Origin of the sequence: Endozoicomonas sp. ALE010 (genome assembly GCF_049310165.1) — a bacterium.
GTDB lineage: Bacteria > Pseudomonadota > Gammaproteobacteria > Pseudomonadales > Endozoicomonadaceae > Endozoicomonas.
This window is the reverse complement of sequence record NZ_JBLYNV010000039.1, coordinates 1-53,904: the sequence shown is the minus strand read 5'-3', so window position 1 is coordinate 53,904 and position 53,904 is coordinate 1. Positions and strand designations below refer to the sequence as shown.

46 protein-coding genes and 4 tRNA genes are annotated in these 53,904 nt (G+C 48.6%); 27 read left to right on the top strand and 23 right to left on the bottom strand.

All coding sequences use genetic code 11. The features are described 5' to 3' along the window. On the top strand, nucleotides 1-3,268 hold a 3,268-nt coding region (locus tag ACO6UY_RS15890; RefSeq protein ID WP_422490559.1), incomplete at its 5' end, for a beta strand repeat-containing protein. Between the two features lie 141 nt (nucleotides 3,269-3,409). Continuing rightward, the gene (locus tag ACO6UY_RS15885) at nucleotides 3,410-3,628 is read left to right on the top strand and encodes a hypothetical protein (protein WP_422445820.1); all 219 of its coding nucleotides are present in this window, start codon (nucleotides 3,410-3,412) and stop codon (nucleotides 3,626-3,628) included. 167 nt (nucleotides 3,629-3,795) lie between these two features. Here ACO6UY_RS15885 and ACO6UY_RS15880 read toward each other — a convergent pair whose 3' ends face one another. The 3 genes from ACO6UY_RS15880 to ACO6UY_RS15870 form a co-directional block, all read right to left on the bottom strand. Next, complete coding sequence (locus ACO6UY_RS15880; protein ID WP_422445818.1) at nucleotides 3,796-4,524, bottom strand: tRNA1(Val) (adenine(37)-N6)-methyltransferase; 729 nt, start codon at nucleotides 4,522-4,524, stop codon at nucleotides 3,796-3,798. Between the two features lie 5 nt (nucleotides 4,525-4,529). Then, a complete protein-coding gene (locus tag ACO6UY_RS15875; RefSeq protein WP_422459711.1) occupies nucleotides 4,530-5,411 on the bottom strand; it encodes a DMT family transporter in 882 nt (293 codons plus the stop codon). A 234-nt stretch (nucleotides 5,412-5,645) separates the two neighbouring features. Beyond that, on the bottom strand, nucleotides 5,646-6,575 hold the full coding sequence (locus ACO6UY_RS15870; protein WP_422445814.1) for an OmpA family protein: 930 nt from the start codon (nucleotides 6,573-6,575) through the stop codon (nucleotides 5,646-5,648). A gap of 296 nt (nucleotides 6,576-6,871) precedes the next feature. Between ACO6UY_RS15870 and ACO6UY_RS15865 the strand changes: the two genes are divergently transcribed. Both ACO6UY_RS15865 and ACO6UY_RS15860 read left to right on the top strand, forming a co-directional pair. Next, nucleotides 6,872-7,591: an ATP-binding cassette domain-containing protein gene (locus ACO6UY_RS15865; RefSeq protein ID WP_422445812.1), complete on the top strand. Its 720-nt coding sequence runs from the start codon at nucleotides 6,872-6,874 to the stop codon at nucleotides 7,589-7,591. Next, nucleotides 7,588-8,739 (top strand): ABC transporter permease, encoded by a 1,152-nt coding sequence (locus ACO6UY_RS15860; protein WP_422459705.1) that lies wholly within the window; start codon nucleotides 7,588-7,590, stop codon nucleotides 8,737-8,739. Before ACO6UY_RS15865 ends, ACO6UY_RS15860 begins: the two co-directional genes overlap by 4 nt. Nucleotides 8,740-9,189: 450 nt before the next feature. On the opposite strand, the gene ACO6UY_RS15855 is transcribed toward ACO6UY_RS15860, so the two are convergent. Beyond that, the gene (locus ACO6UY_RS15855) at nucleotides 9,190-9,375 is read right to left on the bottom strand and encodes a hypothetical protein (RefSeq protein ID WP_422490558.1); all 186 of its coding nucleotides are present in this window, start codon (nucleotides 9,373-9,375) and stop codon (nucleotides 9,190-9,192) included. Between ACO6UY_RS15855 and ACO6UY_RS15850 the strand changes: the two genes are divergently transcribed. From ACO6UY_RS15850 to ACO6UY_RS15840, 3 genes are all read left to right on the top strand, one after another. Further along, entirely contained in the window at nucleotides 9,365-9,754 is a 390-nt protein-coding gene (locus ACO6UY_RS15850; RefSeq protein WP_422490556.1) for a hypothetical protein, read from the top strand. The two genes, ACO6UY_RS15855 and ACO6UY_RS15850, sit on opposite strands and share 11 nt — an antisense overlap. Nucleotides 9,755-10,192: 438 nt before the next feature. Then, nucleotides 10,193-10,405, top strand: coding sequence for a flagellar biosynthesis anti-sigma factor FlgM (locus ACO6UY_RS15845; protein ID WP_422445806.1), 213 nt, complete (start codon nucleotides 10,193-10,195; stop codon nucleotides 10,403-10,405). 120 nt (nucleotides 10,406-10,525) lie between these two features. Further along, nucleotides 10,526-10,602 (top strand) — tRNA-Arg (locus tag ACO6UY_RS15840). 105 nt (nucleotides 10,603-10,707) lie between these two features. On the opposite strand, the gene ACO6UY_RS15835 is transcribed toward ACO6UY_RS15840, so the two are convergent. Further along, a complete protein-coding gene (locus ACO6UY_RS15835; RefSeq protein WP_422445804.1) occupies nucleotides 10,708-10,983 on the bottom strand; it encodes a hypothetical protein in 276 nt (91 codons plus the stop codon). Between the two features lie 585 nt (nucleotides 10,984-11,568). Here ACO6UY_RS15835 and ACO6UY_RS15830 point away from each other — a divergent pair. Both ACO6UY_RS15830 and ACO6UY_RS15825 read left to right on the top strand, forming a co-directional pair. Then, complete coding sequence (locus tag ACO6UY_RS15830; RefSeq protein WP_422445802.1) at nucleotides 11,569-12,654, top strand: hypothetical protein; 1,086 nt, start codon at nucleotides 11,569-11,571, stop codon at nucleotides 12,652-12,654. A 297-nt stretch (nucleotides 12,655-12,951) separates the two neighbouring features. Continuing rightward, complete coding sequence (locus ACO6UY_RS15825; RefSeq protein WP_422459702.1) at nucleotides 12,952-14,274, top strand: hypothetical protein; 1,323 nt, start codon at nucleotides 12,952-12,954, stop codon at nucleotides 14,272-14,274. A 75-nt stretch (nucleotides 14,275-14,349) separates the two neighbouring features. Here the strand turns inward: ACO6UY_RS15825 and ACO6UY_RS15820 are convergent, their stop codons facing one another. After that, nucleotides 14,350-14,517 carry a hypothetical protein gene (locus ACO6UY_RS15820; protein ID WP_422459700.1) on the bottom strand — a complete coding sequence of 56 codons (168 nt, stop codon included), beginning with the start codon at nucleotides 14,515-14,517 and terminating at the stop codon, nucleotides 14,350-14,352. Between the two features lie 216 nt (nucleotides 14,518-14,733). On the opposite strand from ACO6UY_RS15820, the gene sstT reads away from it, so the two are divergent. Continuing rightward, nucleotides 14,734-15,984 carry a serine/threonine transporter SstT gene (gene sstT / locus ACO6UY_RS15815; RefSeq protein WP_422445798.1) on the top strand — a complete coding sequence of 417 codons (1,251 nt, stop codon included), beginning with the start codon at nucleotides 14,734-14,736 and terminating at the stop codon, nucleotides 15,982-15,984. A 500-nt stretch (nucleotides 15,985-16,484) separates the two neighbouring features. On the opposite strand, the gene ACO6UY_RS15810 is transcribed toward sstT, so the two are convergent. Both ACO6UY_RS15810 and ACO6UY_RS15805 read right to left on the bottom strand, forming a co-directional pair. After that, a complete protein-coding gene (locus ACO6UY_RS15810) occupies nucleotides 16,485-21,053 on the bottom strand; it encodes a hypothetical protein (RefSeq protein WP_422490554.1) in 4,569 nt (1,522 codons plus the stop codon). A 472-nt stretch (nucleotides 21,054-21,525) separates the two neighbouring features. Then, nucleotides 21,526-22,101 carry a DUF262 domain-containing protein gene (locus tag ACO6UY_RS15805; RefSeq protein ID WP_422490552.1) on the bottom strand — a complete coding sequence of 192 codons (576 nt, stop codon included), beginning with the start codon at nucleotides 22,099-22,101 and terminating at the stop codon, nucleotides 21,526-21,528. A gap of 457 nt (nucleotides 22,102-22,558) precedes the next feature. On the opposite strand from ACO6UY_RS15805, the gene ACO6UY_RS15800 reads away from it, so the two are divergent. Next, nucleotides 22,559-23,581, top strand: a complete 1,023-nt coding sequence (locus ACO6UY_RS15800; protein WP_422445792.1) for a quinone-dependent dihydroorotate dehydrogenase — start codon at nucleotides 22,559-22,561, stop codon at nucleotides 23,579-23,581. A 63-nt stretch (nucleotides 23,582-23,644) separates the two neighbouring features. On the opposite strand, the gene rmf is transcribed toward ACO6UY_RS15800, so the two are convergent. Next, complete coding sequence (rmf, locus tag ACO6UY_RS15795; protein WP_422445790.1) at nucleotides 23,645-23,878, bottom strand: ribosome modulation factor; 234 nt, start codon at nucleotides 23,876-23,878, stop codon at nucleotides 23,645-23,647. Between the two features lie 284 nt (nucleotides 23,879-24,162). Between rmf and rlmKL the strand changes: the two genes are divergently transcribed. Next, entirely contained in the window at nucleotides 24,163-26,334 is a 2,172-nt protein-coding gene (gene rlmKL, locus ACO6UY_RS15790; RefSeq protein WP_422445788.1) for a bifunctional 23S rRNA (guanine(2069)-N(7))-methyltransferase RlmK/23S rRNA (guanine(2445)-N(2))-methyltransferase RlmL, read from the top strand. Between the two features lie 117 nt (nucleotides 26,335-26,451). After that, nucleotides 26,452-27,075, top strand: coding sequence for a phosphoadenosine phosphosulfate reductase family protein (locus ACO6UY_RS15785; RefSeq protein WP_422459694.1), 624 nt, complete (start codon nucleotides 26,452-26,454; stop codon nucleotides 27,073-27,075). Between the two features lie 245 nt (nucleotides 27,076-27,320). Here ACO6UY_RS15785 and ACO6UY_RS15780 read toward each other — a convergent pair whose 3' ends face one another. After that, nucleotides 27,321-27,629, bottom strand: coding sequence for a BolA family protein (locus tag ACO6UY_RS15780; RefSeq protein ID WP_420810395.1), 309 nt, complete (start codon nucleotides 27,627-27,629; stop codon nucleotides 27,321-27,323). 250 nt (nucleotides 27,630-27,879) lie between these two features. Between ACO6UY_RS15780 and ACO6UY_RS15775 the strand changes: the two genes are divergently transcribed. Then, the gene (locus ACO6UY_RS15775) at nucleotides 27,880-29,760 is read left to right on the top strand and encodes a hypothetical protein (protein WP_422490551.1); all 1,881 of its coding nucleotides are present in this window, start codon (nucleotides 27,880-27,882) and stop codon (nucleotides 29,758-29,760) included. On the opposite strand, the gene ACO6UY_RS15770 is transcribed toward ACO6UY_RS15775, so the two are convergent. Then, nucleotides 29,761-30,303, bottom strand: a complete 543-nt coding sequence (locus ACO6UY_RS15770; RefSeq protein ID WP_422459690.1) for a 2Fe-2S iron-sulfur cluster-binding protein — start codon at nucleotides 30,301-30,303, stop codon at nucleotides 29,761-29,763. Between the two features lie 681 nt (nucleotides 30,304-30,984). On the opposite strand from ACO6UY_RS15770, the gene ACO6UY_RS15765 reads away from it, so the two are divergent. Further along, a complete protein-coding gene (locus ACO6UY_RS15765) occupies nucleotides 30,985-32,505 on the top strand; it encodes a fumarate hydratase (protein WP_422445780.1) in 1,521 nt (506 codons plus the stop codon). 51 nt (nucleotides 32,506-32,556) lie between these two features. Here the strand turns inward: ACO6UY_RS15765 and ACO6UY_RS15760 are convergent, their stop codons facing one another. After that, nucleotides 32,557-34,692 (bottom strand): ankyrin repeat domain-containing protein, encoded by a 2,136-nt coding sequence (locus ACO6UY_RS15760; protein WP_422445778.1) that lies wholly within the window; start codon nucleotides 34,690-34,692, stop codon nucleotides 32,557-32,559. A gap of 74 nt (nucleotides 34,693-34,766) precedes the next feature. Beyond that, nucleotides 34,767-35,411, bottom strand: a complete 645-nt coding sequence (locus ACO6UY_RS15755) for a TetR family transcriptional regulator (RefSeq protein WP_422445776.1) — start codon at nucleotides 35,409-35,411, stop codon at nucleotides 34,767-34,769. Here ACO6UY_RS15755 and ACO6UY_RS15750 point away from each other — a divergent pair. Together ACO6UY_RS15750 and ACO6UY_RS15745 are read left to right on the top strand one after the other, a co-directional pair. Continuing rightward, nucleotides 35,410-36,597, top strand: a complete 1,188-nt coding sequence (locus ACO6UY_RS15750) for an MATE family efflux transporter (RefSeq protein WP_422445774.1) — start codon at nucleotides 35,410-35,412, stop codon at nucleotides 36,595-36,597. The two genes, ACO6UY_RS15755 and ACO6UY_RS15750, sit on opposite strands and share 2 nt — an antisense overlap. Nucleotides 36,598-36,735: 138 nt before the next feature. Then, nucleotides 36,736-37,722, top strand: a complete 987-nt coding sequence (locus ACO6UY_RS15745; RefSeq protein WP_422490549.1) for a J domain-containing protein — start codon at nucleotides 36,736-36,738, stop codon at nucleotides 37,720-37,722. A gap of 19 nt (nucleotides 37,723-37,741) precedes the next feature. Here the strand turns inward: ACO6UY_RS15745 and ACO6UY_RS15740 are convergent, their stop codons facing one another. The 3 genes from ACO6UY_RS15740 to ACO6UY_RS15730 all read right to left on the bottom strand — a co-directional run bounded on the left by ACO6UY_RS15740 (nucleotide 37,742) and on the right by ACO6UY_RS15730 (nucleotide 39,883). Next, nucleotides 37,742-38,938: a hypothetical protein gene (locus ACO6UY_RS15740; protein ID WP_422445770.1), complete on the bottom strand. Its 1,197-nt coding sequence runs from the start codon at nucleotides 38,936-38,938 to the stop codon at nucleotides 37,742-37,744. 274 nt (nucleotides 38,939-39,212) lie between these two features. Continuing rightward, nucleotides 39,213-39,605, bottom strand: a complete 393-nt coding sequence (locus ACO6UY_RS15735; RefSeq protein ID WP_422445768.1) for an IS66 family transposase — start codon at nucleotides 39,603-39,605, stop codon at nucleotides 39,213-39,215. Between the two features lie 65 nt (nucleotides 39,606-39,670). Further along, nucleotides 39,671-39,883 carry a hypothetical protein gene (locus ACO6UY_RS15730; RefSeq protein WP_422445766.1) on the bottom strand — a complete coding sequence of 71 codons (213 nt, stop codon included), beginning with the start codon at nucleotides 39,881-39,883 and terminating at the stop codon, nucleotides 39,671-39,673. 236 nt (nucleotides 39,884-40,119) lie between these two features. Here ACO6UY_RS15730 and ACO6UY_RS15725 point away from each other — a divergent pair, with 236 nt between their 5' ends. Then, nucleotides 40,120-40,386, top strand: a complete 267-nt coding sequence (locus tag ACO6UY_RS15725) for a hypothetical protein (protein WP_422445764.1) — start codon at nucleotides 40,120-40,122, stop codon at nucleotides 40,384-40,386. A gap of 41 nt (nucleotides 40,387-40,427) precedes the next feature. On the opposite strand, the gene ACO6UY_RS15720 is transcribed toward ACO6UY_RS15725, so the two are convergent. Further along, on the bottom strand, nucleotides 40,428-40,949 hold the full coding sequence (locus tag ACO6UY_RS15720; protein WP_422459684.1) for a PPC domain-containing protein: 522 nt from the start codon (nucleotides 40,947-40,949) through the stop codon (nucleotides 40,428-40,430). A 362-nt stretch (nucleotides 40,950-41,311) separates the two neighbouring features. Here ACO6UY_RS15720 and tnpA (ACO6UY_RS15715) point away from each other — a divergent pair, with 362 nt between their 5' ends. Continuing rightward, complete coding sequence (tnpA, locus tag ACO6UY_RS15715; RefSeq protein WP_422459682.1) at nucleotides 41,312-41,488, top strand: IS66 family insertion sequence element accessory protein TnpA; 177 nt, start codon at nucleotides 41,312-41,314, stop codon at nucleotides 41,486-41,488. Nucleotides 41,489-41,715: 227 nt separating this feature from the next. Then, complete coding sequence (locus tag ACO6UY_RS15710; protein WP_422466327.1) at nucleotides 41,716-41,817, top strand: transposase domain-containing protein; 102 nt, start codon at nucleotides 41,716-41,718, stop codon at nucleotides 41,815-41,817. Nucleotides 41,818-41,999: 182 nt separating this feature from the next. On the opposite strand, the gene ACO6UY_RS15705 is transcribed toward ACO6UY_RS15710, so the two are convergent. Further along, nucleotides 42,000-44,267, bottom strand: a complete 2,268-nt coding sequence (locus tag ACO6UY_RS15705) for a collagenase (RefSeq protein WP_422459680.1) — start codon at nucleotides 44,265-44,267, stop codon at nucleotides 42,000-42,002. Nucleotides 44,268-44,634: 367 nt separating this feature from the next. Between ACO6UY_RS15705 and tnpA (ACO6UY_RS15700) the strand changes: the two genes are divergently transcribed. After that, nucleotides 44,635-44,775, top strand: coding sequence for an IS66 family insertion sequence element accessory protein TnpA (gene tnpA / locus ACO6UY_RS15700; protein ID WP_422445756.1), 141 nt, complete (start codon nucleotides 44,635-44,637; stop codon nucleotides 44,773-44,775). On the opposite strand, the gene ACO6UY_RS15695 is transcribed toward tnpA (ACO6UY_RS15700), so the two are convergent. Next, a complete protein-coding gene (locus tag ACO6UY_RS15695; protein WP_422445754.1) occupies nucleotides 44,770-45,138 on the bottom strand; it encodes a hypothetical protein in 369 nt (122 codons plus the stop codon). The two genes, tnpA (ACO6UY_RS15700) and ACO6UY_RS15695, sit on opposite strands and share 6 nt — an antisense overlap. A 232-nt stretch (nucleotides 45,139-45,370) precedes the next feature. Here ACO6UY_RS15695 and ACO6UY_RS15690 point away from each other — a divergent pair. The 3 genes from ACO6UY_RS15690 to ACO6UY_RS15680 all read left to right on the top strand — a co-directional run bounded on the left by ACO6UY_RS15690 (nucleotide 45,371) and on the right by ACO6UY_RS15680 (nucleotide 45,689). Next, nucleotides 45,371-45,447, top strand: a tRNA-Arg gene (locus ACO6UY_RS15690). A 63-nt stretch (nucleotides 45,448-45,510) separates the two neighbouring features. Further along, nucleotides 45,511-45,587: transfer RNA gene (locus tag ACO6UY_RS15685), tRNA-Arg, on the top strand. A 9-nt stretch (nucleotides 45,588-45,596) separates the two neighbouring features. Further along, nucleotides 45,597-45,689 (top strand) — tRNA-Ser (locus ACO6UY_RS15680). Between the two features lie 258 nt (nucleotides 45,690-45,947). Here the strand turns inward: ACO6UY_RS15680 and ACO6UY_RS15675 are convergent. The 3 genes from ACO6UY_RS15675 to ACO6UY_RS15665 all read right to left on the bottom strand — a co-directional run bounded on the left by ACO6UY_RS15675 (nucleotide 45,948) and on the right by ACO6UY_RS15665 (nucleotide 50,419). Continuing rightward, nucleotides 45,948-46,994, bottom strand: a complete 1,047-nt coding sequence (locus ACO6UY_RS15675) for a hypothetical protein (protein WP_422490547.1) — start codon at nucleotides 46,992-46,994, stop codon at nucleotides 45,948-45,950. A gap of 321 nt (nucleotides 46,995-47,315) precedes the next feature. Next, the gene (locus ACO6UY_RS15670; RefSeq protein WP_422490546.1) at nucleotides 47,316-49,277 is read right to left on the bottom strand and encodes a serine/threonine-protein kinase; all 1,962 of its coding nucleotides are present in this window, start codon (nucleotides 49,275-49,277) and stop codon (nucleotides 47,316-47,318) included. A gap of 35 nt (nucleotides 49,278-49,312) precedes the next feature. After that, nucleotides 49,313-50,419, bottom strand: a complete 1,107-nt coding sequence (locus ACO6UY_RS15665) for a serine/threonine-protein kinase (RefSeq protein WP_422490545.1) — start codon at nucleotides 50,417-50,419, stop codon at nucleotides 49,313-49,315. Between the two features lie 106 nt (nucleotides 50,420-50,525). On the opposite strand from ACO6UY_RS15665, the gene ACO6UY_RS15660 reads away from it, so the two are divergent. Both ACO6UY_RS15660 and ACO6UY_RS15655 read left to right on the top strand, forming a co-directional pair. Next, on the top strand, nucleotides 50,526-50,996 hold the full coding sequence (locus ACO6UY_RS15660; RefSeq protein ID WP_422490543.1) for a SycD/LcrH family type III secretion system chaperone: 471 nt from the start codon (nucleotides 50,526-50,528) through the stop codon (nucleotides 50,994-50,996). Nucleotides 50,997-51,018: 22 nt separating this feature from the next. After that, complete coding sequence (locus ACO6UY_RS15655; RefSeq protein ID WP_422490542.1) at nucleotides 51,019-52,266, top strand: hypothetical protein; 1,248 nt, start codon at nucleotides 51,019-51,021, stop codon at nucleotides 52,264-52,266. Nucleotides 52,267-52,273: 7 nt separating this feature from the next. Here the strand turns inward: ACO6UY_RS15655 and ACO6UY_RS15650 are convergent, their stop codons facing one another. Then, a complete protein-coding gene (locus ACO6UY_RS15650; RefSeq protein WP_422490541.1) occupies nucleotides 52,274-53,038 on the bottom strand; it encodes a hypothetical protein in 765 nt (254 codons plus the stop codon). Between the two features lie 353 nt (nucleotides 53,039-53,391). Here ACO6UY_RS15650 and ACO6UY_RS15645 point away from each other — a divergent pair, with 353 nt between their 5' ends. Further along, nucleotides 53,392-53,835, top strand: a complete 444-nt coding sequence (locus ACO6UY_RS15645; protein ID WP_422490540.1) for an SIMPL domain-containing protein — start codon at nucleotides 53,392-53,394, stop codon at nucleotides 53,833-53,835. Nucleotides 53,836-53,904: the final 69 nt, after the last annotated feature.

Sequence of the window (53,904 nt, the reverse complement as noted above, 5' to 3'; positions counted from 1 at the left end):
GGTCGAAGGAACGGTTGCCAACACCACGGCGGTGAACAGCACGGTCGCAACCTCGGGTACACATGCAGACGCCGGCATCGGGGGGGGGATTGTTTGGGTCGAAGGAACGGTTGCCAACACCACGGCGGTGAACAGCACGGTCGAAACCTCAGGTACAGATGCAGACGCCGGCATCGGGGGTGGAGACGTTAGAGGAACGGTTGCCAATACCACGGCGGTGAACAGCAGGGTCGAAACCTCGGGTACAGATGCAGACGCCGGCATCGGGGGTGGAGACGTTAGAGGAACGGTTGCCAACACCACGGCGGTGAACAGCTATGTCAATGGCATTAAAGAGAATTCTGGATCTATCTCCAATGATCAGCTTCTTTGCCAAAAAGCAGACCTGCGTGTGTTAACAGCCAATTGCTCTTCGAGAACTGAATTTCTGGATGCGCTGGATTTTTCGAACAGTAATGCTTGCCCGGAAAATGCCGCCACAGTGTCAACACCCATAAAGATTAATGATGCAAAAACCCTGGGCAAGATTGGTCGACATCCCGACTATCCACTAAACGGTACCTATCAACAGACAGCGAATATTGTTGTCACTAAAGACTATCAATCCATTGGCAATGATACCCACCCATTCACCGGCGAGTACGCTGGCGATTATCACAGGATCGACAACCTGACTAACTGTTTTGTTAAAAAGCTGCACCAAGGCACCGTTAGCAAGCTTCACTTTACCGGTGCCCATATAAACTCCGAGGGGCCCACAGGTCTGGTGGCCTGTAAAGTTAATGGCACAGTCAGGGATATCCTGGCCGAAAATGCACATATTTCAACCTCGGGCAGGAATGCACCCGCCGGCATCGGGGGGGGAGAGGTTTTCGATGACGGCACGGTTGCCAACACCACCGCAGTGAACAGCACGGTCGAAACCTCTGATTGGTATTCAAACGCAGGCATCGGGGCGGGAAGGGTTGGTGTCGGAGGAACGGTTGCCGACACCACCGCAGTGAACAGCAGGGTCGAAACCTCGCAATACAGTGCCGAGGCGGGTATCGGAGCGGGACTGGTTAAAGGGACGGTTACCGACACCCTGGCGGTGAACAGCACGGTCAAGACCTTGAGTTGGGGGTCAGATGCCGGCATCGGGGCAGGGCAGGTTGATATTGGAGGAAAGGTTGCCGGTACCACGGCGGTCGATAGCAGGGTCGAAACCGAGGGTTTTTATGCATACGCCGGCATTGGGGGAGGACAGGTTGAAGGGATGGTTACCAACACCACGGCGGTGAACAGCAGGGTCGAAACCTCAAGCTCGGGTGTCAATGCATGCGCCGGCATCGGGGGCGGGCAGGTTAAAGGAACGGTTGCCAATACCATGGCGGTGAACAGCACGGTTGAAACCTCGGGTGTCCTTTCAGGTGCCGCCATCGGGGGAGGGCTGGTTAAAGCGGGAGGAAGGGTTGCCAACACCACGGCGGAGAACAGCAATGTCACAACCTCGGGTAACGCTGCACACGCCGGCATCGGCGGAGGGGAGGTTGATATTGGCGGCACGGTTGCCAACACCAGGGCGGTAGATAGCCATGTCAGAACCTCGGGTATGAGTGCATGCGCCGGCATCGGCGGGGGGGAGGTTGATATTGGCGGCACGGTTGCCAACTCCACGGCGAGGAACAGCACGGTCGAAACCTCGGGTGAGGGTGCATACGCCGGCATCGGGGGCGGGCTGGTTAAAGCTAAAGCGACGGTTGCCAACACCTCGGCGAGGAACAGCACGGTCGAAACCTCGGGTGAGGGTGCATACGTCGGCATCGGGGGCGGGCTGGTTGAAGCTAAAGCAACGGTTGCCAACACCACGGCGGTAGATAGCCATGTCAGAACCTCGGGTGACAAAGTTTACGCCGGCATTGGGGGTGGGGAAGTTAGAGGAACGGTTGCCAATACCAAAGCGGTGAACAGCACGGTCAAAACCCTGGGTGAATATGCATACGCCGGCATCGGGGGTGGTAACGTTGTCGCTGGAGGAATGGTTGGCAACACCACGGCGGAGAACAGCACGGTCAATACCTCGGGTGAGAATGCATACGCCGGCATCGGAGGGGGGCAGGTTTCCGATCTGGGAACGGTTGTCAACACCACGGCGGTGGATAGCACGGTGGAAACCTCGGGTGAGAGTGCATACGCCGGTATCGGGGGGGGGAATGTTTACTTTGGAGGAAAGGTTGGCAACACCAGGGCGGTGGGCAGCACGGTCAAAACCACAGAAGACCAGGCATACGCCGGCATCGGGGGGGGGTATGTTACAGGAAAGGTTGGCAACACCGCAGCGCAGGGTTGCACGGTCAAAACCTCGGGTGACAATGCATACGCTGGCATCGGAGGGGGCAATGTTGTCGCCAGAGGATCGGTTGCCAACACCATGGCGGAGAACAGCATGGTCAACACCACGGGTAAAAATGCCTACGCCGGCATCGGGGGGGGAGTGGTTTTCAATGGAGGAAAGGTTGCCGACACCGAGGCGGTGGGCTGCACGGTCAATACCACGGAAACGGAAGCATACGCCGCCATCGGGGTGGGATTGGTTGACTATAGAGGAGAGGTTGCCAACACCAAGGCGGTAGATAGCCATGTCAGCACCTCGGGTGAGTACGCACACGCTGGCATCGGGGGTGGGGAGGTTAACAATAGAGGAACGGTTGTCAACACCACGGCGGAGTACTGCACGGTCAAAACCTCGGGTAAAAATGCACGCGCCGACTTCGGGGCTGGGCAGGTTAACTATGGAGGAATAGTTGACAACCCCACGGTAGTGAACAGCACGGTCGACAGTGCCGTCACCGGGGCACACCACCGCGGGCGGAGGAGTGTTGGCGATGGAGGAATGGTTGCCGACACCGGGGTACACCACGGCATCGGGCACAAGAGTGTTGGCGATGAAGGAATGATTGCCGACATGGACGGCAGTAATGCCGCTACAGCGTCAACAGCCGCGGCGATGGGAATTACCACAGGTTCCCTTCTGGCTGCGGGCGGATTGGGGATTGCCGGCTATTCAACCTATCAATGGGTTACTGGTTACCAGGATGGGTTGCGTGGTAAGGAGCTGGCGATGAAACCACTTACCCGTGGTAAAGAACTGGCAAGCGCTGCGGTCAACTCGGTATCCCAGGGTATTAAGGGAATCCGGGAACGAATGAACAGGCAGAGTGTTCCTGTGCAGGAACCAGCCCGTGAAATAAATGAACTCGGTACAGAGTGGGACGGCTTGATAAAGTAGCTGAGATGGACAAACGTTTTAATCAGTGATCACAACTGGAATAATCCTGACTGATACCCGTCACCAAAAAAAACGAGGCTCCTACTACCAAAGGAGCTTTTTTTTAGAAATCAGTGCCATATATGGTCTTGAAATTTGAATGTGTTCAAAAAAATTAAACCAGCGTGGGTATTTTGCGGCGTGTTTCTGGTCACGTTGCTATGGGCAGTGGAGTTTGATAACCGGCCACGAGTCCGACTGGCCATTCCCTACTCATCCGATCATCTTAATTCATCAATCAGTGAGCAGGTCATGCAAAGTGACCGGAACATTGGCCTGAGGTCTGACGAACTTGCATCGAATATCATGGCTGATTACTAGTGTGCGGCTGCAATGCAATTGATGGTTAATGATTCCCAAACTCCGTTCGTCCTGAGCGGAGTCGAAGGGCGTAAACACCATACCTTGAAAAAGACTGTGCCAATCACCCTTCGACTTCGCTCAGGGTGAGCGGAGATTGTACACATCAAACTCATCGCAATGATGTGCTAGAGAGCCAGATAATAAGGTGACATCAACTGCCTGGTTTCTTCCGTGTAGTGAGGAGGCTGGGTATATATAGTGACCGTCTCCTCGTGCGTTTCCAGAGGTTTATCCCGGTTTAACACCAGGATATAGCGGTGGTTCCCATGACGGCTGGAAGAACGCAGCCCAATCTGCTTTATCAGACCCAGTCCTTCCGTGGCAGCCGCTTTCAAAAAATGCTGTGTGGAATCCACGGGCAGTAAAATCCAGGCTTCGCCAGTGGTCGCCAAATGCCGGGAAATCACCCTGGCAAGATCCGTAAAACTCAGGCTGTCGGTATGACGGGCCATGTTGCGTCGCTGGTCGTCCCCCTTGAAGGATTGTTGAAAAAAAGGCGGGTTCGAAATGATACAGTCAAAGCGTTGCTGACTGGTGGCAGAGAATATCTGGATAGCGCTATTGACCAGTTGCAGCTGATCGGCCCAGGGACTGGCGGCAAAGTTAAGGACCGCTTGTTGTGACGCTTCTTCATCCAGCTCCACGGCCGTGATTTTCCCATTGCAGTTCTGAGCAGCCATCAGGCTGAGCAGCCCGGTGCCTGCACCAATATCCAGAATGGACTGGCTATGTCGTAAGCCGGATGACTCAGCAATAAGCGCACCAAAGATGCAGGCATCCGTGGTGACTTTCATGGCGCATTCACCCTGGTCAATTCTGAACTGCTTAAAAGCAAAGTAGCTGTTTCTGGCCATGGCGTTTATTTTCTACTCAAGTGCTGCTGAGCCAGAACGGCAACAATAATCATAATCAAGCCAGCATAGGTGGCCGGATAGATAGACTCACCAAGAATATTGGCGATGAAAATCAGTGATAGAAACGGACTGAGGTAGCTGATATTGCTGACCATGGCAGTATTGTCCGCCAGTTTAAGGGCTTTCAGCCACAGGATATAAGCAAAGCCCATTTCAATCAGACCAACATAGGCCGCTGCTGCCAGACCTTCAGAGGCAATGGGCCAGAAATCGGAGAAGAGGGCGGTGGCACCAATAATCCAGGGCAGTCCACAGAGGAAGCAGATCAGCAGGCCAACCACAGGATCCCCTTCGCGCCGGGTATTCAATAGCCAGTAAAGCGCCCAGATAATGGTGCTTGACAGTGCCAGAATAACACCGATGGGACTGGCGAAATTAAGACTTTCAAACTCCCCACGGGTACAGATAAGCAATACACCCCCGTAGGCCAGCAGGCAGCAGAGCAGGCTGGTAAGCGACAGTTTTTTACCCAGCAAAGGAACGGCAAGCAGGGTCAGTGCCATTGGCCAGCTGTAGTTTAATGCCTGCGCCTGTTGCGCCGGAAGCAGGTCGTAAGCGCCGAACAGGGCAACGTGATAGAGAAAAGGGTTTAACAGCCCCAGGGCCAGGAATAATCCCGATGATTGTTTGAATTGGGAGACAACTAAACCAGCCTTTCCCTGAATCATGACAATGATGGTAAGCAGGGTGGTGGAGGTTGCCACGGACCAGAATACCAGCTGCCATGGGTCGAGATATTTAAGGGCTATTTTAAAGGCGGTGGCAATGGTCGACCACAATAAGGCCGTGGCCAGGGCGTAAAAACAGGCTTTGCTATTGTCTGTCATGGATACTGCTTGGAGACTTTGGGTGAGTAGGTTTGAGTATTGACCAATACTATCTCACAGGCTCCAAAAGAAACAGGTAAGGAATTGTCGCGGAATAAGTTCCGCCGTTGGCTGAGACTTGCTCGCTACCCGCTTCCCAAAAAAGCACAAGTGGCCTGTCTTTTTCGGGCAGCGGGTAGCGCTTATTGAAATGTCGAAGTTATTAAACAACAGTTCCTGAATAGTTAATGAAGGTTACCCTTCAATGGTGATGGTCACGTGACGGTTGTTTCTCCGGCCTTCTCTGGTTTGATCTCCGCTCTCCAGTACACCACCGGCCACGGCTTTGATGCGATTGCCACTGACGCCACGCTCTTCCAGGTATTGTTTGACACTTTCAGCCCTGCGCAGTGCCAGTTTTCGGTTGTGTTCCAGCGGGCCGGTTGAGTCGGTGTAACCAACAGCTGTCAGATGAATGTCAGACTGTTGTTTGGCAACATCAGCGATTTTGTCCAGCGCCTGACGGCCCGGCGGGTCAATGTCTGCTTTATCAAAGCCAAAGTAAACCATTCCCAGTTCTCTCTGTAGTGGGCAGCCATCCGCATCGACGGGAATGCCTTCGGGGGTATCCGGGCACTTATCAATGTCATCGGGAACACCATCCCCATCACTGTCGATCGGGCAGCCATATTGGTTAACCGCCATATCGACAGGGGTATTGGGGCAGCGATCCATATTGTCTGGTACGCCATCACCGTCGGAATCGGGGCAACCGTGAGCATCCACTGTGACACCGTAAGGGGTGTTGGCGCACTTATCCAGGTAGTCAGGAACCCCGTCATTATCGGAGTCTACCGGGCAGCCACTGTGATCGACGGTTACGCCTTTGGGGGTGTCTGCACAGCGGTCTTTGTTATCAGGAACACCATCGTGATCACTGTCACTGCCAGTCAGCGCACAGATAGCGGTACCGACCAGGGCACCACCTATAGCACCATAAGCGGCCGATTTACCTCTGTCGGATGAACTCGTACTGTTGGCTGCAGCGCCAACAAGACCGCCGGTACCCGCCCCGATCAGGGCACATTGGCTCCACCGGTTCAGATGGCCATCACTGGCGCAGCCAGCAAGAAAAAGGGTGATGATGAACAGTGTTAGTGTTTTAAGGGGAGTGATGAAGGGCATGAATCAAACTCCGGGTGTGTCAAGTTAGGGAAGGGTTGACGTCTAATCGGGTAGGGATTTCTCGCGCAGATAAAACAGACAGGTTATTGGATGACTGGCAGCTTCGAGTATAGGCCAAAATATTCACTGCCAGAGTCTCTTTCCATATGAAATGAGCCTGTTGTTTTCCATGATCAGATTATGAAGCCCATTACAGGTGCTTATCTTTATTGGCAGACGACCGATAACCATGACCATGAAAACCAGGATCGTTGTTTATCCTGACTGCGGGTCTTTATCAAGGCGGAAATATTAAGATGACAAATGTCCAGGCCGTTGCCATTCATGACCTTGAGCAGAGTATTGGTGAAACTGAAGTTTTGCGAATTCCGGAGTTGGTTATTGATGCTGGTGAAACGGTGTGCCTTCAAGGCAGGAATGGCTCTGGCAAAACCACCCTGTTAAGAGCCCTGATGGGGCTTGTTCGCTATAACAGTGGTGACCTGATGGTTCTGGGCAATGATATGAGAAAAATTGGCACCTCCTCTCTGGAAAGACTCCGTGCCGACTCTATCGGATTTATTTTCCAGCATTATCGGCTGGTGCCATATCTAAGTGCATTCGATAACATTTTGTTGCCCTGCTATTTCTCGGCGAAAAGGCGGTCTGAAGCAGAAAGGAAATCTGAAACGGCCGCCAAGGATGCCATTCGTCTGATTCGCAAGCTCAGTTTAACAGACCCGTCACGGCTATCAAAAAATGCTGCGCAATACAGCGCCGGTCAACAGCAACGCTTTGCCATTGCCCGTGCGCTGATCGGCAAGCCTGAAATGGTGTTGGCGGATGAACCGGCTTCGGCTATGGATTGCAAGGGGAAGAAAGCCGTTTACCAGCTGTTACAGGATGAGTGTCGTGCAAGTGGAGCCACACTGATCTGTACCACCCATGATGAAAACGGCATTGATGGTTTTGACCGGTATGTGAACATGGATACCTTGAACCAGGCAAGGGAGCGTGAAAACCGATGGTCATTATGAAGATTATGCGCAGAAGCCTTGGTCAGAGAGCCGGACGCACAACCATTTCGATTCTGGCTCTTGCTTTCAGCATTGCGCTTCTTCTGGTGATCAGCCATATTCATGAAGCTGTACGATCCTATGCCCGACAGGTGTCTTCAGGTGCAGACCTGATTGTCGGAGCGCCTTCACAGCCAGCACATCTTGTCCTTTACAGCCTTTTTCGCATTGGCCCTCCTCCTCCGGTAATATCCTGGGATCTCTATGAAACCATTGCTGAACTGAAGGATGTGGAGTGGGCTGCGCCGGTGTCTACCAACGAAAGCCATCTTGGATATACAGTGACTGGCAGTACTGCACGTTATATGGAAACGCTGCAGCTGAAAGCCCTTAATTTTATTGGCAATGGATCAGGCACGGAGTTCAGAAATCATCGTTCGGCATTTATTGGTGCCAGACTGGCGGGAGACTATCAGCCCGGAGAAACCCTGAAGATAGCCAATGGCTTTTCACCCTCATCAAAAGATGAGTATCAAACGCCATTTATTATTCAGGGGGTTTTAATGGAAACCGGAACCTCACTGGACAGTAATATTTTAATTCCTATTGAAGGGCTGCGAAAAATCCGAAAAGCCCATGGCATAAAAACTGATCATCTTAATTTCATTTTGATAAAATTGCGCCATCACCACACCCTCTTTAAGGTGCAGAAAGAACTGAAGTCAACCTTCAATACACCACTTGAAGTAGTGATTCCTGCGTTAGAACTGGAAAAGCTTGGGCACTATCAGCGAATGCTCAATAATGTGTTTATGGCCATGAGTTTTATCATCGGATTGCTCTCTTTGATGATGATGTATTTTAATCTTTCTGCCGGTTTTGCCGAGCGAAAACAGGAAGTCGAACTGCTACGAATGGTAGGGGTAAGCCCGTGGCAGCTGGCAGTCCTGACATTGGCAGAACCGATGCTGCAAATCCTGTTTGCTCTTTGTTCTGGTGTTGTTCTCTATAAAGTATCGACTCTGTTCCTGGGGGGCTGGATTCCTGTTGTGAGCAGCATCGCACTGCCTTTTGAACAACTGCTTTGGTTGTTGTCGCTGTTTTTACTGGGTTTTCTGGTGGCCTGCCTGCCGGCATGGCGAATCTATGGTTTTTCCCGAAGAACTTAGATTGAATGGTTTAAGGCGGCATCCATGGATGGGGCTGCCACCATAAGTAGCTAACCATATGAAATCATATATTTCTGACTCCTTGTGCTGGCACTCTGCTTCGTTACAACTCCGGTCACATAGCTACGGCTATGCTCCCTCCGTTGTGCCTCGCATAGTACCAGCCCAAGTAGCCAGAAATATTCGATTCCATATGGCCAGCTACTTAAACGTTGAGAATCCTGTTATCTGTCACTGCGTATACCTTCATCTTTTATACAACAACCTGCCAATAAATTTCATCACGTTCGCAGAATTCAAACGTCAATCGATCTATATCTATTGATGATGGCTTGCAAGCTACATTCCCTGTTAAAAATCATAGCAATAATGTCTGACAAATTATGAGAAAAATACTCTAAAAAACATTGAAACCAATTAGAGGTAGTCAAAGTCTATGGTAGGTGTCTACTAAAGAAAAAAGAGGTTTTTATTTATGGACAGCTTGTCATCTTTACCAGCCACCACCCAGCCATTGACAACCTCTGCAAATTCGCCGGGTTCAAATGGTGCGGCAATAACCGTTTCTTCCAATATAGCTGGAACGGATACTGTAACAGTGGCCTCAGGGGATACGAAGAATGAAATGCCAGACAAAGCACCAGGAAAAGAAGGAGGGGCTGTAGGTGATTCAATAAGTGATAAAACCGTTAAGGAAACCAAAGCCGACGCTCAAATGAGTGACAAGGGGGCAGGTGATGCAGAAGAAACGGGCTCTGAAGAGAGTGCAGCAGAGGCAGGAGTAACTCCGAAAGAGTCTGATGAAAAGGAACAGCTTAAATCAATGACAGACAAGCTCCAGTCTGCTCAGATAGATGATGGCTCAGAGGCTCCGGAAGCTGCTGCAGAGCAACCCGAACCGGAGAAAAATGATTCTCCGGAAACTGAAGGTGAGACTCAGGGCGCGGATGAAGGTGCGGAACCTGACGAAGTCATCGAAAACACGCAAGAAGAAGGAAAAAAGGAGGAAAATTGATGGTGTCTGGCTCTTGCGATGCGCTGAAAGCGATGGCTTGTTAATCGGCTGTTTAAGCAAGAGACGCTTTAAAACTGAGTTTCAGAAGAGCCTTGTTGTCAAGCAAGGTATCTTCTGCTGAAAATGGTCGTGTAGATTATTGTCAGACTTTTGCTTTGCTCTCTCATTGATCAATTCGCTATTACTGCACAATAGCAGTGCAGTCTATCCTCCAACAGGCTCATAGTATTCCATTGGTGATTACCTGCGTTCCCATTGATAACCTCGCTATCAGTTCACTGTTGTGTTTAACGAGGTATCCGGAGTCATTACACACCTCAATTGGTATGAAACTTGTATACTAAAATAATAGGCATCATGGGTAGACAGCCTGAACTGGAGGTGACAGTATGTCCGACTTGCCAGTGAAAAAAATTTCTCAACGTTCAAGGAGTGAACATGGATAAAGAGCATCGAGAGTCAAGTACGAATTTGGAAGGCTCCGAGAAGAAACTAAGTTTTGTTATCAATGCTACAGAAGATCGTGTCAGCCGCCTGCGCCAGGCATACCTTGATGGGACGTTGATGGTTGACAGCGAGCGTCTCGCCGAAAAAATGCTTGCCTTTGAACAACAGCTTGAAATCGTGTTTCCCGAGAAAGACAGCCCCTGAGTCAATTTACGTCAGTTAGAAATCCTTTATCCTGCCAAGGCTTGATCATCCACTGTGAATGAAGTACGCTTCAAACGCGTTTGTGAAGGTGTATGCCTTGGTATCAGTCCGATAACGCATGCTCCCATGGCACAGCTGGATAGCGCAGCCCCCTCCTAAGGGGCAGGTCGGAGGTTCGAATCCTCCTGGGAGCGCCAGTAAAATCAAGGGCTTGTGGGAATAACAGATAAAGATTTATTTTTACAAGCTCAAATGAGAACAAAAATTGAGAACAAAACAACTGTTTAAATAATAATCGTCGCTTACCGTGACCCCTTCACTTTCGGCGTTTTATTGATGTAGATTTTCTTCCCTTTTTTCGTCTTGTGGCCTGAGTGGTTGTCTTCGTGATCGGAGGCACCTTTGGCTTTCAACTGGTGAAAGGTGAACCGTTCCTCTGCCGTGATTTTTCCGGAAGCAACACAGCGGCTCATGCAGTCCTTAAACCTGGCTGAGAATTGTTTGTTGCTAATCGTTGAACCGTCCGGATCGTGGAACAGGTGCTTTGAATGAACAGAAATACCCGAGCTATCAGCCAACGGCTTCCATGGGTTTACCCGGTGGCATACAAACCAAAACACCGCAGCAAATAGTGACGATGCAGCAACCCCTAAAGTCAGGGTAATTTATTGGCAATATTTATCAAACTGTCTTGATTGATGGTAAGAGTGAAGATTGTTGGTCCATTGCCTAATAAGTGGCGTTTTTCAAAATCTCTGAAGGATCAGACATGTCTGCAACCACATCACTTCAGGTAAATCTCCTCTTCACTGCATTTCAAGGGCGTTGCTCTCAATGCTTGACTCCAGCTCACCATAGCAGGTTCCGGTTTGCTTCTTCCCAAGCTTTCTTTTGGTCGACCCAATCATATCGGTGATTGAGCGAAACCTGCTCTTATTTATAAAATATTCGGGCTATATTCCACAGCGGACCTTGACAGATTAGGCAGCCTCATCTAGACAACTGTAGTATCGGTTTTCTTTTCTCCTTCATTAAGTTGTACGTTTGTTTCTTGTTTGCTCTTCAGGTTCATTATGAATGCGTGTATTCCCCTGACCCTTACCTTACTTTTGTGTTTCACTCTTCCCTCTGCATTTGCCGAAGAATGCTCGGGTATTGCAGCCATGAGTTTTGCAAAAAAGGAACAAACCTTCATGGAGTTGAAAAAGAGCTTTATCGAAACCCTGAAGCCGTCGGAGCATCTGGATCAGATTCGCAAACTGGCCACTAATCCCTCGCAGTTAGATGAAGTGGGTGATCTTACCCTGCGGAGCCTGCCTGGAACCTTTCAAGCACATTATCCAGAAATACCTGAAACCGTTCTGGATGACTTTACCGAGCAAATTGAAGAGCTGGAGAGAGTCGCGGACTGTTTTCACTTTGGTGAGCGGAGCAAAGGCTCTCTGATGAAGCTTCGTTATCGCAAAGTCAAAGAAACCGATAGCCCCTACATTGGCTTCCTGTTACCAAAGGAGCAGGATCAGCCCCGCAAAGTGAAAATAGCCAGTTCTTCATCCTGCCAGGGTAAACACTGCGATTTCACTGTGAAGAACGTCGATGATCTGGACAAAGATATCATCCTGCTGGTTCATCGCCCTGCCCGACTCAGTACTCCAGTTATTCATACAAAATCTATCGTCGACCCCAATACCGATACTACGAAACGCCTGCCTGAGCGTGCCTTTCTCTTGGAGCTGGACCTGAAAAAAGTCGTCAAGCATTTTTTCAGCACGCCTGAAATTTATATGCATCTCACCTACTACAATAGCGACCAGCCGATTCGTGAAGATACGATTGAAATTCCCTGGGCGAAAAAAAAAGGTGTCAATGAGGGCAATACTGAGCTGATTATCTGGTTGGATGCAGACTCTGTACAACTGACTCTGATGGAAAATGACTCAGAAATACCCTTTAGACTTATTGGCAAAATCCTCAGCAGGGTTGTAGAAATTGGATTGCAACTCGCCGGTGCATTCCATCCTGAAATAGGTCATATCCAGAATGCACTTGGTATTCTCAGTAACCGCTCTTCAACCGAAAGTGCCGATTTTTATCATGCCCTGGACAGGATGAATGCAGACGACATTCTGGATACCGTTCGCCTCCAGAGAAATAATTTAAATACTTTTGTACCCATGAAATCAGGGGTCGCCAAAATGGTACTGAAGCCTGTCTACACCTCCAAAACAGGTATGAGTGATGAACTATAACTGACTGGTTATTACGTAATCCCTGCATGTTATTTTTCATCATTGACTTATTGGGACATAACTTCAGCCGCAGTCAGCAAGATAGCTTATCTTATCCACCAATTCCCCTGTCCGGGGCAACAGCTTCCTGAATACCCTGGAACTTCATAACCCATTTAATTGATGAGGTTCCTTGTCTGTCTAAAGCCATGAGGCAATTCTGATCACCGCAGTTTCTTAACAATGGCATCACTGTTTATATCCGATTGAGCTATCTTTAATTGCCTGACAATAAAAATGCCATAAAGGAGTTCATTGATGTCCCTGCCAGTTGTTGAGAATGCTTCTGCGCTGCAATTTCATGCGATCGTGCCGGATAAAAGTGGTGAAGTTGGCAGTGCATTCAAATATCGTAGTGTCCATCCTGTCGAACATTTAGAGATCAAACTGCTTGAACAGAGACCTGAGTGGGAAACCTACGAGGTTTTCAGGAAAGCGAGCAGGAATGATATGGATTCCGACGAGCGCTGGCAGGTTACGCTGCTGAACTCCCTGAATATCAGCAGCTTTGGCAGAGCCATCACCATTGAACCACAACGATATTCCTGGTTTGCCTGGGCGGGGCAGGTATCGGTCAGGGGGGCGGATGGCGAAGGCCAGCCAGTGGGGACGTTAATGTTGCTCAATGACCAGAACGTTAAACTGCTTAATGAAGCTGGCAAGCCCCATCAGCGGAGCCCTTCTTTTCCGTCTGTCCCGGCAATACCGGATGCAGAAAGGCTGGATGAGTCAATCGATCAATTGCTGGAGATGGTCTCCACCACCGCCCGGCAGCATCATATTTATCAATGGGGATTAAAGGGGTTGCCCAGGCTGGCTGACGCCGGGATTGCTTCCTCGGTAACCGGGCAGTGGCCGCTGTTGGAAAGTCTGGCAGAGCCTTACATTGAGCAATGTTTGTCGAAAGGCGCTGTTCTCGGTGATGTTATCCATGGTCTGAGCCAGGTAGTGGATACCCTGGCAAACCTGCACGAACGGGGAGTGGCCCACGGAGATATCCGTCTGGAAGGGCTTCGGGAGTTTTCAGGCTGGCTGGGTCCGGGCCTGCCGGAGCGTTTCAGTAGGGTGGATGTGGTACCGGGGCCAGATACACTGGGCAGCAAACGGTTCATTTTTTACAACAATGCCTGGCAACCGCCAGAACTGCGCTTTCCCGGCGTTTTTGATAATCCTGAACAACCGTTTGCCCCCTGGCAATATACTTCCGCTACCCGGGAGGGCGATATCTGGTCTTTTGGTGTAATGCTGGCGGTTATCGTTTGTGCCACTTTCGGCGAGGGGGAGCGGTTTAAAGCGGATGAAGGTTTGCAGTTATCACTATTTGACTATATGAAAACCAGTGAGTTGTACGATTGTGCAAAATTGGAGCATGCTGTGGACCGGACTACGGGCTTCCTGGCCAATAACAAGAGCCTGTTGGCGCTGAATATGCCGTCCGGTCCGATAAGTATTTCGTTGGCTGAAGACGATCAAAATATGCTGGCACCACTGATTCGTCTGATAGATCAGTGCACCCGGGCAGACCCGCAAAAGCGCCCGACAGCAGAGAATGTCAAAGATCAGCTGAGTCAGCTGGTTTAAGCCATGGGGCTTGAGCAGGACTTGTTGTTTTTCAGAGGTATTTTATTGACGGGAGATTACAGGAACAGCGAACTATCAATATCTGCCGCGAAATAGCAGAGACAGGAGCTCTGCTGGTGGTATCACCACAATGTTTCTTATGCCCCAGACGACTTTTGGTTTTTCTTCCAGCTTGGTTTTTCCGTGACAGTCCTTGACGGGTTGCAGCTCAAAGATAGTTTTCGGGACTAGAATCTGTCTCATTTCCATGCTCCGGTGTCTGTTTCGGTAGGCAACAGGATAGATGCGATTGACATAATTGATGCAAAAAATTAAATCTGAAGTTTATCCTCTGTACTGTGATACTATTTTCACGTAATTCCCGCAGGCCGGTAATACTCTTATGCGCGGGAATTTCGTGAGGCAGATGTTATAAATTGTTGACTGATAAAAACTTGAACGTAGTACAGCGGGTAAATCATGAGTCAAGCGCAATCATTATATGACCGAATGGCTAACACCAGCCTGGTTCTCAGGATTATTATCGGTATTGCCCTGGGTGCTGGTCTGGCGGTTGTTTCGCCGGAAACTGCGGTGGCCATCTCTTTTCTGGGCTCCCTGTTTGTCGGGGCCTTGAAAGCGGTAGCCCCTGTGCTGGTATTTGTACTGGTGGCATCTTCCATTGCCAACCAGAAACAGGGGCAGCACACAAACATGCGGCCGATTGTTTTCCTCTATATTCTTGGCACACTGGCGGCTTCTTTTGTCGCGGTATCCATGAGTTTTCTTTTCCCGGTGACCTTGACGCTGGTGACCAATAGCGGTGCAGCCCTGCCTCCGGAAGGTATTATGGAGGTTCTCCATACACTGCTGTTCCAGGTCGTGCAGAACCCTGTTGAGGCTCTGCTGACAGGCAACTTTATTGGTATTCTTGCCTGGGCCATCGGTTTGGGCCTGGCATTGCGTCATGGCAGTGAGTCTACGCGGGTTATGGTGCATGACCTGTCCATGGCGGTTTCTGCCATTGTACGCTTTGTCATCCAGTTGGCTCCCATCGGTATTTTCGGGTTGGTTGCCAATACCATTGCCCAGACCGGTTTTGGGGTGCTGGCCGGTTACAGCAAGTTACTGGCGGTTCTGATCAGCAGCATGTTGATGATCGGGTTTATTGTTAACCCGTTGATCGTTTACCTGAAGATTCGTCAGAATCCTTTCCCCCTGGTGCTGCGCTGTATCCGGGAAAGTGGTGTGACGGCCTTCTTTACCCGCAGCTCGGCAGCCAATATTCCGGTGAATATGCAGCTGTGTAAAAGCCTGGATCTCCACGAAGATACCTACTCAGTGTCCATCCCCCTCGGGGCTACCATCAATATGGCAGGTGCCGCCATTACCATCACCGTAATGACGCTGGCAGCGGTTCATACACTGGGTATTTCCATTGACCTGCCAACCGCTTTGATGCTCAGCATCGTGGCTGCTGTTTCTGCCTGTGGCGCTTCCGGTGTGGCCGGTGGTTCCTTATTGCTGATCCCGCTGGCCTGTAGCCTGTTTGGTATCTCTAATGATATTGCCATGCAGGTTGTTGCTGTCGGTTTTATTATTGGCGTGATTCAGGATTCTCTGGAAACGGCGTTGAACAGTTCTACCGATGTCGTCTTTACGGCGGCAGCATGCATAGCGGCTGAACGCAAGGCGGCTGGGCGGGCAGAGCCTCCGTCTGTGAGCGTTTAAGGAGTTGTCTGGAAATACCTCCCTATTTTCATTGCCTGACTCCGTTCGGACTGAGTGCTGAGCTTGTCGAAGTATCGAAGGGTGGTGCCACCGAACTTCGATACTTCGACAAGCTCAGCACTCAGGGTGAACGGAAATCGGTAACTTGTTAAAAGACAATTCCTGACCATCGCAATCAATGCGTCATAGTCAACTATTAAAGGGTTTCAATGAGTTTGATGGGTTGTCGTGCCTCCGCACTCGGTTCGTCCTGAGCCTGTCGAAGGACCCATAGGGCCTAAAGGCGGAAACTCCGGACTCTGATAGATCGTGCCAAGCACCCTTCGACTCCGCTCAGGGTGAACGGAGATTGTAAACATCAAACTCATTGAAACCATGTACTGGATTGCCGGATACCGCTCAGGGTGAACGGAGATTGTACACGTCAAACTCATTGAAACCATGTACTGGATTGCCCGATACAAAGAGCGGCCTGTTTGAATCAGTGGGTATCGGGCAACTTATGAGGTCAGGAGGTCTTTGCCTGCTTCCAGGGCTTTATAAGTGCATCCTGCAGGCGGTGAGTCGCTGGTTCGAGTCGATGGCAGTGTATAGTCAATTGACCAGGGCAGGCTGGCTTTTTCAAGTTCTCTGATTTGCAGCTCAAGGTGAGTTTTGAATAGTGGGTCTTGGCTCAAGTCGGGTATGCTGCTGGCTGAATAGTTTGTTTCACCTTTAAGGCAGTCATGTAACGCCCGCCGGGTGACCATTTTCATTCTTGCTTCCCGGATCTGTTCCTCCTTTTTCAGTTGCTGTTGTTCACACTTTTGCCGGGACTTTGCCATTATGACTGTTGCTGTCAGATGATCTGGCAAGTGCGCCATGGTTGTTTCGCTGCAGTGATGCGGCTTCTGATGAAATGGTTGATCGTCAGCCTTGTCTGCCCCCAGTGATAAAGACTGAAGTTGTCGCATATGCAGCAGTTTAAACAGGTACTCTCCTTTGTGAAGATCAATATGATAGTTTTCAACGGTATCCATAATTGCCTTGATATTTTCTCCGGGGCAGTCAGTCCCGCAGGAATGCTCTAAAAATGCATTGATTTCCTGTTCAAGGTTTATTAGCTGGTAGGGAAACAGTGCTGCATCCAGTGGTGGGAAATACAGACGGGCTAACTGTTGGTTGAAATCAGCAAGGTGATCCGGATTGGCTGATATATCATCCGGGTCCCTGAGAGCATTTTCCACCAGTGCTTTTGCCCGGACAAAATGGAGGATGTGTTGTGCGTCTCTTGCAACATCGGACTGACACTTTTCCCGAACCGTTGACTTGATACGTTGAAGCATCTCTTCTTTATAATGCAGCTGGTGCCAATACTTGCTTAACTCTCTGAGAAGCTGGTTTTGTTGCCAGTCCTGCCACCCACTCAGTGCCTGATCTCTGACTTCTGACATCTTTGCCCGGGTATCTTTATTGATCTGATGGGCTTGCTGTCTTGCCTCAATGGCCTTTGGACTGTCTTTGGCAAAGGTTCGTTTCATCTGTTCTGAAATGGTTTCAGACAGTGATGTCCAGACTTCATCCAACCCATTATAGCGTCGGGCGACAAAGCAGCTGCTGCCAAAAAAGGTAATGATCCCGATACAGGCTGTTGTTAGCCAGGGGCTACTCAGTAGAAGAACAATGTTAAAGACATTAACCAACAAAATGGCGGCAGTGGTAACCACTGACGACACGCCGAGAATGCCTGCCACCTTTTTCCGCTCTGCTGCTAACTCACTGCGAGCTGCAATACTGGCTGGGTTGGCTTTGGCGTTGTTGATTTTCTCCTGGTATTTATCAAAGCGCATAACCAGCGGATCCAGAACAAAACCCAAAACATTACCAACGACACTGGTGCGTCGGCCAATATGATGGGCAAGTCTGACGGTTGTCTCCGGGGCCATGGCGGCGAGGCAGTCAGAGGTCAGCCCCAGGGTCAGGCTGGGCATTAAATCCCGGGCACAGCGCAGGTTATTCAACAAACGGAAAATCGCCGGCTTCATCTGGCTGAGACAGTGTCTGGCAAGATAGGTGGATAATACATTCTGTGCGACTTTTTTAGCCTTGTTGATCAGGGTATCCAGACTGTTGCTTAAAAATATTTCGATCACTGGCAGTCCGGTATGAAACGCGGTAATCATGTCCCGAAGCAGCTGGAACCGTTTGATCACCGTAGCCACTTGCGGATTTTCCAGTGGGTCAACATCCAGTGGCTGTGGTTTGTCGCCAGAAAACAGTGAAGCCAGAGCATGACCGCGCATGCAGATCTCAATGCTTTCAAGCAGGCCTGTTACCGATGTGTCCTGCCCAAGCAGGCTTTTCAGCTGAGGCATCAGGAGTGCAAAATCACCCCACATTACCCGAAAAAACTTTGGGTTTTGTTGGGCTACTTTCAGTATTGTACCCAGAGTGTCGGTTATTAAGGCGTGGATTGGATTGTCGGCAGAGAACAGTGACGATATCAGCCCTTTGCCTTCTTTATAAAGAAAGCCCAGTGCATTGGGCAAGCCTGATGCGTTTAGTCCCTCCATCAGTTCGTCGGCTTTCTGGCAGATGGTCCTGCTGGCTTGCGACCCCCAGTTAAACACATCGCCAAAGAGCGTTTTAAATTCTTGATAAGGATCATAATTCAGTAATTTTAAATACCGCTTGCGATACAGCTCGGCAATGCTGTCTTCAATGCTTTCTTCTTCCTTGCGGATAAAATTCAGGTAGCTGAGATAGTATGCATAGGAGTCAGGGTTCAGTGGCCGCAGGCCCACGCTTTTTCTGGATCTTGCCAATTGCCAGAGCACATCAATATTCTGCTCGAAATGTTCACAGGGCAGTATGCCGTCAGGCGCATCCTGGTCGATCAGGTGAATCAGAAGCTGCTGTTGAGCATAGGTCATATCGTAGTAGCACTGCATCCAGTGCAGGCAACTGTCGTAGCTGTCATCCTGTTCACATCGGTTCATTGCATCAATGAATTGTAATGTGGCCAGGTAAAAAGACTGCTCGGGGGTATTGCTTTTTTGTGCCAGTACGGAGCGTATACGATTCGCAGCGGGGGGCTTGAGGAAAAACCAGTGTGGAAACAGGCCCGGTTGGTTTGGCCGTGATTGGTTGCTCAGAAAATGGTGAATTAACTGGGCAGAAACCTGTTGTTCTATATTGGCAAGGCGGCCTGGTTTTTTTTCGGGGGGCGACTGGTTTTTTGCCGGGTTCAGTAATCGAAGAATAAGGATATGTTGTCGTTGATCCATCAAGCTGGGCAGACTGGCTTCAGCTGGAGGTGATTTAAGCTCATGCTCAAGGCGTTTGGCGTGGAGCCAGCCGATCTCGTTGTCCAGTTGCGTCGCTATTTCTGGCATAAGATCCTGCCTGGTCAGGCGACTGAATAAAGCCTGAACACTCTCTGCTGTACACCCTTGCTGATCAGTCGCCAGGGCAAGTTTAGCCGCCTTTATATGCCTTATGCCGCGATACCGTTTTACGTTCAGGCAAACCAGATAAGTCAACACTTTTAGTATGGTTTCAGGTTGTTCCCTGATGTAGTGATTAACTGTTCTCCTTTTGCAGGTGTCTGTTCCGGAAACGGGTACTTTGACTGGTGCGAGCTGTATAAGCTCGTTAAGAACGATTTGAGCGGATTTTTGCAGATGATAGTTTGCCAGACTCCACATAGCCCCCCTTAAGATGATTTCACGCTCTTTGCACTGGTAGCCCAGCGGTCTCAGCCAGGTAGTGGGCTTAAGGGGTTTTGGGTCTTTAAGTTGATTACCCTCGACGTTGTCAATGGCGGTGGCTAACTGCTTTGACGATAGCCTTCCTTTTTGTACCAGGAAGTCGGCGTCCATTTTTGCTTCCAGGCAGTACACATGGTATTCACGCTCAAATTTTCTCAGATTCTTCAATATCGCGAGCTGGCACCTGACATTGTGCTGATCACATTCAAGGTCGTTGAGGTTTTCTCTCAGGATTGCCAGATTTTTCGCCAGGGCGTCCCTGAACCCGGTACGGTTTTGCATCCGGGATTTCTGGAGTTGTTCAAAGGTCTCTATTGGGGTGCTGCCCAGCTTCGCAAGCCGACTTTTCAGAATCTCAAGGGCGGTTCCAGGGAATAAAATAAGCAGGGCCTGTAAAATGCCGTGTGGATAGAGAGCAATCATCAGTTCAGGCTGGTCATCTTCCCCATCAATGGCAATGTTGCTGGGATTGCCATAGATGTGTGGTGAGAGTTTTACGACGGGCAGTGACTGTTGGTAGATTTCCTGCAGTTCTGCTGATCTGTGATGTGTCCTATGGACGACGCTATCTTTTTTGTGGGAAGCGTCTGCCGTTTTACTGTCGCTTTCTTCCGACTCATAGGTTGTGCTTGAGCACTCTTTTTCGGGTTGAACACTTTTGGCTTGCGCTTTGCTAACGGGTTGCCCCCTGCTATTCAGATCACTGTCGATGGCATCGACATCTATGGGCAACTCAATGTCTTGATCCTCTTCATATTCTTCACTGAAGCATGGCATATCAAGATTGATATGATCCAGGGCCTCTGAAGGTGTTGGCAGGACGGCATTGGCGAGTTTTTTTATGCCTGACAGAATATACTGCGCCGTAGAATGCCAGTAAGAGCTTTCTGCTTCTATTGGTGCTTTGACGTTGTCTTGTTCACCGATAGCCGGGTCAGCTTGTGCAGTTGGAGCCTCCGTCGTGTGTTCTTTGACTGGCCTGTTCTGGGGGCTGATGCCTTCAGCCTCACAATGGCAACTATCCAGTGTACAGGTGCTGTCGCCAGAGCGGGTGTCAGTATCTGTTGTGGCCGTTTTTTCTGCCCCCTTCCTTTTTAACGACGGTGTTTCTCTGTTTGAAGACTCCAGGCCGTTCCGGGATGAGTCGGAGCAATAGCTGATCTTATCGAGCTGAACCGGTCGTGTTTGACGGTGGTGAATAGGGGTGTTGTTGAAGTCCGGACATTCACGGATATCTGCTGTGTTAAGAAGCTGCCGGGGTGAGTCTGTATTAACGGGAGTGTTTAGGGGGAAATACGACGATGCAAGTACCGACTGCATTATTTAGCCTGAACGTTGAATAACTTTAACCAACTGTTCAGACCCGATGGGGAGATGATGGTTTCATCTGCTTATTGTAAATGTTTTGGCCGTTTTTCCTTCCGTAGTCTGAATCGTTCAAAACACCCACTCAAACAGGGTATGCACTCCTTTGCTACGCAGTTGTATGCGATTGAGCAGCAAAAAAAGCGATTAAAGTATTCAGGGAGGTGCTTAGTGATAGTCCCTCTTACGGTAGATATTAAGAGGCTGTTTTAAAAATTATTGATCATTAACTCAGAATAACTCTGTTGTCATTCTGTACAGGGATTATGTACAGGATACATCTCACATAGATGTGAACGCGCTGGCCGTTGGCTATCTCTACAAGATGGATTCCGTACATTAATCCCTGTACGGAATGACAACGGAGTAAAGTAACCAGTTTTCTGACATTTTCAAAAACCAAAAAAATCCGTATAACTTATTGAAATTAAATGTTTTCCCTGGATACTCTGTAGCTGTAGGAAATATTTTCAATCCCGATAATCTCTTCCAGCTGCGACCACTTCTGTTTAACGGTTGAAGAAGGAATTCGATTCACCTCTGCCTGCCCGAACAGTTTGTTCTTGATCAAGTCACCGTCGGTCAGGGGGGTTCCCCGGTTATTCAATACATTGAAGAGTCGGTAAGACGAGGCAAAATCCTCCGTACGAACAAATACAATAAACACATGACGCAATAGGTAGCGGGTAAATTTGATCAACGTTGCTTCATCATGGTCGGCCAGATACTCACCAATGACCCTGAAATTGTTGATGAACAGGTTCTCAGTATGAGTCGGTTTTACGGGAAGATTAGCATGCTTGCCCATGACAACATGATTGGTAAACAGCTCGTACTCTTTCATGCGAACCTGCAAGCGGGGTTCTTCCGGGGTGTCTGCATACGGGTCTTCATGGAGGATGCGCTCCTGGAGGTCGGCTTTCACTTTGACATTGCTGATGAGCTGACACAGTTTTGCACAAATCAGCGTCAGCGTGGTCAGGCGTTGCTGGCCATCTACCACCTCAAACCGGTAGTCATTTTTCGGATCCTGAATACAGATCAGACTACCAATAAAATATTAGTGATGCTACGCAAAGCACTGGCTTTTACCTCTGCCAGAATATCAGAAATTTTCAGTGTTTTCGGAAGTAAGCGTATGGGACTCAGGGTAATTTTATTGGGCACTAACCCTTTAATTTCGCAGCCTGTGGTCAGCGCTGAGAAGCTCGACAACGCATGGCAGATTGCCATCTCTGTATGGCTGTAAAATCTGGGGGTATAAGTGAATTTTGGCCTTAGCCAAAGAGAATGACGGTGGGTGTTATTACCTCTATTTTGCTTCAAAATCGTTCAAATTTAAGGAGAGCGGTTCCAAATGATTTTGCTCTTGCTGCTATAAAGGATCCATAGAGACAAAAGGGATTAGAGATCGTATAATCCTCCGAATTTTGTCTGGCGCATACTGATCGATAACTCCTATGTATAAATTGACACGAAGTGCCCTGTTTTGCCTTTCTGCCGAAACTGCCCATGATTTTGCCATGGAAATGATCAGTGCGGGGGGGCGTCTTGGTCTTACCCGGTTGATGGCTCCTGCTGTCCCTGCCAAACCAAGGGAAGTGATGGGACTGACCTTTAACAATCCGGTTGGGTTGGCAGCGGGGCTGGATAAAAATGGTGAGTGTATCGATGGTCTGGGTAGTCTGGGCTTTGGCTTTCTTGAGCTGGGAACCGTGACGCCGGTGGGGCAGCCCGGCAACCCCAAACCAAGAATGTTCCGTATCCCTGAGAGAGAAGCGTTGATCAACCGTATGGGGTTTAATAATCTGGGTGTGGATCAACTGGTCGCGAATGTTCAAAAGAGCCGGTACCAAGGCATTATCGGTATTAATATTGGCAAGAACCTGACCACGGCTGTTGAAGATGCCAACCAGGATTATCTCACCTGTCTGCGTAAGGTATATCCCTACGCTGGTTATGTTGCCGTTAACCTCTCTTCCCCGAATACACCGGGGTTAAGAAAACTGCAATATGGTGATGCCTTGAAAAGCCTGCTGTCAGTGCTGAAGGAAGAACAGGCGTCACTGGCTAAAGCCCATGGTCGCCAGGTTCCTCTGGCCATCAAAATTGCCCCGGATATGACCGACGATGAAATAGCCGCAGTTGCTGCCGAGTTGGTGTCGTATGAGCTGGATGGCGTAATTGCCACCAATACGACACTGGATCGAGATAAGGTCAGCGGCTTTGCGACAGCCGAGGAAGCGGGAGGACTCAGTGGTGCGCCGTTGAGTGATAAGTCCACGGCAGTGATTCGACTGCTTGCCAGTGAGCTTTCCGGTAAGCTGCCGATTATCGGCGTCGGTGGTGTTATGGATGCTCAGACGGCCGCTGATAAGATCCGGGCGGGGGCCAGCCTGGTGCAGATATATTCGGGCTTTATTTATAAGGGGCCGGAGTTGATCCGAGAGGCTGCGGAAGCCGTCTATTCTGTTGATGCATGAGAAAGCGCGTTGATCAAGCGGGTGATGTCAAAAAGCCCCGGACGGGGCTTGTTGACAGCGCAATCAGAGCTGGTTGGCTGAATAGGAGTGAGAGAAGTTATACATTCGGTGTAACCCCGAGATTCCTGTCATTCCTTCCCAGTTATCAACTCGACCTTCACGCCAGCCACTTAACCACGACTGGCGCAAATCTGCCTCCTGATGGGGGCAGATATCCCTGGAACGGCCAGACAGGCCCACTTGGTATCCTTTATTAAAGGCTCTATCTGATTTATCCCTTTTGAGTCTTTTCAACATGGTAATGCCTCTTGCTGATATGGTTTTTGACGGCCTCCCTGGCGCCTCGGGCTTGGTTCAGAATGACCGGACAGCTGACTTCACCCCGTGGTGGAGGTAACTAGTCGCAAGTGCTAACTGTCCCCCAAAAGACAGTGCGGGTAAAGTGTCGACTGAAGAAGGTATTCACCCAAGGAAAGTCAACATTCTAAGTTTTATCCAAATCTGAAGCTTTTGTTGAGAAAACATTGAGAATTTTTAGTTAAGAAGAGCTGTTTTTTAGCTTTTTTCAGGAATATGACGTTATGAGTACAACGATGTTGACTCTGTTTGCCAGTTGTCCCAAGGGGGTAGAATCCCTGCTGGCAGAAGAGCTGAAGGAACTGGGAGCCAGTGAAGTGGCGGAGACGGTTGCCGGAGTCAGCTTTGCCGGTCACCTTGAGTTGGCCTACAGGGCTTGCCTGTGGTCTCGTCTGGCCAGTCGGATTCTGCTGCGCATCGGCGAAGTGGATGCTTCTGACAAGCATTCGCTGTATCGGGGTGTGCAGTCGTTTGACTGGGATGATCATCTGGATCAGGGCTCCAGTTTTCGGATTGATTTCAATGGTTCGACACCGGATATCACCCATACCCGCTTTGGCTCCCAGTTGGTAAAGGATGCCATTGTTGATCAGCTGCGTGATCGTTATGGCTGGCGGCCATCTGTGGATAACAGCAAGCCGGATCTGCGGGTCAATGTGCACGCCAGAAGCGGCAGGGCATTTGTTGCCATTGACCTGTCCGGCCAGAGCCTGCATGAGCGCGGTTACCGCCTGGAAGCCGGTGAAGCACCCCTGAAAGAAAACCTGGCGGCAGCGATTTTGTACCGTGCCCGCTGGCCTGAACTGGCGAAACAGGGCAGCACACTGCTGGACCCTATGTGTGGTTCAGGCACCTTTCTGATTGAAGGTGCCATGATGGCGGCGGATATCGCGCCGGGATTGCTCAGGGCCCGTTTTGGCTTTGATAAGTGGATGGGGCATATTCCCAAAATCTGGTTGGCAGTACTGGAGGAAGCCCGTGCCCGTCGCACGGCTGGCCTGGCTGCGATTAAGACGACCATCGTCGGATATGAAGGTCTGCCAAAAATTGTCGGGAGAGCCAGGGCCAATATCCAGCGTGCCGGGCTGGGTAAGCTGATTACTGTCAAACAACAGGAGCTGGCCAGTCTGAAGGTTGACCCGGAGATTCCAGCCGGACTGGTGATTGCTAACCCACCCTATGGTGAGCGTATGGGTGATGAGGCCAGTCTCGTTTATCTCTACAAACACCTTGGCGAAAAAATCAAACAGCAGACGCCGGGTTGGCAGGCGGCGATCTTTACCTCTTCACAGGCGCTGGTCAGAAGTCTGGGCATGGGGCCGAAGAAAAGCTATACCCTGTTTAATGGTGCGCTCTCCTGCAAGCTGTTTCTCTATGATGTTCGTGAGCGACAGGCTGACCAGCCTGCTTCCGGGCAGAGCCGTGTGGACAGTGCGGCTAATACCTTATTCAAGGCCAGCACCGCCGGTGGTGAAATGTTTGCCAACCGCTTGAAGAAGAATCTGAAGCAGTTGGGTAAGTGGGCCAGGAAAGAGAGTGTCGACTGCTATCGCCTGTATGATGCGGATATGCCGGAGTATGCCGTTGCCGTCGATCTCTACAGGGATTGGGTTCATGTGCAGGAATACGCGGCACCGAAAAGCATTGATGAGACTAAGGCCCATCAGCGTCTGCTGGAAGCGCTGGAAGTGATTCCCGGTGTATTGGGTATTCCGGATAGTCATGTGGTCTTCAAGCGTCGTGAACGTCAGTCTGGCAAGCGGCAGTACGAAAAGCTTGAGCAGTCCGGTGATATGCTTGAGGTAAAAGAAGGGGATTGTCGTTTACTGGTGAACCTGAGGGACTATCTGGATACCGGACTGTTTCTGGATCACAGGAAAATGCGCCTGCGCATTGCCCGGGAGGCCGCAGGTAAAGATTTCCTGAACCTGTTCTGCTACACCGGAACGGCAACCGTTCATGCCGCCGTGGCCGGTGCGGCCAGTACCACCAGTGTCGATCTATCGAATACCTACCTTGGCTGGGCCAGAAAGAATCTGGCGCTCAATGGCCTGGTGGACCGCAAACACCGGTTGGAGCAGGCGGACTGCCTGCAGTGGCTGAAACAGGAGACACGGAACTATGATCTGATCTTTATGGATCCCCCTACCTTCTCAAACTCCAAGCGGCTGCGCGGGGTATTTGATGTGCAGGAAGCCCATGTTGAGTTGGTCGAGCGGGCAATGGCCAGGCTGAAACCGGGTGGGGTGCTCTATTTCTCCAACAACTTCCGACGTTTCCAGCTGGCCAAAGAACTGGAGCAGAAGTTCAGTGTTGAGGAGATCACTGCTACTACCATTGATCGGGATTTCCAGCGGAGACCGGGTATTCATCGTTGCTGGTGTATTCAGCGCTGAGTACTGAAGATGTGAGCATTTAATTCAGTAATATTTATAGTCCATATTAATCTTTGTGGTTATAAAGCCTCACTCTTATAGTGCATGCTGTTAAGTTATGGATTGATGGGGAAAATAATGAATCTGGAGATGATTAATCAGGATCTGTCGACTCTGAGCCCGCAGGCTATTATCCAGTGGGCCGTCCAGCGTGCTGAAAAACCTGTGCTGACCACCAACTTCGGGCCCCATGAAGCGGCCATTATCCATATGGCCACCCGGGTCAAGCCGGATATCCCGGTGGTCTGGATCGATTCGGGCTACGGTACTGACGCGACGTACCGCTTTGCTGATCAGCTGATTCGGCGTTTGCAGCTTAATATCCGGGTTTTTCACCCACAATACAGTCGTGGTTTTCGTGATGCCATTTACGGTGGTGTGCCGGAGGTTGATACCCCGGAACATGATGAGTTTACCCGGCAGGTAAAACTGGAGCCTTTTGCCCGTGCCATGGACGCATCAGCACCGGATTACTGGCTGACCGCCATCCGTAAGGATCAGACTGAATTCCGGCAAAACCTTGATGTGGTCAGTCTGACCAACAATGGCTATTACCGGGTGGCACCACTCCTTAACTGGACGGAACTCGATGTTGAGGAGTACCTGGTTACTCACGATCTGCCCATCGAGGAAGATTACTACGACCCGACAAAAGTATACGGACACCGGGAGTGTGGTTTGCATACTTCTGTGGCGGGTTAGGAACTGGCATTCGGCATTTCTGGTAAGGAATAGTCCTTGAATAATTTACACATTTCGGAGCCTCCGAACTCCGTTCGTCCTGAGCCTGTCGAAGGGCGTTAACTCCGAGGCATGATAGATTGTGCCAGGCACCCTTCGACTCCGCTCAGGATGAACGGAGAGTGAGTTCTGAAAGTCGGAATTATTTAAGGACAATTACTAAGCGCTTCCCGTTACCCGCCACCCGAAAGAGACAGGCCGCTTATTTACTTTTTACTGCCGCCCCGGCAATCCGGTGATGTCGGGGCGGTCTGGTTTCTTGTCTGCCACTCAACGGGGGTGTAAGTGTGTAGCGCCAGCGCATGAATCTGCTCTCGCAGTTCGTCAGCCAGCAGTCCATAGATCATCTGGTGCCGTTTGACCGGCATTTTCCCTTCAAATGCTTCACTGACAATCACTACCTTAAAGTGTGACTCTGAGCCCGGTGGCGTGTTGTGCAGATGGCTCTCATTGGTTACATCGATTAAGTCATTCTGTAAGGACTCATTCAGCTTATCGATGATATTTTCTTTCATTCCCATACATCACCTCTTCAGTCCCGGCCCGAACGACAAGGAGTTTGTCTTACCTGGCAATTTCTTTCTGGCACATTATAAGTAGCTAACCCTGTGAAATCATATATTTCTAACGCCTTGCACTGGTTTATGGATGATTTTTTTTCATGGTCTATGCTCATACCACCTTATTGCAGAAGCCCTCCGCTCAGTTGTTTTCAGGCTATACGGCGAAGTTCTCCTTTTACATGATATTAAAGGTGCAGGTCTTATGGGAAATCCGGATAAAGGTTTTGCTGGCAGAACAGTGAAGTCAGCCATAACCTTTCTGTCTGCTGCAGTGATTATTGCCGCCTCCTCAACCATCGCCCATGCGCAAAAGGCAGAAGCCTCCGATAAGGACAGCGATGATGGTGTACCTCTCTATACGGTGCAGGCTGACGGGGAGTCCGGTGGCAAGCTCCAACAAAAAAGAAGGGCGAATATCAATCCACAAAACCTCAGTGTATCCAGGGATTTTAAATTCTATAACCAGGTTGCCGCCCTTGACCTTACCGACCCGGTGCAGGCAGAAACTTTTCTGAAGTTTATGGATATCCGGTTGGCAGAAAAGAACCTGAATGAAGAGGTGGTACTGGTCGGTAACAATGAGTCCGAAACCAGGGCAAAGGAAGTGGTGGTGCCGGTTGAGCAGACAGTAGTCACAGCAGAGCAGCAAAGAGCCTTAAAACCTGAGGTGGAAAATGAGACAGGTGTTGTACGTCAAATGCCTGTCAACACCGCCATTACCAGAGATTCAAAAGCACGGGTGGCAAAAGTTGTCAGGCCTGCAAAACTCGATAAGGGGAGGGAGCAGCAAGGGCCGCGTTCAGGGAGTGTACAGAAGGACAATAGCAAGGTCAGTGAGGCAAAGTCAGCACTGGTTAAAGAAAAGGACCAGGCAAGATTGGCCCGGGTAAATGAGGCCCGTCTGGCAAGGGAGCAGGCCAGAAAGAAAGCCGAAGAGCAGAGGCTGGCACGGGAAACGGAAGAGAAAGCCAAAGCGGAAGAGTTAAGGTTGGCTGAGGAACAGCGCAGGGCTAAGAGAAAAGCCAAAGCCGAAGAGTTGAGACTGGCTAAAGAAAAGCGAAAAGCAGAGGAAAAGGCCAAGGCCGAAGCGTTGAGAGCGGCTGAAGAAAAGCGGAAAGCGGAGGAAAAGGCCAAAGCCGAAGCCTTGAGAATGGCTGAAGAAAAACGGAAAGCAGAGGAAGAGAAAGCCAAAGTTGAAGCGTTGAGAGTGGCTGAAGAAAAACGCAAGGTAGAGGAAGAAAAAGCTAAAGCTGAATCGTTGAGACTGGCTGAAGAAAAACGAAAAACGGAAGAAAAAGCCAAAGCCGAAGCGTTGAGAGTGGCTGAGGAAAAGCGCAAAGCGGAAGAAAAGGCCAAAGCCGATGAGTTGAAAGTGGCTGAAGAAAAGCGGAAAGCAGAGGAAAAGGCCAGAGAAGAGAAAGTAGCCGAAAAGAAAAAGCACGAAGCTGCCCTGGTGCAACAGGAATCAGATAAAGCAAAACCATCCAAAGAGGCCGCTGTCAGCATTCTACCCAGCCGCCCTGTGGCGTATCAGATTGCAGCAGAACAGGATCCCGGCATCATCAACTTTGATCAGGCCATTACCCGCCGCTTCAAGGTGGCAGGCTCATACCTGGATAAAGGTGAACACGGCAATAATATCGTCAAGGATCATAGAGGCCGGGAGTTTATGAATGTTATGGCCTTCTGGGATGTGCTGGTGGAACACCGGGACAACGGTGAGCATTATTACTACGGCAGCATTCAGTTCCCCCTGGGCAGTCGCCATCCGGCCATTATTAAAAGTACGGTAACCGGTGATGAAATCGCGCTGGGGTGTAAGGCTGGTGAAGTTCTGGTATTGAAGGGCTTTGAGACAGAAGGGATTGATTATACCCATGGGCTGGTGGATGCCTACCTTGCCCACTCCGTGGTTATGCCAGATGGAACGATCGCCTTTCAGGAGGTGGTGCGTCAGCCTTCCTTCAGTCTGGTTAATGCAGAAACCGGCTGTATGTCCCGCGATATATTCTCAAGAAATCATGTGGATCCGGAAAGGATGGGGCATGACAAAACCCTTGATGCGTTACCGGTCAGAGAGTAATTAGCCATTCTTGATCACCATCAGGCGGTCGCCTGCTCTTGCCTCAGAGTGAATCCAGGCACTGAATGGGCTGCCCCCTGCGGAGCGAGCAATAATGCACTCCAGTGTTTGTGACTCGTCGTTGACGCCGGTAACCGGGTAAGTGGCTTCAAAGCCTTCATTGGATACCAGGGTAATATGTTCGCCAATGGCAACCTCGAAAGGCAGGCGGGTGGATAACTTGATGATGACTTCCGTTGAGCTGAGTGACGTCAGCTCAGTAAGAATGCCGGGTACTTCATCCCGGGTAGGCAGTGCCAGGCTTAAATTACCAGTTACTTTGGTCTGACAGGCGAGAATATAGCCTTTTTTGATTTGCTCAGCAGTCAGTAACGACTGGGCTTCTGTCGGTACAAGCCCCGCTGTCACCCGAAGCATGCAGGAGTGACAGACCCCGGCCCGACAGGACCAGGGTGCCCTGGCATGCTGGCGCAGTAATCCATCCAGAAGGTTCTCGTTCTCATCCATCGGGTAACTGTTGCCCTGAAATTGAATCTTCGGCACGGAAAAAAACCTGATATGTTGCACAGTGAATTTGGTGTGCAAGTTTACAACCTGCAATCGATAATACCAGTTGTACTCATAGTACATGGTTTCAATGAGTTTGACGGGTTGTCGTGCCTCCGCACTCCGTTCGTCCTGAGTGCTGAGCTTGTCGAAGCATCGAAGGACCCATAGGGCCTAAAGGCGGAAACTCCGGACTCTGATAGATCGTGCCAAGCACCCTTCGACTCCGCTCAGGGTGAACGGAGATCATACACGTCAAACTCATTGAAACCATGTACTAGGAGGCTGACCGAGAATAGCGCCCGTAGCGAGGATGGCAGAAAATTGAGGATAAAAATTCGGTTTTGTGAGGTGAATAGCGGGGCTATTTGCCGAACAAAAGCGGATTTTTAGACCAATTTGCTGCCACCGCAGTAGGGCAGTCTATTCTCGGTCAGCCTCCTAGGAGCCTGTCGGACTTAAGCGTCCGTAGCGACGCTTTTTGAGAAAACTTTACCTCTCCTGCGGTTAATCAATGTTATTAGCTTTTGGCGTTGGTATAATCCCCGTCAAAATAAGATGAGGTTTGCCTGCCGTTAAAACTGTGCAAATGGGCATAATGCTCTCAGTTTATTGCACAGGTTCAAATCGGCAAGGTCGGATTGCGGAATAAAATCGTAGAACAAGGGGTGAAAACCAATGAATGTTGTGATTCGGGAAGATGATTTAATTCTGAGTGTGGCGGACGCACTGCAGTTTATTTCCTACTATCATCCCATTGATTTTATTGATGCGGTTTATCAGGCCTACCAGAAAGAAGAGTCCAGGGCGGCGAAAGATGCCATGGCTCAGATTCTGGTGAACTCCAGAATGTGCGCCATGGGCAAGCGTCCTATCTGCCAGGATACCGGTATCGTTACTGTTTTTGTCCGTGTGGGTATGAATGTACGTTTTGATACTGACCGCTCCATTGAAGACCTGATCAACGAAGGTGTTCGCCGGGCCTATACCCATCCGGACAACGTACTCCGTGCTTCCGTCCTGGCCGATCCTGCCGGTGCCCGCACAAACACCAGAGACAACACGCCAGCGGTTATCCATATGACCCTGGTGCCGGGAGACACCGTTGAGGTGGAACTGGCTGCCAAAGGTGGTGGCTCTGAAAACAAATCCAAAATGGTTATGCTCAACCCATCCGACAGCATTGTTGAGTGGGTGAAAAAGACGGTACCGACCATGGGGGCTGGCTGGTGTCCTCCCGGCATGTTGGGTATCGGTATTGGCGGTACCGCTGAAAAAGCCATGCTGATGGCCAAAGAAGCCTTGATGGAACCCATCGACATTCATGAACTCCGTGCCCGTGGTCCGCAGAACCGGGTGGAAGAGCTGCGTCTGGAGATTATGGATGAAGTGAACAAGCTGGGCATCGGTGCCCAGGGCCTGGGTGGTTTGACCACCGTGCTGGATATCAAAATCAAGGATTACCCCACCCACGCCGCTTCTCTGCCTGTGGCCATGATTCCCAACTGTGCCGCCACTCGCCATGCCCACTTTACCTTGAACGGCAATGGTCCGGTATATCAGAAAGCACCGAATATTGATGACTACCCGGAAGTCAGCCTGGATATGGGCGAAGGGGTGCGCAAGGTCAATGTCGACAATCTGAGCCACGATGACATCAAAAGCTGGCAGCCAGGTGATACTGTGCTGCTGTCTGGCAAGATTCTCACCGGTCGGGATGCCGCCCATAAACGCATGGTGGATATGATCTCCAAAGGGGAAGAGCTGCCGGTTGATCTGAAAGGGCGCTTTATCTACTACGTAGGCCCCGTTGACCCTGTGCGTGATGAAGCCGTTGGCCCGGCTGGCCCAACCACCTCAACCCGTATGGATAAGTTTACCCGCACCATGCTGGAGAGCACCGGTCTTGCCGGTATGATCGGTAAGGCAGAGCGCGGCCCGGCAGCCATTGAGGCTATCAGGGATAATGAGTCTGTTTACCTGATCGCCGTCGGTGGTGCCGCTTACCTGGTCTCCCAGGCGGTGAAAAAGGCGGAAGTGCTGGCCTTCCCTGAACTGGGAATGGAAGCGATCTACGAATTTGAAGTGGAAGATATGCCGGTGACGGTAGCGGTAGACTGCCGTGGCGAATCGGTACACAACACAGGTCCGCAGATCTGGAAAAAGAAGATCGAAGAGCAGGTGCTGAAGATTCAATAAGCCAGACAATCCCCGCCCTGCCATTACTGGCAGGGCTGCAGGGGAAATTTTTCATTCAGGCGTACATTTCAGAAGTTCTTTTTTCAACAAATAAGGCAAGTTGAAAGAGGACATTGTTTGTTTATCAAACGCAGCCCTCAGCCTTCTCTTGCACAAAGTTTGCAGACCGGGAGGCTTTTCCAGAGGGTCGTAGCCTAATTTCTGAGTGACTGTTCGGATAACATCCGGTGTCGAGCTTCTTTGAGGACAGCCGCCGTGCTGGAGCAGGTCAAAAGCAATTTCATAAAACCTGTTTTCGTTGGCCCAGAACAGGGGGGTACCTTTACCCTGGTCACGGCTATGAACATCTGCCTTATGCTGCAACAATAACTTCACCACCTGGTTATGTCCTTGAGCTGCTGCCAGCGTCAAGGGCGTATACTTTCCAGTGGTCCTGCCGTGAACATCGGCCCCTGATTGCAACAGTAGTTCAACAAATTTAATTCGCCCGGATTGGGCCGCAATAGCCAGCGAAGTGCATGGAAAGGTATCACAATCGATGCAGTCAGGATTGGCTCCCGATTGCAACAGAAGTTTCACTAACTCCATATCCCACTTGGCGATGGCCGCTGAAAGTGGTGGAAATGTTCGGTTTTTAAGGCCGTTTACATCATTCGCATTATGCTGCAACAGCAATTTCACGATCTCGATGGGGGCTTTTTCAACAGCCAGTCTCAGCAGGCCTTTCCACGGGCCTTGCCATTGTGCACTATGTTCCAATAACAGCTTGACTACGTGAACATGCCCGTGCATGACCGCTTTGCTCAGGGAATTCTCCCCATAGCTGTTGTCACAGCTTTGAATGTTGGCTCCATAACTCAGCAGTAGCCTGACAATCTCAGTATATCCCCTGACCGCAGCCTTTCGCAGTGGTGTCCCACTTCCGGACGTTTGGCTATTAACGTCGGCCCCTCTATTTAGCAGCAGGCTTATCGCCCCAATCTGGCCATACTCTGCCGCCAGAGTGAGGGGCGTTGCTGCTCCGCTGGTATGGCTGTGAATATCTGCGCCGTGCTCCAGCAACAGGCTGATCGCTTCAACCTGCCCATATTTTGCCGCCTGAGCCAGGGGCGTTTCCTCTCCTCGGGTATGGCTGTAAATATCCGCGCCGTGCTTCAGCAACAGGCTTATCGCGCCAACTTGTCCATATTTTGCCGCCTGGGCCAGTGGCGTTTCCTCCCCGCTGGCATGGCTGTGAATATCCGCGCCATGCTCCAGCAACAGGCTTATCGCGCCAACCTGTCCCCGCCGGGCAGCCTGGGACAGTGGTGTTTCCCCTCCGCAGACATGGCTGTGAACATCCGCACCATGGGCCAGCAACAGGCTTATCGCCTTAATCTGTCCACGCTTGGCAGCCTGAGACAGCGGTGATTCCGCTGCGTGGGCATAGTAGTAGATATCCGTGTCATATCTCCGCCAGACAGCCATGGGGCGCAGTATTTTCCCCGCGCGGACATGGCGGTCAATATCCGCGCCATGCTCCAGCAGCAGGCTTATCGCCTCAACCTGTCCCCACCTGGCAGCCTGGGTCAGGGGAGTCCGTAAGCCGATGGTATTGCCGTTAACGTTTGCCCGGTAATCCAGCAACAGCTGCATTACTTTGATGTTACCCCGGCCAGCAGCCGTAGCCAGTGGTGTCAGGCCCTTGGCATCGCAGTGGTCAACAGGTGCCCCGGACTCCAACAGCAACCGGGTTATGTCAGATAACCCGTATATGGCAGCCCGGCTTAATGGAGTAAGCCTGGAGGGGGACTGGCAGGCAGGTCGCTTGAGCAATTGTTCGTTGCTGCCATCAACCTCTGCACCATTTTGCAGTTGCCACGCCACCATCCTGATATCACCGGACTCAACGGCGCAATTCAGTGGGAGTATGTTGGCAGAGTAGGCACCCACACAACGGTTGTCGTCGGTAACAGCCAGGCCGTTGGTCCTGACTCCGGACTGCATTGCCACAGACCGTTTGCGACCATTGGGTGGTGGTAATCCATTGCGATCGGATGTTGCCAGATCGCCGGGGCCAGAGCTTGGGGGAATCTGTTTTGCACAAGCCGATAAAGCAGTGTCGACTAATGCCTTTGACGCCGCTGAATTTTCAGCAGCACCGGTTGGTGGCCAGCCAGGATAGCCCCTGGCATTAAGTGGTTGCATGGTAATTACCATCAGTCCGAATATGTTTCAGGATCCTTAGAGCAATCACCCTGAAAAAGGTTCCGGCCTGTTACTCACCAGGCGACAGTTGCCTGATTGCTGGTACTTACGCGCATCTTGCCAACCCCGGGATCTTTTATGCCCAGTGTCAGCCGGATATCGTTGATCACCAACTCATCGATGGCCGTAAGATTGAGGCTGCTATCACCAAGGTAGGAATAATTGGACAGTGTGAAGCTGGTGGCCATTAACTTCCAGGCGCATTGTCGGCTATCCAGGGCTGGATCAAACAATCCTTGTTTTTGGCCGAGGGTAATCACACCTCCAATCAGGTCTGTCAGGCTGACCATGGACTCACAATAGACCGTTTTCAGCTGTTCATTGCGCCACATTTCATCGGCAGCACTGAGCCACACCCGGTTTTCAAACTCACGGTCCGGGAAGTTTGATGGCAGTAACATCTGCAGCAGGGCTTCGTAGGGTGGTAATCCCTTAATGGCCTCCAGGTCGGAGTCAACGGATGATGATATGGCATAACGGATTACTTCGGTTTTCAACTCATCCAGCGACGAAAAGTGATGGTGGATGGTTCCCGTAGCGGCACCCATTTCGGCGGCAACCTTGCGGGCAGTTATGCCGGCAAAGCCACAGGACACCACCAGGGAGAGGGTGGCCTCCAGAATAGCTTTGCGTTTTTCATCCTTTGGCCTGTGTGTCATGATGCTGGTAGGTGGTGCGGTGGTTGCCGGTAAAGCCCTGGGGGCCGGAGATACACGCAGGGCGTCCAATATTTTTACCAAATCCCTGACGGTGATTGTTATCTTTGCCCTCACTGTGTCCAGCCTGGCACACTTTTTCGCCGGGGATATCGCGGCTTTTGTGGGAGCCGACGAGGAAGCACTGCCTTTGACCACGGAATATATCCGTATAATTTCGCCTTTTATGTTGTTCATGGGGCTGGCTTACACCTTATCGTATTTTGCCCGGGTTGATGATGCGCCAAATTATGCCCTGGCCGGGCTGGTGCTTACCGCCTTCACGAACATTGTACTGGATGCGTTGTTTATCAAAATGTGGGGCTGGGGTGTCAGTGGCGCAGCATTTGCCAGTGGTATCGCTTATACGCTGGGTACTGCGTTTCTGATGGTACGTTTCTTTGGCAGGCAGGCCCGCATTCGGTTGATTAAACCCTATGGTTCCTGGTCTGAGTTGTTCCGGGCTGCTTACAATGGCTTTTCCGAGTTTATAAATGAGATGTCCGGTGGACTGCTCATGTTCGTTATTAACTGGATTCTGATTATTGAAGCAGGCACTACCGGCGTTGCCGCCTTTACCATTGTCAATTATATCCTGTGGCTCAGCATCATGGTGGCATACGGCACTGCAGAAGCCCTGGGGCCTCTTGTCAGCGTTAACTTCGGTGCCAGAAAGCCAGAGCGTATTGTCAGCTTTGTGAGACTGGCTGTTGGTCTTGCCATTATGGTGGGTATTACCTTTGCGATGGCTCTGCTGGTTTATCCTGAGGAGCTGGCCAGTGTCTTTATTCAGAGTGACGAAGTGGCCACGCTGGCGCTGACCATGTCGATCATTGCCGTCATCTGGCCGACGTTTCTGTTTAACGGTATCAACATTACCCTGTCCGGCTATTTTACCGGTATGCATGCGGCTACCCAGTCCGCCCTGATTGCTGTCAGTCGTTCTCTGGTATTGCCCTTGGTGCTGATCATTCTATTCTGGAAAACCCTGGGGCTTGAAGGTGCCTTTCTTGCCCTGCCGGTGGCCGAACTACTGACGTTTGCCCTCAGTGTCACGCTGTTTTACCGGGCAACACCTGAAATGATGGTGGGTAAAGATGTGGCATCAGCGAATAATAAAGTGGGCAACTCAGGAGTCTGTCGTACTTAATACTGACGTTGTGTTTTGTTTCCAGAACCCACTGTGGTGCTTGCCTGTGGGCAGCCTTCCGAAAGGCTGCCTGAATTAAAACTGCCAACCGTTGCTCCGATAACCTGACTAAATATCACTGGGAAAAGGAAACAATTGATGGATGGCATGAATGGCATTGGCGGGCTACATAGTGTTTACCATCTGGCAGGTAAACCCCAAGGTCAGGAGACGGCATCCGGGAAAAAGTTCGGACGAAAAGTCAGTAAAACGGATCCGGTCCCTAAAAGGGATCTTCTTCCCAAACAATACCGTAACAAAAAAATAGCTGGCTACGTGATAAATGGCGTGGTTATCCAGCCAGTCAATAAGAGTGGCATGATTAACCAGCCAACCAGTACAGCAATTCTTCGGCTGCAGTGGTTTAACTGGGCTACCCACCAATTCCAAGGCAAAGGTTATGCCCCCTCTGTTGCCAGAGTTATGGCAGAACGGGTGTTAACCCAGTGCGGCTATGATTATCGCTCGGTGGAAATCATGGTTAACACCACGCCATTGACCCCACAGTCTGCCTTTCGAGAACTGCAGCGGCAAAATTATCAATGGGCAATGGGGCAATTCACCGCCAAAGGCTACCGCCCGGACCGGTCCCATGAAGCCATTGTTAATGCGCTGAACATCGCTGGCTCAGACCTGAACCGGTTTCAGCAGTGGGTTTCTGATGCTCCTCATGCTCAAAGTGATAAAAATGCCAACACACTGCGCCCCTGGATGATTGAACAAATTGAGAAAAAAGGCTTTTCCCCGGAGGAAGCACGGGCAGTAGTGGATAACCTGATCAGAGAGTCCGATGGCAACGTAGATTATCTGCGCCAGTTGGTTGGGAAAATTCACCCAAAAGGTGCCCCGCGCAAACTCTCTGCAGAGCAGATGGTCCAAAAGAATCGACAGTCACTTAATGTATTGGGGTTGACGGAAGGTGCCAGCCTGAATGATGTAAAAAAAGCCTACCGGAAACTGGCACTAAGGTGTCATCCTGATAAAAACCCTGGGAACGTTGATGAGAGTAACAAAACTTTTCAAATAATTACTGAGGCAAACAGGCACCTGATCGAAGATTCAGATTTGTTCAAAGGTCAAAGCTGATAGCGCCCTGGTGGGGGAATTAATTCAGCAGAGCATCCATTTGAGTCGATTCCCACAAACTGAACGCTGTCTCGTCTCGTTTCAGGAAGGCGATGTGAAGATCACCCATCATCTTATCCCGATTGTATTTTAGTTCGTTTGCTTTGTGCATCGCCTCTTCCCACTCAAGCTGGTCCAGACGGGCACCCAGATCAAACAGGTCGTTAGCATAGTCAATAACGCAATCGTAAAGGGTGTTAGAGCAGGAACTGTTTCTCCCCAGGACTTCCTTCAGGGCTTTGGGCAGTTCTTCTGGTGTCAGGGAGCCATTTCTGTTTTTCAGGGAGCGAAAGAGCTTACTGCCTTCATCACTGTTGAGCGTCAGGGTGATTCTCATAATAATGGACTTTTGTTCCATATCCAGATCATTGCAAGCGGCATCAAGCAGGCGATGGGAGGATGGGTCGGACGCTATTCCCTGCAAGAGCGTGATATATCCCATACTGACTTCATCTTCAGAATTGAATATTGGTTGCATGATCCCGGACAACTGTTCACTGGGAATGGTCTCTGCGATCTGAACCAGTAATTTGATATGGTCTTCCTGAATCAGACGGCGATGGTTGCTTGGATCGCCGTCATCACTTTCAATTGATTGCAGCAAAACGATCAGAGCCTGATGCAGTTCTTCCGGCGAGAGGCTGACACCCATTTGCCATAAGGCGGTGGCATGTCTGGGCATAACCGGGTACATACCCATTGGCTTTGTAAGTGAATAGGGCAAAATCTGCAGGGCAATATGCTTCATGCATTCGTAACAAGACGCCTCATAGTCAGTAATCCCAAGAGCTTTTTTCAAGGCCCGGGACCGTTCTTCAAGAGGCAAAATAGCACCTTTACCCATCAGGTCCTGAATTACTGCGGCCGCCATCTGATCGTCTATGCTGAGGGCAACTCTCAGGTCATGGTATTGGTTTTCCCGGAGTTTGGAAATTTCATTGGCCAGGGTAACAGGAGAAAGATTTCGTGAATCAACGACTTTCTTGCATACCGGGCATTGTGCGGGATCTTCTGGAATCGTCCGATGCTCAGGCCTTCTTTGCACCAGATTGGCTTTTCTGCCCTGAAAACAAGACTCCTGACAGGATGGACAAATAATCACATCCCCTGAATCCGGGTGCTTGAGAGGCACTGAGGAAGGAAATGGTATACCAGGCGTGGAAGCTAAATTATCCATAATTGGGTTTCTCAAGACCAGATTGTGTATTTGGTGGAGAAATCGTTTTTTTCATTCCAACGTATTCATCTGGTGTGTTTGTTTCATTAATAAAAAACAAGGGAATACTGAGGCAGCTTGATACTGACTCTTATGACAGCGATTAAATTACAAAGTTCAGGAAACAGTTGGTTGGATATGAACAGATCCGTAAGTAACTATTCGCTAATACCGGCCACGCAAGTACACCACGCAGGGATACCCCGCCCCATAAGACCTTCAGACTGGATTGACATTAGCTGTCAGGCGGGTCATGGATTCGTAATTCGTTGAGGCGACTTTCATCCATCAGCCAAATCCACTGGCTTAAATCTACTGGCGGTTGCCGGTCATTGGCAATGCAAGCTTCAAGATAACCTGTCAGCCACAGTTTCTGATTTATTTTCCAGAGCTTAAGGGGCGTCAGAACAGTAAAGAGCCACGCAGCCAGTTCTGTACTCCACTCACTTCCGCTACCGTAGTAGTTTTTTCTTCCAACCACCGGGCCGCGTAATGTCTGCTCAGCGATATGGTTGTCCATAGGAACATCCGGATTCTGAATAAACCGGACAAGCCCTTCCCAATGATTTGCCAGGCTCTCGATCTCTCCCCAGCGAGCACCGGTAGACAGACAAATCTGAGTGAACAAACCTGATGAGTCAACTCCACGCCAACGAACCCAGCCGCAATGCCCACCTGTCTCTGAAGAAGATACTATTGCTCCTGGGGACATTCCAGAGGGTTCTGTTCGGCACGGTCGGGAGCCCTATACCGTTCAGGAGCTGGTATTCGGGTTAAGACCATTCGATACTGGCTTGAACAATGGTTGACCCCGGAGGGAAAGCCATCAGTGGCAAACCGCCAGCCAATCTGCATGGTCATCACTTTGGCCCACAGCTTCAGGCTTATGCGTTGGTCCAGCATCATGGCTGCGCCGTTACCCAGCCTCAATTACTGGAACTACTCTGGGATATCTACCTTAGTGAAAGCCAGATCAGGGAGCATGTAAAACGGAGGAAAATCAGCGGCGGGACGCGAAGCGATGCAGGACGGCAAAGTCGCGACACCTTTGCCCCTGAGACTTGCTTGCATGGGTTGGCGGGAGGTTCGTCCTCCCATCTTTTATGACCAGGGATGGTCGGTATACTGGCAATGCAAGGGCAATGCAGGCAAGCGTTGATATCCATACCGTTCGCACTGAGCGAAGTCGAAGTGCGGTGCTCCCATCCTTCGACTCCGCTCAGGAAGAACGGGGTGTAAGGGTATTAGTGTGCATCAACCTCCAGACGGAACTGTTCAGCCCTGGAGTTCTCCTGCTGAGTCTGTTGTTTCTGTCAGCAGTAAAAGCCACTGCGCCCCACTTGCACCACTTCGCAGAGTACCTGCACCGGATAGATCACCTTCTCCTTATCTACCTTGTCATCAACTGAACTATTGTGCTTAACGAGGTGTCCTAAGTCATTAAACCACTTCAGTTATAACTGGCCATGAGTTCAATACAGCTGAATTGTCCCTTTCCTTTAACCATCACATGGTAGTATGTGTCAGTTTTAAGTGGGCTGATATTGATTGATTTCCTGTCACCTTGGCTGAGCTCTGAAAATTCGTACTCGCTGTCGGTTGGCCACTGATCTGGTCGAATGAGTATTTCAAGCTCTCCGTTACCACTTCTGCCGTCTATGGTGAAAATCAAGCTTTTGGTTCCGGAGGGGATATAGATATAAAAATAACGGTTTTTATCAGAGCTTAGACCAATCTTGGGTATTTTATTATGTAACTGGGGGTTTTCAATATCATGGTCAGTGACTGGAGTATCAGGTAGAATAGGCTCATCATCACCATTGTCAGGGATAGAGTCATAATCCCGTGGACCATAACCTGAGAGTTGGTTATCTGTACTTTCATAGTCCAGAGTAATAGCATGTGCGTTGAAGATAAATGTAAGGTTAATAATCACTACTGTTAATCGGCTTGCTATAAGAGAGTGCTTCATCTGAAAAGCCTTTGAATACGAATTTAATCATTAAATGAATATTGGATGTGGGAAGATCTGAAGAGTTTGAATAGTAATAATCTACGTATAAAATACACCTCGAACAGGTAGACCAACGGATAAAGTGGGAGGTAGAAAGCAGTAGCGCATGAGTAATGAATGATCATTAAATCTTTATGATAGTAGCTCTCAATTTTTCTATTATTCTTTATCTACTAATAATACTTTTTTTTTATAACTGATATTCTTAGCCTGTTGAAGTTTTACATCGGTAACCAGACGTAAGCGCTTATTTGAGGACGTCTTCAAAGACCTGCCTTTGACTGCCACGCTTTCACCTGTTTCAAAAACAGGAGCGAGCCATGCATCAAAAAATATCGAATCGCCGCACTTCTGCACAGTGGCAAAACCTTATCGACCAGCAACAGGAAAGTGGTGTCAATCAAAAAGCCTTTTGCGAGTTAAATAATATTTGCCTGTCAACGTTCACCCTCTGGAAGCGCAAATTAGCACAGACCGCTGTTATATACACTGATTAAGTGGGCAAGTAATAAATACCGGATATCGACTCGGGAAGCGGAGCGAAGGCTCGGAAAACTGAGGAAGATGAGGCCGAACTTATTTGCTCACTGGGAATTACTTCGTGCATCAAATGTGTGACCAAGAGCCGTATGACAGGATATACGTACGGATCTGTGAGAAGCTTGGGGGGGAAATTCCCTCAGGCTAACTCGACTCTGCTGGACAGAAAAAGGCGCAGATAGCCGTGTTCCAGACGCTGATCACCAGTTGCCTGCTGGCGGGTATCGATCCTTACAAATACCTGGTTAATGTTCTACAGCGTATCAGCCTCCACCCGGCCCCGTGATATCAGGGAACTGATACCGCGACTCTGGAAAGAGAAATTCGGGGCCAATCCATTAAAAGCCGATCTCGACAAGTAGGGGGAGTCTGCCCCCTGCTTGGACGCTTACGACCACCTTCACCTTTTTACCTCGTCATCAACTGCACTATTGTGCTTAACGAGGTGTACTAAGTCATTAAACCACTTCAGTTATAACTGGCCATGAGTTCAATACAGCTGAATTGCCCCTTTCCTTTAACCATCACATAGTAGTATGTGCCAGTTTTAAGTGGGTTGATATTGATTGATTTCCTGTCACCTTGGCTGAGCTCTGAAAATTCGTACTCGCTGTCGCTTGGCCACTGATCTGGTCGAATGAGTATTTCAAGCTCTCCGTTACCACTTCTGCCGTCTATGGTGAAAATCAAGCTTCTGGTTCCGGAGGGGATATAGATATAAAAATACGGGTTTTTACCAGAGCTTAGACCAACCTTGGGTATTTTATTATGTAACTGGGAGTTTTCAATATCATGGTCAGTGACTGGAGTATCAGTGACTGGAGTATCAGGTATAGCAGGCTCATCATCACCATTGTCAGGGATAGAGTCATCATCCCGTGGACCATAATCCGAGAGTTGGTTATCTGTGCTTTCAACAGTATCGAGCCAACCGTACCACTCATCATCATGTAATTTTCCAATTCTGTCTATCCATGCCCGGTAAGCTTTGTAATCATTACTGCGTGTCAAGGATAGCATTTCAGAAATTTCAGATGGATGTCGCTCGAACATAAAGCGCACAGCGAGATAACCCCATCGATAGATTAGTGTTGTACCACTGCTATAGCTATTTCGAAAAACGGTACTCAATGGGTATTGTTTGGTTCGAGCAAGGGACACTGCTTCAGGATACTCATTCCGGTGTGAGATATATTCTCCCAGTCCTTCAATCCACCAAATGGTATCAGTGGAGGTTGAACGGCGAAAATCACCTGCCATGTTGAATCGGCCATCCAGGTAATGTACATACTCGTGCCGAAGGTTCCAGACATGGAATTCAGGTCTCAGCCAGTCGGCCTCGTAGGCAATAAACCGGGCTTGGTTGTCAGGTTTCTCAGGTGCGCCTTCAAGGTACATTCCTCCATTATCGGTACTGATATTAAATAGTAAACCGGCATACATTTTATAATCTTTGGCAGTGTTGAAGATCACCAGCTCAAGGTCATCGTTCAGGTCATTCGCTACTGGCTGGAAGTTGGTCCGTAATTTGTTATGGAAATATTCCTCTTGCTCTGATAATTGATCGCAGATCCATTCTGCTTGAGCAACCGTCATATTTTGCGAGCGAACTTTCAGTGTTTTACTACAGGTATGATTGAAAACAAGAGCATTGTTTTCAACCTCTTCCTTGAAATTGCAAATGCCATAATGCTCACAGTTTTCATTGTCATAATATGAAGCTATTTCAGCGGCAACCAGCCATAATGGCGTGCCTTTTTCACTGTTATTTTGTTGACTCAGAATTGCATTTAGTTGTCCGCTTACCTTTGGCTGAAGCTTATTGTGCTGAACAAAGCGCCCAAGCTCCCGGACGACATTAACCAGAAGATATTCATTGTCTGTTCCAAGAAGATGTTGTTTCGTATTGTAAAAATTATACAAGTCATCAAGAAGTGTCGTATCCCTTTCTATAGCCGTTACAAATGGCTTCAGCTGGTGTCCACGAAACAAAACTGTCATACCATTATTAACTGCAATGGTCATATTTCTGCTGGCTTCAAACTCCTGATTATAGGATGTAAGTAGACGCTTTATGACAAAAATATAACGGGTATTCTGGGCAGAGCTATCAATTAATGTGACTGCTTCAGACAACACCTCACCATTTTTGTCAGAAACAGCAAAGGCATTTGGGTTGGCAAAGAATGAATCAAGAGCTTGCTGCATAGCACTGGCAAGACGGGAGTCATAATCCCCAACGGTGTCTGGCTGATAAAATTGCACATAATACCCAGCCCTTAAATAGAGGATCAGTTGCTGTAAACCCTCAGAATTATCGCCAGTATAATTTTGTGAAAAACGAGTTACTTCATTAGCTACAGTTATCATTTTGTCCTGACTAAACAGTTGGCTACTAATGATTCCTGTTACTGAAAACAAGTTATTTATACATGCCAACTCAGCTTTACGAATAGCTTCCGTCAGTTGCTGTCCTCCGAGCGCGGCGAAACTCTCAGGGGTGCAGGTTAAACCTCTGGTAACTGCAAGTTGGCTCAACTTTTCCTGAATCAGAAAATCCCTGACTTTTTGATGGGGGTTATTGGGTGGCAGTGGCTTTCCATCCAGAATTTCCTCGATCTGTCTGCCATGTATCACTCTTGTTTCAAAGTCCAGAGTAATAGCATGTGCGTTGAAGATAAATGTAAGGTTAATAATCACTACTGTGAATAGGCTTGCTATGAGAGAGTGCTTCATCTGAAAAGCCTTTGAATACGAATTTAATCATTAAATGAATATTGGATGTGGGAAGATCTGAAGAGTTTGAATAGTAATAATCTACGTATAAAATACACCTCGAACAGGTAGGCCAACGGATAAAATGGGAGGAAGAAAGCAGTAGCGCATGAGTAATGAATGATCATTACATCATTATGATAGTAGCTCTCAATTCTTCTATTATTCTTTATCTGCTAATAATACTTTTTTTTTATAACTGATATTCTTATTAGGGCCTGTTGATGTTTTACATCGGTAACCAGACGTAAGCGCTTATTTGAGGACGTCTTCAAAAACCTGCCTTTGACTGCCACGCTTTCACCTGTTTCAAGAACAGGAGCGAGCCATGCATCAAAAGATATCGAATCGCCGCACTTCTGCACAGTGGCAAAACCTTATCGACCAGCAACAGGAAAGTGGTGTCAATCAAAAAGGCTTTTGCGAGTTAAATAATATTTGCCTGCACTGTACACGACAATTTTCATGAGGCCTTCTCCCAGCTGACCTCAAATAACAGTTCTACTGCTTCATATATTTCTTCCAGCCAAGTATTCACGTGATTGAGAATTCTGGCGAGATAATCCAGCCCTGCACGAAAAATGGACTGTGCTTTACGTCCATGACTTTTTACCTTGATCGGGGTTGCTTCATTTATCCAATCCCCCGTCTTGTATGCCCAGCAAAAGGCTAATGCCAGACTACAGAGCAATTTTGATATTTTATCCCGATCCTTCAGGCGAGTTTCCTCAAGGTTAACGCCTCTGCCTTTCATCGCTTGAAACATGGTTTCTATTTGCCATCTCCGGAGATAATCGTCAATGGCTCGCCAAGGCTCAGCATTGCAAATCACAACCATTGGATCCTGCTGACTTACTTCTGATTTTTGTCGTGTACAGTGCTGGAGTGTTTGTTTCATTAATAAAAAAATAAGGCAATACGGAGGCAGCTTGATACCCTGACTCTTAGGACAACGATTAAATTACAAAGTTCATGAAACAGTTGGTTGGATATGAACAGATCCGTAAAAACCGTATTTGACTCAACCCAATGAAATCTCTATAGTTTGTCTCCGTTGACGCAGGGCGCTCGTAGCTCAGCTGGATAGAGTACCTGGCTACGAACCAGGCGGTCGGAGGTTCGAATCCTCCCGAGCGCGCCAAGTCAACAAAAGTGATTGACGAATTGAATTGATTCAAATATCTTTCACGTCGCTTCAAACAACGCGCTCGTAGCTCAGCTGGATAGAGTACCTGGCTACGAACCAGGCGGTCGGAGGTTCGAATCCTCCCGAGCGCGCCATATTGAAACGGTGAGGTGGCCGAGAGGCTGAAGGCGCTCCCCTGCTAAGGGAGTATACGGTTTGTAGCCGTATCGAGGGTTCGAATCCCTCCCTCACCGCCATTTATCTTTTCTAGCTCCTTGATTCCCTCTCCTTTTACTCTAACTCATTTATTCCAACTTACTGATGTGTCCAAGAGGTGTCCATTTTACTTAATGGATTTAATCTAACTACGTCGTTTAAATGTTCTTTGCTGAATTTCAGGGTTACGGGGTTTTCGTACAGCTTCTGAGATTACTGATCCGACAGTTTGGCAAGAAAGCTAAGACTATCGAATCAGATAGATAGTACGTATTAAGTTCGGTTAGTCCAGATCATTCCTAGAATATAATACACTCCTTTGGGCGGAATCTTGCGTAATATTCACCTTGTGTATCGTGTTGATGAGATTGTGGATTGTCTCTTATTTGCTTCCATTGCTCATAAATGTTTCCTTGATTTGGAATTGGTCTGAACCTTGCATTGAAAAGTCCAGTATCTTCTCCTGTACAAAGACTCGTTATCAAATCTAAATCCTCATGGATAACGAACATTTCGATGAATTGCTCAAGTTTAATAGCTGCTTTCGTTCCTTTAAATTCACCATGCAAAAATTGTTCAACATTTGATTTGTTTTGTTCTGTATCGTACCAGTTTAAGACTGTGTCAACTTTTGCAAAAAGACGTGATCCATAACCCATATGTGCCATACCACCATATAATATGTTATCATGGTCAGCGAAACACTTAAAAACTTCTGCACCCATCAGTTTTTTTAGCTGACTATAAGCTGCCATTTGCTGTTTTTTAATTAATTCAGCAGATTGAATTTCAGTCCGTTTTTGTAAAGCATTCTCGTAATTTAGTTGGCGTGCAATTAAGTAAGCATCATAAAAGGCTGTTTTTCCACTGTATTGAATTCGAGGCATTCCAGTATTGTCAATTACCAATCCTTCAATAAGGTCGCTGCATGGTGTTTTCTCTGGCATTATCTTCCAGCCATCCGGGAGAGAAATATCAGCCGACACCTTTGACTCCATTTCTCTGGCAATATCCATGACGATAGCTTCTGATTCAGAATCAAAACTGGTTGTTTCTGATTCAGCACCTAAAAATGGATATGATGAAGATGGTAACAAAGAAGCTGAAGCGTTTGGTTCAGGATCGTGAGTAACCTTAGGCTCAATAACAGTAATCGTCTCATGCTCGGCTAGAGTTTTTTGTGTGTTTTTACCTGATCTTTCAGGTGAGCTGTAATTAATGTATTTATTTGTTGGGCTGTTGTTATCTGTGCGCTTATTATCTGAACACTTATTATCTGAGCTCTCTCCAGCCATTAAATAATTAGAAGGCTCAGCTAGTTTAGTTAGGGAGTTTACTGGCTGCATAATATAATCTCATAAATTTTCAGTTAATTTACAGGATAACCAGTCTTTTTCCGACTCGAAGATAATAATCCTTGTAGATCAAGGGTGACGTTACTCAGAGTATTATTAAGAAGTGGTAAACCGGCAACTTCGTTTGATAATCAAGTCAGCAATAAGTTCAATTTTAAGGAACGCTGGGGCTTTCTGTCTGGGTCGATCTCATTATCAACAAATATGCTTTTGGCATTCCGGTCAACAGACAACTTAAGTCAGGAGAGACTTTATCGATGCCTGTCGTGGCGACTCGGATCTGGATAAATGGAGCAATAGAATTGCTTCTTGTCAGGAATGGTAAGACTCAAAGTAAGGGTGCTCAAGCGCTTCAGTGGGGGACAGGCGCATTTTAGGGTCTGGTTCTGTTAAAGCCCTGAAAAAATCCGCAGCTTGTTCGCCTTCCACTTCCAGAAGTTTCTGGTAAGCATCCTCTCTCGCTTCTTTTAGCTGGGCTAAAGCCTCTTTATAAGACATCTTACGTTCCCACATATCTTGAGTAACAGGCATTACAGGATCACCACCTAAACACATTTCAGCAAAAGTACATCCCAGGGCCCAGGAGTCTGCTCTGACATTAGGTTTTTTGGTCAAATTATACATTTTTTCCGGTGATATATAATCTGGTGTTCCGCTGAGAACTGGAGTGGCCCTGTCCATTTTTGCTGAAAACCCGAAGTCGCATATCTTCACCAGACCTTTTCCATTGATCAGAATATTTTCTGGTTTAATATCATGGTGTTGGTAGCCGGCTTTAAATAGCGTGTTAATACCCCTGGTAGCCTGAAAAAAAGTGCTTTTCAGTTCTTCACCTCTAAAAAGACCATCCTGTTCTAATGAGTTCAGTAAATCATGACCGCCATATTCCATAAGAATGTATTTTTGATCGGATTTTCCACGACTCAGGCAAACAAGGTTGACAATATTCTCTGTGTTCTCACCGGTTGCTGCTATTGCCCGCTGAATTCTTACCATTTTTGCACACTCATCTCTGCGCTCAGTCTCATCGCCAACAATTTTAAGGGCGAATTGTTGATTGGTACGCTTGTGTTTTACAAGAACCACAGAGCCAAAACCTCCTTTGCCTAATGTCTTGCTCTTTTTTAATTCTTTTTTGGGTATGATTGCACAGTTGTACTCAGGATCGATTGGGGCACCCTGAAAAGTGATAGGTTCAGCTGGTTGAAGATCAAGAAGCACATTGGACTGCCCATCTTTTTGCACAAGAGGTGTTTCAGTGCTATCTGTTATCGAACTTTTACTGACTTTGTTGTTCAGGTTGCTTGTGTTGTCAGGGGTTATCTTGCGTTGATTTTCTAATTCCGTTATTGCTTTTTCTGTACTGCCTTGAATTTTCTGGTAGTGTTTTTCTGGATTTACGGCAACTGTCTTAAGAAATGGTTCTACTGTTTCCTCTCTTAAATTTTGAATGTTTTTTGATAATTGTTCACTCTCTTTCAGATTGTTCCGGGCAAGGCATAACTTTTTGATTTCACTTACATCGCTTGAGAATGTATTAACCATCATCTCACATATTTCTTTTTCAAGCCTGACAGCCAGGTTTTTATCAATATGCTCAGCGGCATTAAAGAGGTTTTTGATGGCATTACATTTTTTCATGGCCATATTAAAGTCTTTTTCCGGGTCTCCATCGTAGGGGATGCTTTTAAGATGGTTCGGCATAGCCTTCACCAGAACTGCCATCTGATCATGTATTTTTTGGTTGAGTGAGTCGATCACGTTGGCTGGTAGCTTATTGCCTGCCTTAAGCCGGTTGACTTCTTTTTTTAATGCAACAAGGCTTGCACCCGATTTGCAACGATTGATTTCATGGGAGAGATAGACTTCAGTATCTGATTCGATCAGCTTCCTGAACTGATTCTTGTCAAAAAAAGTACACTCTTCTGGTATTTCATCGGGAAGTTTTAAAATACTGTCAACGTGGTCTGATTTGTTTTTACCTTCCTGATCTTCTTGAACTTCTTCCATTAATACTTCGATACGTCTGTTGGTTATGCATTTTTCAAATTCATACATGTTGGCTTTCGGAACGGATTTTTTTTCGTCAATAAACGCTTTATTAAAGTGATTTTCAATACGTCGTCCCCATTTAGAGACCAGTTTTCCATCGCTATCCAGTATCTTGGTGCCTTTTTTTTCTTCGATCCCCGAATAATTTGCTGCTTTTGGTTCAGCCAGATTGATTTGTTCAGGGTTTATATTTAAGGGCGAGGTTACGTTGAAACGTTCCATGTCATGATCCGATGCTATGTATCTTTCTGAATATATCAAGAATAGCAAGCAGCAAAGTAAGGGTGCTTCAGCGCCTGGGTGGTGGACAGCCGGTCACCAGGATGCAGCTTGGTTAATGACCTGAATAACTCAGCTGCTTGCCTGCCTTCCCGTTGCAGAAGCTGCTGGTATGCCTCTTCTCGCATCGTTTTCAGATGAGCTATTGTCTCACCAGGGAGCTTGTGACTTTCCCATATAGTGCGAGTACCGATCATGACAGGGTAACCTAAGCGCAGTTCAGCAAATGTACACCCCAGGGACCAGGAATCAGCTCTGTCAATGGGGCTGCCGCGCAAATCATACAGTTTTTCCGGAGGCATATACTCTGGTGTTCCCCTGCCAATTTGAGTTCCCCTGCCCATTTTTTCTGCCAGGCCGAAATCGCAGATCTTCACAACACCTTTTCTACTAATCAGGATATTTGCAGGTTTAATGTCATGATGCTGGTAACCGGCTCTAAACAGGGTGTTAACGCCCTTAACAGCCTGGAAAAAAGTTCTTTTAAGCTCGTTCCCCCTGAAACGGCCATACTTTTTTGATGAGCCCAGTAAATCCCGCCCCCCATACTCCATAAGAACATATTTTCTATCTGACCTTCCTCGACTCAGGGAAATAAGGTTGACAATATTCTCTGTGTTACCATGGATTTTTGCTATTGCCCGTTGAATTCTTATTAACTGTGCACACTCTTGCCTGCGATCAGTATCGTTACCTACCATTTTCAGGGCAAGGTATTGATGGGTATATCTGTGTATCACAAGTACCACTGAGCCATAAGTCCCTTTGCCTAACTTCCTGACCTTAAGTAAATCTTTTTTAGGCACGATCGGGTAGTTGTACTCTTTATCGATAGTGGCCCCCTGAAAGGTAACAGGTGCTGCTTGCTGCAGATAAAGGGCTGCATTGGAGTGAGCGTTTCGTTGCAAAAGATGCCTTTGAGTTTTCCCATTGACGGCCCTGGCGGTGTCTGCGTTCACATAACGTTGTCCTGTCTCTGGAGTTACAGGGTGCCTGCCAAGGCAACCTTTTACAGGCTCAGGTTGTTTTGGTGGCAGATGCTGGAAATGATGTTGTCCCATTTCATCTGCAATTCTTTGAGGCATTGTGTCCCCCGGGCTCAAGAGTCCGATAAAAACCTTCGAGCTGGTTTGTAAAGGTACTATACCTATATAGAACAACTCGTCTTTCTAATCTGCAGGGAAGCAGCAAATGAATGATTCAGTGTTCAGCTCGCCTGATGCCCAGGCAATGGCCATTGTGGGGGATTATATGGCCAGGGGAGGGAGTCTTGCTGAAGCCAGTAATATCAGTGAGGAGGCGCAGGAAGCCATCTATGAACTGGCGTATCTGAAATATAATAATGGTTTGTATGAGAAGTCTGCCCGCCTGTTTCAATTTCTCTGTCTCTATGATCAGTGGAATCCCCGCTTTTTCACTGGCCTTGGTGCCTGCCAGCAAATGATGAGCCTTTATGGTGAGGCCATTGATACGTATCTGTACGCCATTTCTCTTGATGCCAATGACCCGCATCCGATGATTTGTGTGGGTGATTGTTATGTCGCCCTGGAGCAGTATCCAAAAGCGAGGCTTGCTTATCGGGCGTCGGTTTTAATGGCCCATGAATCCGGCACCACCAGTCCTGAGGTAAGCCGGGTAGAAAAAATGATTAACGAGTTTTGATGACACTGCAAGGAGTGAGGGTATGAGTGAGGTATCCGGGAATATACAGCCCAGCCGACTGGAACCTGTGCCGCCAGAGTTTCTGGCCGGGCAGCCTGCAAAAGAGAAGGTTGATAAGGTGGCTTCCGGTTACCAACAGTCGAACTCTGTCTCACAGGGTCAGGCAGCCAGGACTGAAGATTTCCCTGTTGCATCTGTGATTCTGGTTCCTGCCCTGCAACCGGCTCTTCCTGGCGCAATGGTGGCTTCCTCTGAAGAAATTAAGGGGCTCCTATCAACAGCCCTGGTGATCAGAGACTCTCTGGGGCAAAAATCTACAGGAGCAGCTGCCGAGCCTTTGCCGGGTAGCTTATCAGCGTCCTTGTCAGAAGCGGCATCTGAACAGCCACCTCGGGAGCGATCAACCGTCGATAACCTGGCAGCAGGGACTCAACGCTCAACCGTCAAGGTGCCTGCATCCACCCCATTACAGGATATGGTGACAAAGGTGCAGTCGGCACTGCCAGAAGCCACGGATACGGATGAAGTATTGGGCGTCTACGAAAGTAATGTCAGACAGCTGACAGAGACCATTCAGCAAGCTTTGGCAGCAGGATCATCAGCCCCTCTTCAGGTATTAAGCGTTGTTGCTGACGTGTTCCCATCGGATGCAAATACCGGCTCACTGGCGCTGCAAAGGGTGATTGATAATATTGTGTCGATCAATCGCAACAGTGGGGAGTCATCTGTTCATAGTGGCAAGGGGATTCAGCAGAACAGTGCAGACCTCTATGGAATGCCGGAACATGTGCGGTTAAGTCTATTGTCCCAGAGGTTGGGCATTGATCTGCAGCCATTAATCAGAACCCGTGAAGAGTTCCTGGAGAGCATTCTGGTCGCCCAGAGGGGCATACTGCTTGCTATTGAAGCTATGTCTAATGCAGAATTTTTCGAGCTCTTGAAAGAGCGATTACGGGAAGAACAGATCAAAGAAGACCTGGTCAAAGAAGGCCAGCATAAAGAAGTGGTGGACAAACTGAAGCAGGCCATTGCAGCACTGAAAGCCGGTGAACCGACAGTGGCTGCTGAAATTCTGAACTCGGCAAGCCTGATCACTACGGCCATTGAGCAGATTGTTGATCGCTATACATCCGATGAAACACCCGGGAGTCTCAGGCAGCATTTGCAAGAGCACCTCACCCGGGTTCTGGATAGTGTCACCCAACAAGGCTCATACCAGGATATGATGAATAAGCGAGTGGAGCTGCTGCAATCCGCCAAAAAAGTCTGATAGCAATTTACTTTAGTTTTTCCAAAATTCCTTTGCATATTGGCTCAATCATCGAAAATATTTTTGCGGAATCATGACCTGTATTTTCATAATGTAACTTGATAAGAAGTTTTGCGTAAATTGTGTTGAATTCAACTTTGCTTGGAATCCCTTCAACTCTGGTAATAGAAGATAGCTCTGGATAATCTGATAGCATGTAGCTAAGCCGGTCAAGTAATTGCACTTGAGTAAGCACGTCAATCGGCATATTACTAATTCGGAACGTTGTTCCTTCAGACATGCTTGATGACGACAGTGAGCTGAAGCTACTCACAGAGCTGCTTGAGGTTGTGTTTAAAGTGGAGTCACTATCCGGGCTGCTTACGGTTGTGGTTGAAGAGGAGGCACTGTCTGGGCTGCTTCCGGTTATCGCTAAGAATGAATCACCTAAGCCGCTTTCAGTTTTTGTTAAGGTGGTGCCGCTCTCTGAACTGCTTTCTGAGATTGTTGAGGAAGAGTCACTCTCTGAACTGCTTCGGCTGACAGTTGATGAGGAATCACTATCTGAACTGATTCCGGTTATTGTTAAAGACGAGTCACTCTCTGAGCTGATTCCTGAAGTTGTTGAGCTGATTCCGGATATTGAAGCAATTGTGCGCTCAACAAGGCCTGTTGTTGGTAAATGCTGATCATCACTGTCAGGTATTTCTTTTTTAATCGCTTTCTTTGCGGGCTCATCATCAGGAGTTCTTGGGGATGATGGTGTATCTCTTATACTTCCTATCTTGAGCATATTCTTTTCCTTTTCTTATTTAACGACATGAGTACTTGAGGCAGCGCATAAGTGGTTAATGGGTAGAAACGTAGAATCTCCATGCGCCGATGCGTTACTGTCCACCGAAAAGAGCGTGTTAAACGACATGTTATATGCTTCCTTCACGTTTAATCACCAGAATTCTAGCGTGTCCTGTGAGATGGGCAATGTTCTCCGTGACAATAAAACCAGCGAATATCCCTTGAGGTTTGTCTCATGTGATAGCCCGAAGTAAGAAATATTCGGATTTAGCGTAAAATCTGATAATTTACCGGGTGAACCCAAAGATGGGGTTCGTTATTTTTTCAACAAAATGATCAGGTGTAAACAATATGAGTACCGGTAGAGTCAGTGCCTTGATACTGGGCATTTCTGTTTTTCTGGGGCTTTCCTGTCTGGGGTATTTGTTGGCGAATGCTGCCATTGAGTACAAGCAGTATGAAAGAAGTGTCACAGTCAAAGGGTTATCAGAGAGGGAGTATCAGGCAGATGTCGTGATCTGGCCTATTCAGTTTTCAGCGGCCGATAATGATTTGAAAGCTCTCTATGGCACGATTGAAAACAATATTGACAGCATCAGGGAGTTCCTGGAAAAGGGTGGTATCGCGGCTGAAGACATTAGTCTGATGTCGCCTGATATTACCGATAAATCGGCTAATAACTATGGCAGCAGCAGTCGCCCGGAGTTTCGTTATACTGCCCTGCAAACCATTACTATTTATTCCAGTCATATTGAAGCGGTGCGCTCGGTGATCAGTAATTCCCGCAATAACTAAAATCCCTTTGCTCCCAAGGGCTGGAAGCTTGCGGGACAATTTCAGCTACGCAGTCTAGAATAGAGGATA

Excerpts from the sequence above, each read along its gene's own strand:
- ACO6UY_RS15880 (WP_422445818.1), bottom strand. The coding sequence starts at position 4,524 with ATGGCCAGAAACAGCTACTTTGCTTTTAAGCAGTTCAGAATTGACCAG.
- ACO6UY_RS15875 (WP_422459711.1), bottom strand. The coding sequence starts at position 5,411 with ATGACAGACAATAGCAAAGCCTGTTTTTACGCCCTGGCCACGGCCTTA.
- ACO6UY_RS15870 (WP_422445814.1), bottom strand. The coding sequence starts at position 6,575 with ATGCCCTTCATCACTCCCCTTAAAACACTAACACTGTTCATCATCACC.
- ACO6UY_RS15865 (WP_422445812.1), top strand. The coding sequence starts at position 6,872 with ATGACAAATGTCCAGGCCGTTGCCATTCATGACCTTGAGCAGAGTATT.
- ACO6UY_RS15860 (WP_422459705.1), top strand. The coding sequence starts at position 7,588 with ATGAAGATTATGCGCAGAAGCCTTGGTCAGAGAGCCGGACGCACAACC.
- ACO6UY_RS15850 (WP_422490556.1), top strand. The coding sequence starts at position 9,365 with ATGCCAGACAAAGCACCAGGAAAAGAAGGAGGGGCTGTAGGTGATTCA.
- ACO6UY_RS15845 (WP_422445806.1), top strand. The coding sequence starts at position 10,193 with ATGGATAAAGAGCATCGAGAGTCAAGTACGAATTTGGAAGGCTCCGAG.
- ACO6UY_RS15830 (WP_422445802.1), top strand. The coding sequence starts at position 11,569 with ATGAGTTTTGCAAAAAAGGAACAAACCTTCATGGAGTTGAAAAAGAGC.
- ACO6UY_RS15825 (WP_422459702.1), top strand. The coding sequence starts at position 12,952 with ATGTCCCTGCCAGTTGTTGAGAATGCTTCTGCGCTGCAATTTCATGCG.
- ACO6UY_RS15820 (WP_422459700.1), bottom strand. The coding sequence starts at position 14,517 with ATGAGACAGATTCTAGTCCCGAAAACTATCTTTGAGCTGCAACCCGTC.
- sstT (WP_422445798.1), top strand. The coding sequence starts at position 14,734 with ATGAGTCAAGCGCAATCATTATATGACCGAATGGCTAACACCAGCCTG.
- ACO6UY_RS15810 (WP_422490554.1), bottom strand. The coding sequence starts at position 21,053 with ATGCAGTCGGTACTTGCATCGTCGTATTTCCCCCTAAACACTCCCGTT.
- ACO6UY_RS15800 (WP_422445792.1), top strand. The coding sequence starts at position 22,559 with ATGTATAAATTGACACGAAGTGCCCTGTTTTGCCTTTCTGCCGAAACT.
- rmf (WP_422445790.1), bottom strand. The coding sequence starts at position 23,878 with ATGTTGAAAAGACTCAAAAGGGATAAATCAGATAGAGCCTTTAATAAA.
- rlmKL (WP_422445788.1), top strand. The coding sequence starts at position 24,163 with ATGAGTACAACGATGTTGACTCTGTTTGCCAGTTGTCCCAAGGGGGTA.
- ACO6UY_RS15785 (WP_422459694.1), top strand. The coding sequence starts at position 26,452 with ATGAATCTGGAGATGATTAATCAGGATCTGTCGACTCTGAGCCCGCAG.
- ACO6UY_RS15780 (WP_420810395.1), bottom strand. The coding sequence starts at position 27,629 with ATGAAAGAAAATATCATCGATAAGCTGAATGAGTCCTTACAGAATGAC.
- ACO6UY_RS15775 (WP_422490551.1), top strand. The coding sequence starts at position 27,880 with ATGGGAAATCCGGATAAAGGTTTTGCTGGCAGAACAGTGAAGTCAGCC.
- ACO6UY_RS15765 (WP_422445780.1), top strand. The coding sequence starts at position 30,985 with ATGAATGTTGTGATTCGGGAAGATGATTTAATTCTGAGTGTGGCGGAC.
- ACO6UY_RS15760 (WP_422445778.1), bottom strand. The coding sequence starts at position 34,692 with ATGCAACCACTTAATGCCAGGGGCTATCCTGGCTGGCCACCAACCGGT.
- ACO6UY_RS15750 (WP_422445774.1), top strand. The coding sequence starts at position 35,410 with ATGATGCTGGTAGGTGGTGCGGTGGTTGCCGGTAAAGCCCTGGGGGCC.
- ACO6UY_RS15755 (WP_422445776.1), bottom strand. The coding sequence starts at position 35,411 with ATGACACACAGGCCAAAGGATGAAAAACGCAAAGCTATTCTGGAGGCC.
- ACO6UY_RS15745 (WP_422490549.1), top strand. The coding sequence starts at position 36,736 with ATGGATGGCATGAATGGCATTGGCGGGCTACATAGTGTTTACCATCTG.
- ACO6UY_RS15740 (WP_422445770.1), bottom strand. The coding sequence starts at position 38,938 with ATGGATAATTTAGCTTCCACGCCTGGTATACCATTTCCTTCCTCAGTG.
- ACO6UY_RS15730 (WP_422445766.1), bottom strand. The coding sequence starts at position 39,883 with ATGATGCTGGACCAACGCATAAGCCTGAAGCTGTGGGCCAAAGTGATG.
- ACO6UY_RS15725 (WP_422445764.1), top strand. The coding sequence starts at position 40,120 with ATGCAGGCAAGCGTTGATATCCATACCGTTCGCACTGAGCGAAGTCGA.
- ACO6UY_RS15720 (WP_422459684.1), bottom strand. The coding sequence starts at position 40,949 with ATGAAGCACTCTCTTATAGCAAGCCGATTAACAGTAGTGATTATTAAC.
- tnpA (WP_422459682.1), top strand. The coding sequence starts at position 41,312 with ATGCATCAAAAAATATCGAATCGCCGCACTTCTGCACAGTGGCAAAAC.
- ACO6UY_RS15705 (WP_422459680.1), bottom strand. The coding sequence starts at position 44,267 with ATGAAGCACTCTCTCATAGCAAGCCTATTCACAGTAGTGATTATTAAC.
- tnpA (WP_422445756.1), top strand. The coding sequence starts at position 44,635 with ATGCATCAAAAGATATCGAATCGCCGCACTTCTGCACAGTGGCAAAAC.
- ACO6UY_RS15675 (WP_422490547.1), bottom strand. The coding sequence starts at position 46,994 with ATGCAGCCAGTAAACTCCCTAACTAAACTAGCTGAGCCTTCTAATTAT.
- ACO6UY_RS15670 (WP_422490546.1), bottom strand. The coding sequence starts at position 49,277 with ATGGAACGTTTCAACGTAACCTCGCCCTTAAATATAAACCCTGAACAA.
- ACO6UY_RS15665 (WP_422490545.1), bottom strand. The coding sequence starts at position 50,419 with ATGCCTCAAAGAATTGCAGATGAAATGGGACAACATCATTTCCAGCAT.
- ACO6UY_RS15660 (WP_422490543.1), top strand. The coding sequence starts at position 50,526 with ATGAATGATTCAGTGTTCAGCTCGCCTGATGCCCAGGCAATGGCCATT.
- ACO6UY_RS15655 (WP_422490542.1), top strand. The coding sequence starts at position 51,019 with ATGAGTGAGGTATCCGGGAATATACAGCCCAGCCGACTGGAACCTGTG.
- ACO6UY_RS15650 (WP_422490541.1), bottom strand. The coding sequence starts at position 53,038 with ATGCTCAAGATAGGAAGTATAAGAGATACACCATCATCCCCAAGAACT.
- ACO6UY_RS15645 (WP_422490540.1), top strand. The coding sequence starts at position 53,392 with ATGAGTACCGGTAGAGTCAGTGCCTTGATACTGGGCATTTCTGTTTTT.